Consider the following 55411-nt stretch of genomic DNA (forward strand, 5'->3'; position numbering starts at 1 on the left):
ATATATTATCTGGAGTGAAATCATGGAAAACCGAAGGAAACCTGCGCCTCCTGCCGCCACGCTCGACATAAACTGCGACTGCAAAGAATACGTGTAATGTTGAGCTCAACATTACACGTATTCCCTCGGCGTGATGTCGACGCGAACGTCGTTCCATTCCTCGGTCGGCAGGTCGGCCAGGCGGCGTTCCATCAGCGCCTCGCCAGTCGAGACGATCTGGATGACAGCGGCATGGCCGGCTTCCAGGTCGCCGCTGATCGACCGGATCAGGGTCGGCGTCTTCATGCTGGTGAGCAGATGGCCGAAGAAGCGCTGCTTGGCGCTCTCGAAGGCCGAGCGGGCGGCGGACTTGGCCTGCCGGTTCAGCGTGCCGGACGTGCCGGTGATGTTGGCGGCCTCCATCGCCGCATCCAGATTGTTATGGATGACGGCGAAGGCCCCGGCATAGGCGTCGTAGATGCGGGTCTGCTCAGGGCTGAGCGCGTGTTCGACCAGCTCGTATTCCACGCCGTCGAACGAGAGCGAACGGGCGGTGTAGAGGCCGAGAGCGCGCAGGTCGCGGGCCAGCACCTCCATCGCCGCGACGCCGCCGGCCTCGATCGCCTCGATGAACTCGGCCCTTGTCGAGAATGGAAAATCCTCGCCGCCCCACAAGCCCAGCCGCTGGGCGTAGGCGAGGTTGTGGACCGTGGTGGCGCCGGTCGCGGAGACATAGACGACGCGGGCGTTCGGCAGCGCGTGCTGGAGGCGCAGGCCGGCGCGGCCCTGCTGCGAGGCGGCGACGTCGCCGCGTTCTCCCTTGCCGCCACCGGCGTTCTGCATCGCGTGCGCCTCGTCGAAAATGAGGACTCCATCGAAGTCGGAGCCCAACCATTCGACGATCTGCCGGACGCGCGAAACCTTCTCGCCGCGGTCATCGGAGCGTAGCGTGGCATAGGTCGTAAACAGGAGGCCTTCCGGCAGCGTGATCGGCCGCCCCTGCGGGAAGCGCGACAGGGGCGTGACCAGCAGGCGTTCCATGCCGAGCGCCGACCAGTCGCGCTGCGCGTCCTCGATCAGCTTGTCGGACTTGCTGATCCACACCGCCTTGCGGCGGCCCTGGAGCCAGTTGTCGAGAATGATCGCCGCGGACTGACGGCCTTTGCCGACGCCGGTCCCGTCGCCGATCATGAAGCCGCGCCGAAAGCGAGCGGCGTTCTCCGCATCTTCGCGCGCAGCGGTGACGATGTCGAAGGTGGCGTCCACCGTCCACGACCCGGCGAGATGGTCCGCGTGCGCTTCGCCCGCATAGATCACGGTCTCAAGCTGGGCGTCCGACAGCAGCTCATGGATGTTGGGCGGCAGGCTTGGCCGATAGCTCGGCTTGGGCGGAGCGACCGAAGCCATTGCGGCCGACTGCACCAGCCGGGTCGGATGGGCCTGGGCGCCGGCGATACGGATCGCCTGCAATCCGTATTCCTCGTAGATGCTCTCGGATAGACGGCCGTCTTCGCCGGCGAGCCAGTCCTGGGTCTCGTAAGCGAGCGGCAGGCCCTCCGGTTCGGCCATCGGCGCAGTCGTCGGGACGGCCTTGGCGGCGCGGTTGATATAGCCACGCACGCTGCGCGGGGTGGCAGGCGCGATGGCCGGGACCACGACGGAGGGATCGACGGCGAGCCGTTTCGGCGCCTGCTCGTCGATCCAGCCCAGCAGCGTTGCGACATCCGGCGCGACGCCGGGCGCTGCCGGAAACACGGCGGGATCGTCGGCGGGCCGCTTGTCGATGACAGTCAAGCGCGTCTCGATGGTGGTGCCGTGTTTGGCATAGACGGAGCCGTCGATGACGGCGGAGAAGACGACGCGCCCGCGCGCCTGCAACCGGACGAAGGCGTCCCGCCAAGCCGGATTGTCAGGTGCGAAGCTGGCGCCGGTGATCGCCACGAGCCGGCCGCCGGGGGCCAGACGCGCCAGGGCCGAGGCGACATGGCGGTAAGCGGCGTCCGCCATGCGGCCCTCGACATTGGCCATGACCGAGAAGGGCGGATTCATCAGCACGACGCTGGGCATCACGGCGGGATCGAGATGATCGTCGATCTGCGCCGCGTCGAAACGGGTGACGGAAATGGCCGGGAAGAGCAGCGACAGCAGATTGGCGCGGGTGTCGGCCAGCTCGTTGAGAACGAGCGCGCCGCCCGCGATCTCGGCGAGGATGGCGAGCAGGCCGGTGCCCGCCGACGGCTCGAGCACCCGGTCGGCCGGGGTGATGGCGGCGGCGTGGGCGGCGACCAGGCCGAGCGGGATCGGCGTCGAGAACTGCTGGAAGGTCTGGCTCTCCGCCGAACGCCGCGTATGCGTCGGCAGCAGGTTGGCGATTTTCGACAGCGCGGAAAGGCGGGCGGCCGGAGACCCGGCTTTGCGGAAAAGCGCACGTCCGTATTTACGGAGGAACAGGACGGTCGCCGCCTCGCAGGCGTCATAGGCCGTCTTCCAGTCCCAGGCGCCGGTGGCGTCCGACGCGCCGAAGGCGGTCTCCATCGCCGTACGCAGGGCGGCGGCGTCGACGCGCTCGCCGCGTTCGAGATGAGGCAGGAGCTGGTCGGCAGCCGCGAGGATGGCGGCGGCGGGTTCGGGATTGGAGCCGAGCGGAAGCGGCGCGGCGGCGGTCGCCGCCGCGGATGCGGAAATCATGGTCATGGTGGGAACCTCAAGGAGAGCGGAAAAAGGCGAGCCCGCGCGGCGCTCTCTCTCGACCGCACCGGCTCAAACCCGTCCCGGCGGCCCTCTCACTCTCAAGGCGCCCGCACGGAAAAAGCGCCCGACCGTGAGGTGGGGCGCTTTTCGAGGGGATCAGCGCCAGAGCCCATCCGCGATCTCGGAGGCGACGAGCGTGCGGGCCTTGCGGATCAGATCATCGCCGCAGGTATCGACATGGCCGAAGAACCGCGCGCGAGCGCCGTTCACGGTCCAGTCGGCATAGGCGCAATATTCCCGAGCATCGGATCGAAACGCCCGCATGTCGCCGGCCCAGTGAGGCTTGGGCTCGACGACGACGGTGAGGCCGCCTCTGGTCTCCGGCCAGGGCAGAGACCGCTCATGCGGCGGATGCTGGCGATCCGCCGCGAAGATGGCGTCGATGTCGGTCATGGCGCCTCTCCCGTCTCGGGCCGCACGAAGCCTTCGGGATCGTCGGGATCGGGCGGCAGATAGGCGTCGTAGGGATTGCCGTCGGCGAGATGGCCGAAGGGCGTGAAGATGTAGTCGTCGTTGTCCCGCCCCACGGCGCAGATGACGTAGCGCGGGCTGCCTGTCACCGCGTCGAGGCACTCCATGAGGGCGAGATTGCCGTCGCCCGCCGCGCGCAGCAGGGTCTGGAAATTGCTCCGGGCATGGGAGGGGATGCTCATAGCGGACCTCCCTCGTCGGAGAGGGTCTGGGCAAGCCAGCCATCGGTGTAGATCCAGTCCACGGTCTCGCCGGTGGCGAGGTCGAGGACATGGGCGCCGCCGCCGAACCCGTCGAGACGCGGCCGCGAGCAGGTGTTGGCGTATTGGAAGCCCCATCTGCCGGTGAGGCCGAACTCGGCGGCGCAATGCTTCACGAACTGGATGAGGCGCTCGGGATCGCCGGTCACGTCGTCGCGCATCCAGAGTTCGGTGCCGCCGTATTGCGGCTCGATCGACAGAAGGAAGCCCTCGGAGGGTGGTTCCTCCGACGCGCCTTCCGCGGACAGCGTGTTGTAGAGGTCGAGCGCGCGGGCGGCGTTCTCGGGCGTGCCGACGTCGAGCAGGCACGAGAAATGGGTGAAATAGTTGGCCATGACAGGCTCCTGAAACGAGAAAGCCCGGCGCGATGGCCGGGCTCGGTTGAGGGATGATCGAAGGGGTCAGTAGCCGAACCGCCAGGATGGCCAGGGCTGGCCATCGTCGGCGGCGGCGACGGCTTCCGGCAGATAGCCGGCCTCGCCTTCGACCAAGGTTGGATCGCGCACCGGCGTTTCGTCGATGACGGTGACGCAAACGACGAGACCGTCTTCGACTTCGACGTGGACGGGCACGAGATACTGAAAGACGACGCGGCGCGTGGCGGACGGGTCGGGTTCAATCATGGAAGGTCTCCTTACGAAGATGCGGGGAAGCGACCTCTCGCCGCTCCCCCGCCGTGAGGGTCATTCGGCCGCGATCGTCAGGGCGTCCTCGTCCTCGATCTCTTCGGCATCCTCGTCGCCGTCCTCGCTGAGGAAGGCCGGCAAGGCGGCCTCGTCGTCGGCGTCGGCCTCCGCGCCCGGTTCGATGGTCTCCCCGTCATGGGGATCGATCAGGCGCAGCGGCTCGGGCAGCCAGGCGGTGTCGGCCAGCAGGCGCTCGGCCTCCTTGGCCATGTCGCCCTTCTTCAGATGGTCGATGAGCTGGGCGGCCCGTTCGCCGGCGCCCTCCCGGACGGCTTCGAGGATGCGGGGCTTGGTGACGCGGCCGAGATAGTTGCCGACCGTCGGCCGCCAGCCCGCCGCCACCATGTCGAGGCCAGTGGCGCGCGCCAGCCGGTCGGCCTGGGCGAGGCGGACATCCAGCCCATGCTGGCTGACGCCCGATCCGTAGGGGTTCGGCCGCTCGAACAGCGCGTTCACGCCGAAGCTGACGCAATGGGCGAGCAGATCGAGGCGCGTGCCCGGATCGAGATCGGTGAGCCAGTCCCACAGCGCCTGGTCGTCGGCGGGAACGTGATCGCCCCAGCGCCCGTGCCGCTCGGCGATCTCGTGCGCCGCGCCGCTGTCCTTCAGCTCCTCCGGTTGGGCGGAGAAGAAGACGTGGCGGACGCTGGCCTCGAGGCAGCCCGTCGGCGCGGGTCGCCGGAAGGTATCGCTGACCAGCTTGTGCAGCAGCATGGTCATGGCGACGTCGGGATGCTCGGCGAGCGCGTTGCGCAGCGCCAGCGTTCGATGCGCGGTCAGCTCGATGACGAGGCGCTCGGGCAGCGGCTTGATGCCGTCCTCCTCGTCGTCTTCCGGCTCCGCGGTCTGGCCGCCGACGGTGACGACGGCGCGCTGAACGGCGGGCGTGGCCGAATGGCCGGTGTCGCCGTCCGCCTCCGTCGTATCGTCTCCTTCGGGATCGACCGGGCGCTCGTCCTCGGGGCGGACATAGCCACGGTCCACCGACAGCGAGCCGTCGGCGTCGAGGCTGACGAAGACGCCGGCGATGGCGATGTCGGCCGGATCGTAGATCGCCGGGCGCTGCTCGAAGGCGTCGAGCGCCTGCTCGATCTCTCCGAGACGCGCGTCGATCTCGTCGGGCAGCTCGTCGGCTTCGGCATATTCGGCCTCGAGCCGGTCATACTCGTCACGCAGCGCCTCGCGAGTGGCGCGCTCCTCGTCGGTCAGGTCGACCGCCGTTCCGACAAGCTCCCGAAGCCCGTGCTCGTGGCCGTAGGGAAAGCTCAGGGCGGCCTCGACCCACTTCCAGCCTTCGCCCGCGATCTCGTCGGCGGCGGTCTTGAGCTTCTCGGCCACCAGGCGGTCGAGCAGAGCCGGGTCTTGCAGCCAGCCGCCGTCGTCGGACTGGAAGAGGTCGCGCAACACGATGCCGCCGGCCGCTTCATAGGCTTCGACGCCCACGAAGACGGCCCGCCTGTCGGAAGCCCGCACCGTGGTCTCGGTCAGCATCCGGCGGATGTGATAGGGCTCTTTCTGCCAGCCATCCTTGATCGCGTCCCAGACCTGCTCCTGGCGTGCATGGTCGGAACTGACGGTGAAGGCCATGAGCTGCTCGAGCGTCATGCCGTCGTCGGCGTAGATCTCGAGCAATACCGGCGAGACGGAAGCGAGGCGCAGGCGCTGCTTCACGATATTGACGCCGACGAAGAAGGCGGCGGCGATGGCTTCCTCGGTCATGCCCTTCTCGCGCATGGCCTGGAAGGCGCGGAACTGATCGAGCGGATGCAGCGGCGCGCGTTCGATGTTCTCGACCAGCGAGACCTCATCGACCAGGATGCCGCTGTTGGCGTCGCCGACGACGCAGGGCACGGGCGCGGTCTTGGCCAGACGCTTCTGCTTCACCAGCAATTCGAGCGCGCGATAGCGGCGGCCGCCGGCGGGCACCTCGAAGATCCCGGTCTCGGCGCCATCGGCGTCGAGGACGGGACGGACATGCAGGCTCTGGATCAGGCCGCGCCGGGCGATGGACTGGGCCAGCTCCTCGATCGAGACGCCGGCCTTGACGCGCCGGACGTTGGACTGGCTCAGCACCAGCTTGTTGAAGGGGATGTCGCGCGCCGACGACAGGGTGATCTTCTGAATGGCAGTCGCCATGATCGTTACTCCGCGACGGGCGGCCGAGAGCCTCTCTCTCGACCTCCGACCCGTCACGAAGCGAAGCGCAGCCCTCTCACTCTCAGGAGGGCCGCGCCGGGCGGGCGGAAAAGCGTGAAGCCGGAAGCCCGCCTCTCCGCCTTTCCGGTTTTCAGGATCATCACACGCCGCACAGGCCCTCGCACTCGTTGGGCCAGAGATCGAGCTGGCCGCGATCGGCATCGGTCGACAGGTCGACCTGGTCGAGCGGCACCGCGGAACGGTGGAGATAGACGTCACCACGAATCCCCCGGAATCCGGTGCGAATGGCGGCGTCGACCGATACGGCGTCGGCCCAAGCCTCGGGATCGTGGTCGCGCATCCGCCGCCAATGATCGTCGGAATGGAACGGGCAACCGATGCAGGCGCTCTTGGGTGGCAGGGGGTAGTCGTGCCGATCCAGCCAGCGCAGGCAATCCAGACGGGTCATGCCTTGCTCGATGAGCGGCCAGCGGTTGATCTGCCACGGCTCGAACGAAGGCTTCATGCGTAGCACCTCGTCGAGCGAGATCCCGATCCACTGTTCGGCGATGGGCGCCTTTGGCGAGCGCCGGCCGGCGATGCCGAGCAGCTCGCGGACCTTCCGGCGGATTGGCGCGATCTTGTAGTCGCCGGTGCATTGGCGGCGGATCATGCCGACTCCGACCCGTTCGGTCGGCACGATGCGGGAGCCGATGGTGACGAGATCACCGTTCTCGTCCTCGTCATAGACGGGCAGCTCCGCGCCTGCCGGCGTCACGGTGCGGGTGAAGGCCGGGATCGAGGCCCATCGCTCGCCGCGCGCGCCGGCAAGAAGGTCGGCGCGCAGGTCTCCGGCCGAGACGATATGGACGGGGAAGGGCAGGACGTTGGGCGATCGCAGCCAGGCGAGATGCTCATAGACGGCCCTCGGCTCCCAGCCGGTATCGGCGAAGATCGCGCAATCCGGCATGGGGCCGATCTCGCCAAGCGCGGCCATCAGGGCGAGCGTGGTGGACTGGACGCCGGCGCCCAGGCTGAGAACACGCAGGCGGATGGACGCCTGCTGTTCGGGGGATGGCGCTAGTGCGGGGAAGACGGGGGCGTTCATCACGCCGCCTCCCGTTCGTCGTCGGCCATGCCGATGTCGGCGTCCGGCAGGAAGCTAAGCAGCCAGTCGGCTGCCTTGCTGGCCTGGGACGCGGCGCGCACGATGGCGCGATTGTCCTCGCGCAGCACTTCGAGCCAGGAGCCGATGTAGTCGGCATGGCGAACGGTGGGCGTGATGCCGAGCGAGGCGCAGCAGAAAGCGGCGTTGATCTCCGCGACCAGCTCCTCGAAGGCGTATTTCTTCGAGCCGAAGCCGCCGGTGAGGTCACGGCCGAGCCGGGAGGCATGGCCGGTCGCGTGGCCGTTATGCCGATATCGGCATAATTCGCATAATGCCGTAACCCGGATTATGCCGCATGGCGTCTGCTGGGCGCCGTCTTCCCCTGTACATCAGCCATGCGGCAGTTCGGCATAATCAGAGGCCTTCAAGGAACGCGAGGAGCTGGTCGTCGGGCTGGAACCGGCCCGTTGGCGCCGCGGGCGCGGCGACGCGCGCGAGGGCCTTTTCCTTCATCCGCATGTCGGCGTGGATATAGATCTGGGTGGTCGCCACGGACTCGTGCCCAAGCCAGAGGGCGATCACCGCCTGGTCGACGCCGTGATGGAGCAGGTCCATCGCGGTGCTGTGGCGCAACGTATGCGGCGTCACCCGCTTCGAGGCGATGCTCGGGCATGTGCGCGATGCCGTAAGGCAGTGCTTGCGGACCAGATGCTCAAGCGCATCGCGGCTCAGCGGCCCGCCGCGCAGCGACGGGAACAGCGGCCGCTTGTCGTCGCCATTGTCGCCGATCCACGCCTTGAGCAGCCTGGCGGTGTCGCGTCGCAGCGGCGTCGAGCGTTCCTTCCGGCCCTTGCCCATGCAGCGGATATGAGCGCCCGTGCCGAGCACCACGTCGCTGCATCTGAGGTTAACGAGTTCGGAGGCGCGCAGGCCGGTCTGGAGCGCAAGCAGGAGCAGTGCATGATCGCGCCGCCCCGCCCAGGTCGTGCGATCGGGAGCCGCCAAGAGCGCCGCGATCTCGATTGCGTCGAGGAACGTCACCGCGCGCCTCACATAGCGCTTGTTCGGCATCGCCAGGATACGCTGGCAGTGCAGCAGCCGGGCCGGATCGGTCATCGCGACATAGCGGAAGAACGAGCGGATCGCAGCGAGCCGCGTGTTGCGGCTGCGCGCGCAGTTGCCGCGCGCCGTCTCGCCGTGCACGAGGAAGTCGGCGACGAGATCGGCGTCGATGTCCTCGACCGCGAGCCTGACCGGCGGCTTGCCACGCCGGGCGCTTGCATAGCGGATGAGCAGCCGGAACGTGTCGCGGTAGCCGGCAACGGTATGCCGGCTCGCTTCCATCTGCGTGCACAGCCGGTCGGTGAAGAAGCGCTGGATGAGCGCGGGCAGGGTCATGGCGGTCATCGGCCTGCCTCCACGGCGTCATGGCTCGCCCGCGCCATCGCCAGCGCGAGGAGTTCGGGCACGGCTTCGATGTACCAGTAGGTGTTCTCGGGCTGGGCGTGCCCGAGCCAGGTGGTCAGCCGGATCATCTCGCGCGCCGGATCTAAGCCCTGCCGGTACCAGTTGATCATCGTGCGCACGGCGAAGGTATGGCGCAGGTCGTGGATGCGCGGGCCGCGGCCGTGACGATTATAGGGCTGCGGGTTGCGCAGGCCGATCCGCTGGCACACGTGCGCGAAGTTGTAGCGGGCCCACCATTCGGTCGCGCGCCTGCCGTCGCAGTTGACGAAGTAGGCGTCGGCCTTGCCGCCCAGCAACCGGTCGCGCTCGGCGGCATAGCGGATGAGCTGCGCCATGACCGAAGGATGAAGCGGCAGCAGCCGCTCCTTGCCGAGCTTTCCTCGCCGCACGCGCAGCACGCCCGTTGGCAGATCGAGGTCCTCCGGATCAAGCGCCAGGGCCTCGCTGATCCTGAGACCCGTCACCGCGATGAGGCCGAAGAAGGTCGAGCAGGTCAGCCCGCGCATGCCGTAGATCGACGGCAGCTCGGCGGCCGCCGCGATGATCGCTGCGATCTCGGCCTCGCTATAGATATAGGGGCGCGTCCGGTGCGAGCGGTCGGGCAGCAGCCCACGCGGGGGCGGTTCGTGCACCGGATCGATGCTGCTGAGCCACTGTGCGAACAGCCGCACCATCGTGAGCCGGGCGGCTCGCGTCGCGGTGCCTGCGGCGGGCAGGCTCGCGTCCCAGCGCAGGAACAGCACAGTGTCGATCCGGCCGGCACCCTCGCTGTCGGCGAACCGCACGAAGCGGCGAAGCACGCGTTCGGAGGTCTGGAGATCATAGCCGAGGCTGCGCCGAACGCCGAGATAATGATCGAGCTGGAGCGCGAGGTTCATTGCACGCCTCCCGCCGGCCAAGGCTGCGCGATCGACCGCAACCCGTCGATGTCGAGCCGGGCATAGACCAAGGTCGAGGAGCGCGACCGGTGCCGCAGCATGTCGCCGACCTCGTCGAGCGACGCGCCTTCATTGACGAGCCGCGTCGCCAGGCTGTGACGCAGCAGGTGCGATCCCACATAAGGGGTGACGGGCTTCTGCCCCGTCGCTGCGAGAGCATCCTTCAGGATGTCGTTGACGATCTGGCTGTCCTTGAACGGGCGATGCGGTGCCCGGTGCGTGACGAACAGGATCCGGCAGCTGCCCGGGCCGCGCTCGTCGCGCAGATAGCGGCTGAGCGCCTCGCCGACCTCGGCGGTGATCGGCACGCGGTCGTGCAGCTGTCCTTTGCCGCGCACGAGCAGTTCGCCCGCGCGCCAGTCGATATCGTCGAGCGTGATCCGGACGACCTCGGCAGCCCGCAGACCCAGCCGCGCCATGAGCAGCAGCATGGCATAATCGCGTGCGCCGTGCCGGGGGTTGCCGCGCACCGCGCTAAGGACCGCTTCCACGCCCTCGGGTGAGAGGTGGCGGGGCAGCCGCGCATCCCAGCGCTTCGTCGCCTTGGGGATGCATAGCGCAAGGTTCGTCGCCGTGATGCCGCGGCCGAACAGATACTGGAAGAAGATGCGCAGGTGCGTCACCGCGGTCTTGTCGCGGTACACATGCCTGCTGGTCAGCAGATGCTGGACGAAGGCGATGGCGTCGGCGGCCCGAAGCCCAGAGAGGTCGAACATCGCCGTGCCGAAGCGGTGGTGGAGGAAGCGGTCGGCAAAGCGCAGCGTATGATAGATCGTGCGCGGGCTGAGGCCCCGCTGCTTCGTGAGATAGGTCTCATAGTCGCTCAGCAGCTCACGGCGGGCGATCTCCGCCTCGCTCAGCGGCACCGGCGGCGCCACGCCGATCTCGATCAGATGCTCGGCGAGCTTGCGTGCGAGCCGGTGGAAGCGGATCAGGCTTTTTGGTCCTTGCGCGACCGTTCGCGCCAGCTGTTCGGCAATGTCCGGGGTCAGCGCCGACGGCGCTATTCCGGCCTCATCCATCAGCCGGCCGAACCTCTGCGCGAGGTCGCGGTGATATTTGATCGTCGACGGCTTGTAATGCGCCTCAGCGAAGCTTTGCGTAAACGAGTCCAGATAAGGATCGATGCTGGTCTTCATGATGCTGGTCATGGTCTTCGACTCCGTGCTGTTGGAGTCCGATTCCGGCCCTTGCGGACGCGGTGACTGCAAGACTATCGATCACCCACGGTCGACCGGTCGCGGCAAGGCGATCGTCGACGTATAGTCGGGAGGGGGTATGAAGAAGGCCAACAGCGCGCCGAGCGACAAGGCGGCAAGGGCCATGCTCGAGAAGCACGGCTGTCCCGTCCCATTCCATGAGGTTCGCACGCGCTTCCTCGGCAACATCGCAACGCCGGCGCTTGCCGCCTCGCCGCTGCAGATCATCAAGGGTCTGTGGGGTGGCGAACTGCCGGTGTTCGACGGCATGGACGAGCTCAACGGGCTGCTCAACGCGCTGGTCCATGGCTTGTGGAACGACCTGACGCGGCACCAGAAGCGCAGCCAGCCCTTCCGGCTGGCGCGCGTGCCGATGGAGCCCACCGCCGCCAACCTTGCTCAGTACGGGCTCATCCGCCGTGAGGAGCTCGATGGGTTCATCGAAGGGCTGTTCAACGGCGAGGAGGCCATCGACCTGCCCGAGCGGGCCCATGAAGCTGTCGGACATCTCTCCGAGCTGCGCGCGATGATGGCCGGCCTCTGCGAGCTGGTGTCGCGCGATCCCGATACCGACGATCGCACGCTCGGCGCGACATTCAAGAACCTGCACGAGCTGACGCGGATCATGGAGACCGAGATCCACGAGGCCGTGCTATCCTGCACCCGGGCACGGCGGCAGATGCTCGAGGGCATTTCCACCGCAAAGCCGACGGTCCACTGACGCCGATGCTGTCCGACGATCGCCTTCGCGAGAAGCTGCGCAAGATCGAGGCGCTTTATGCCGGTGCTGCGACCGCGGGCGAGAGATCGGCGGCCGGTGCCGCGGCCGAGCGGATCCGGCGCCAGTTCGAGGCCGCGAGCAGGAAAGAGCAGGCCGAGGAGTTCAAGTTCTCGATTCCCGATCGCTGGTCGCGCCAGCTCTTCATCGCCTTGTGCCGGCGCTATGGCATCAAACCGTTCCGCTATGCGCGGATGCACCGGCAGACGGTGATGCTCTCCGCCCCGGCCAGCTTTGTCCAGATGACGCTCTGGCCCGAGTTCCAGGAGCTGAGCCAGGCGCTGACCGCCCATCTCGACGAGATCACCCGGCAGATCATCCGCGACGAGGTGCATGCCGCCACCCATGACGCCGAAGAGGTGAGCGAGCCGCGCCAACTGCTCTGAGATCAGCTCGTCGCGCGTCATCCCGCGCCGCAGATGCCTCGGATTATGCCGCACCGATGAGCCGCGAACACAGGGGAAGCCCGCCCTTCCCGGACGCCATGCGGCATAATCCGGGTTACGGCATTATGCCCCAGCTCGTGCAGGGCCGTGCGATGCCAGTTGATCGGCTCGAAATATGCCTGGGGCGGCGGCACCTGCACAAAGTCGTGCGCCGGCATATAGAAGGCGCGGTCGCCGCCGATGCGGAAGTCGATGCCGGTCGCGCGGATCAGGGTCTCGACCTGCGGTTCGATGAGGCCGGGCGGAGGCGGTGGAGCCACAATGGCGACATCCTCCGGCAGCCCGTCGCATTGCGCCGCGTTGAACACCGTGAAGCGCTTGAGGAACGGGATCGCGGCGGCTTCCTCGCCGGTCTCGCGGGCGCGGCGCTTCTCGTCCTCCGGCGTGAAACGGTCGGCATAGACGACGGTGGTGCCGTGTTCGCCGCGGCGGACATTGCCGCCAAGCGACAGGGCCTGGCGGAAGGTGAGCCAGCTCTGGCCGGGAAAGCCGTGCTGGATCACCGCGCCCCAGAGGATCAGCACGTTGATCCCCGAATAGTGCCGCCCGGTCGCGGCGTTTCTCGGCATGGCGAGGGGCGCCTTGACCGAGGCCGATCCCCAGGGCTGGACCCAGGGGAAGCGGCCCGCCTCCAGTTCGGCGATGATCTTGCTGGTGATGTCGTCGTAAAGGTTCGTCCGGCCGGAGCCGGCACGCCCGTTGCGGTCGTTCCTGAACATCGCGGTTCTCCGCGACGGGCGCCGGAGACCTCTTCTCCAGCCCTCAACCCGTCACGGAAACCCCGTCCGCACTCTCACTCTCCAGGGGGTGTTGCGGGGTTCTCCCCGCAGAAGGGGTCGGCCGAGACCCTGGCTCGGCCGCAGGGGAAGGCTTTCCCCTATCCGGGCTTCCTTGAAAACTGTCAGAAACTCGCATATATTTCCGACAGGAGAAAGACGATGACACGGCTGACCGAACAGATTCTGGCCCATGCGACGGGACTGCCCGAAGGCGTCCCCGTGTCCGCCAAGGGCCTGCTCCACCTCGGAAACCGGGCGGCCGTGGATCAGGCATTGTCGCGCCTGTCGGAGCGCGGGCAGCTCATCCGCGCCGGTCGTGGCGTCTATCTGCGTCCCATCGCCAGCCGGTTCGGCACGCGCGCACCTTCGGTCGAGCAGGCTGTCGAGGCCCTTGCGACGCAAAAGGGGGAGATCATCGTCTCGAACGGCGCCGCCGCGGCGAACGCCCTTGGCTTGACGACGCAGGTGCCTGTCCGCTCGGTCTATCTGACTTCGGGGCGCAGCCGAAAGATGCACCTTGGCAAGCAGGTCGTGGAATTGCGGCACGCGCCGCGCTGGCAACTGGCCCTGGCCAACCGCCCGGCGGGGGAGGCCGTGCGGGCGCTGGCCTGGCTCGGCCCCGAAAGGGCGGAGGCCGCGCTCACGACATTGAAGCGGAAGATGCCGCCCGGCGTGTTCGGCGAACTGGTCGCCGCCGCGCCGCAGCTTCCGACGTGGCTCGCGCAGAGCGTGGGAAGGGTGGCGTATGGCTGACGTCTTCCTCCAGCTTTCGGCCGAGGATCGGCGCGATGCGTTGGGCGTCGCTGCCGACCGCTTGGGCCGTCCGACCCATCTTCTCGAAAAGGATGTGTGGGTGGTGTGGGCGCTGGCGACCCTCTACGCCGCGCCGCTCGGTGAACATCTGGTGTTCAAGGGCGGCACGTCGCTGTCGAAAGCCTATCAGGTCATCCGCCGGTTTTCGGAGGATGTGGATCTGACCTACGACATTCGGGCGATCGCGCCCGATCTGGTCGGGGACAATGGCGAGGGCCTGCCGAAAACCCGGAGCGAGGAAAAGCGGTGGTCCAGCGAGGTCCGCCGGCGATTGCCGGTCTGGGTCGCGGAGGCCGTGCAGCCCGTGATCGCGACCGCGCTGGCCGCCGAAGGTCTGGCGGCGGCCATTCGCGTCGAGGATGACAAGCTCTTTATCGACTATGAGGCGACCGCGGCCGGCTCCGGCTATGTCGCGCCCAGCGTCATGCTGGAGTTCGGCGCCCGCTCGACGGGCGAACCGGCGAGCCTGCGCGACGTCGTCTGCGATGCGGCCGGCCTGATCGACGGGCTGATATTCCCGACGGCGCGGCCGCGCGTCATGCACGCGGAGCGGACCTTCTGGGAGAAGGCGACCGCCATCCATGTCTTCTGCCTCCAGGAACGGCTGCGCGGCGACCGCTTCGCACGACACTGGCACGATGTCGTCCGGCTGGATGAAGCCGGCTTCGCGGAAACTGCATTCGCCGATCGCGAACTGGCCAACGCAGTCGCCCGCCACAAGTCGATGTTCTTCGCGGAGAAGGCCGCCGACCGCACGCCGATCGACTATGCAGCGGCCGTCAACGGCGGCTTGCAGCTCGTGCCGGCCGGCGATGGCGCGAAGGCGCTGGAGGACGACTATGCCCGCATGGTCGAGGATGGATTGCTCTTCGATGACGCGGAGCCGTTCGAGGCGCTCATGGCGCGGTGCGCCGATATAGCCGCGCGCGCGAACAGCGCGGTCAAATAAGAAACTGGGGGGATCGGGGGTATATGAGCGAAGTCGGAGACGAACGAAAATTCCAGTTTCTGCGGAACGGCGATGCCGATCCATCGGAACTCGACTGGAACAAGGGGATCGAGAGCGCCCGCCAGGCGATTTCCGAGGCCATGAACGCCAAGAATATCGCGTTTTTGCTCGGCGCTGGATGTTCCTCCCTGATGAGGGACAAAAAGGAACTCGGCATTGCGACCATGGCGCCCCTGGCCAAGGAGTTCTGTGGGGAAACCCTCGAGGCGCGGGCGGCGGGATTTTACGGTGATCCGCCGGTCGTCGGCGCTGCCCCGGCGCCGTGGCGGCTGACCAAGGGCGAACTCGACTATCTCGATGCGCTCGGGATCGACCTGGCGAAGGACTACAGCCGGAACCTGGAACGCTTGATGGAGGTGCTGTTCGCGCAGCAGTTCGTGCTGCGCCAGAGCGAGAATCCCGATCTTCACCCCTACCGCGGTGTTCTCGACGGCATCATCAAGAAGGTCCAGGACTTCCTATGGACCCGTGTCACCCAAGGGGCCTTCGCCACGCAGGGCGACACCACCGTGCGCGACCTCTACGAGCGGTTCTACAAGAAGCTGGTCCTGCGAGATCGGTCCTTGCCCCGGCCGTGGGTGTTCACGACCAACTACGATCATTTCAGCGAATTGGCGATGGATCGCCTGGGCATTCCCTATGCCAACGGCTTTTCCGGCGTGGTGGAACGTCGCTTCAACCCGGCGATCTTCCGCTATGCCTTGGCCGAGCAGCTCGACGTCGCCAGCCGCAAGTGGACCGCCGTCGACGCCTTCGTCTATCTCTGCAAATTGCATGGTTCGGTCACTTGGACCGAGGACGATCACGGCCTGTTCCCGATCAAGGAGGTCTGGCCGCCGGAATCCACGAACCAGATGCTGATCTATCCGACGCCGGCGAAGCAGAACTCTTCACTCGGCTCGCCCTACGCGGACCTGTTCCGGGAATTTCAGTCCCGGATCGTGCGCGAGCAGAGCGTTCTCATCACGGCCGGCTACGCCTTCGGCGATGAGCACCTGAACAACATCATCTACCAGGCGCTGACGATCCCGACGTTCCGTCTGGTGATCTTCGCGGCGCCGGATACGGCCGGCGAGATCGCCAAGCTGCGGGCGCTGCGCGACCCGCGCATTTGGATCATTGGAGGCGACGGTCCTGCCGAGGGGACGAGGGCGCACTACTTCGACATGATCGTCGAGCATTTCATGCCGCAGCGTCCCAGCGACAGGATCGATGACGCCGTTCGCAAGGTGTTGTCCGAACTGGCGCCGAAAAGGGACGACGAGACGAAGGATGGCGAGGCATGAGCCACGACGATCGCAAACGCGCGATCGGCAAGGTGGTCTCGGTCGCGGCCGACCGCTTTGTCGTGGAGATGCACGTCGGCACCGACAACTTCACGGTCGTTGGCTTCGACGGCGTGCATTATGTGGCGCGGCTGGGATCGTTCCTGATGATTCCATCGCAGTCGGAATATGTCGTGGTCGAGGTTGTCGGTCTGCGAGAGCGCGACGCGAGCACTCCATCCGAGCGAGGCGACTTCGATCGGGCTGGCTCATCAAAATATCTGGACGTGGTGCCGGTCGGCATGTTGCCGATGCGTGGCGGCGCGTTCCGTTTCGGTGTGTCCGTTTTCCCGTCTCTGTATGCGGACGCACTCTATGCACTGGACGGCGAACTCGATCGCATCTTCGAGACCGAGGCGGCCGTCGAGCCGTCAGTCGGCCCGGATGGTGGCGCCTGCGAACCCGAAGGGGCCACGCGCTATCGGGTTCTGCCCATCGGCAAGTCGGTGGTGTTCGAGAACTACGACATCAAGGTCCGGCTGAACGAGTTCTTCGGCGGTCATGTCGCCGTCCTGGGCAATACCGGCAGCGGCAAGTCCTGCACGGTCGCCTCGGTCTTGCAGTCCCTTTTCAGCAAGCCGGAGGAGCATCACGCCCGCGGCGCGACCTTCGTCGTCTTCGACGTCAATGGCGAGTATCATGCCGCTCTGGCCGCTTCCGCGAAGGAGGGAGCCATCGGGGTCGAGCGCGTCGTCCTCGACGGCACGGCGGCTGGCTTCCGTATGCCGCATTGGTTCCTGGAGATGGCAGAATGGGAACTGCTCTTGCAGGCCAGCGAGCGAACACAACTGCCGGTTCTTCGGACGGCGTTAGGTCTGACAAGTCTCTTTCATGCCAATACGCCAGAAGCTCTGGCGCTGCGCGAGCACTTTGTCGCCACCTGCATCATCGAGTGTTTTCGAGGGGCAGATGGCGACTCCCCCGTATCGAAATTTCAGCGCGTCGTCTCCCTCCTCCAGAAGTATCCGACAAACGACCTGAATATGGCGCTTCTGAACCGCTTCAATCCCAATTTTCAGTATGGAAATTTTTCGGGGAACAACCAATCGGCGTTTCTGGACGAAGTGAGAAAAAAGCTCCGGGAGGACGCGCCCTTACCAGCCTATAATCGGACACCATTCTCTTTTGATGAGCTGCACGAGTGTCTCGACTTCGCGATCCTCTACGAGGAGGCTCACGGCAATCGCCAAATCCGAGACTACTGCTCGTCCATGGTCACGCGGCTCAGATCCCTCCAGGAGAGAACAGAATATGCCTTTCTGCGTCACGAAGGAGCTGACGTTGACGCGGCCGTAAGCGATCTGGAGTTTTTGACCAACATCGTCGGTCTGCAAAGGGCGGCCGGAGAGTCGTTCACCAAACGCAATCAGATCATTATTATTGATCTCAATTCCGTCGAAGATGAAATCGTTGAGCTGGTCAGTGCGGTCATCGCACGCATGCTTTTTCGGTTTCTTCGCCATGCGGAACCGAGAAACCGCTTCCCGATACACCTACTGCTCGAAGAGGCTCATAGATATGTCGCCTCTACGCCGTCCCGCTTTTCCATCGACGCCACCAAGATTTTCGAGCGCATCGCCAAGGAAGGACGCAAATACGGCATGTTCGTGCTGCTGGCGTCTCAGCGCCCGAGCGAGCTGTCCAAGACGGTTCTCAGCCAGTGCTCCAACTTCCTGGTTCACCGAATCCAGAATCCCGACGATCTCTCCCAGATTCGCCAGATGACTCCGTTCATCTCAGAGTCGGTCCTGAAGCGGTTGCCGTCATTGCCTCGGCAGCACGCGCTGGTGTTTGGAACGTCGGTGAATCTGCCGACGACCTTCAAGGTCAGGGAGGCATTCCCGCGGCCGCGGAGCGACGATACCGCCGTCGTCGATCTGTGGTTCCACGAAGAAGGTCGAGCCGCTGACATTCGCCTCGCGCCCCGGCCGGCCGACGCCGCTGCTGCGGTGGCTGGAGGGGAGCCGATGGCGGTAAACGAAGCGCCGGGCGATGACATCTTCTGACCATCTGGAGACTCTGGCGCAGACACTGGAGGCCACGGGGGATTACCGGGTGATCCGGCGTCTCAAGCCACGCCCTCGCACCGTTCCGCCTCCCGGCACCCCGCTGCGCCTTGGCCTGGTGGTCGATGTAGAGACCACGGGGCTCGACCCTCAGCGCGACGAGATCATCGAACTCGCCATGACGCCATTCAACTATGGCTTGGATGGCACCGTTTTCAGCGTGGGCGACAGCTTCCAAGGGCTGCGTCAGCCGAGCGAGCCTATCGCCCCGGAAATCACCGCGATCACGGGCATCACCAACGAGATGGTGGCCGGCCAGATTATTGATCCCGCAGCGGTAGCCACATTCGCGGCGCCGGCTTCGCTCGTCATCGCGCACAACGCGGCGTTCGACCGCCGCTTTCTTGAACGATTCAGCGACGTGTTTTCGACGAAGCCGTGGGCTTGCTCGCTCAACCAGATCGATTGGGCCGCGGAGGGGTTCGAGGGCACGAAACTCGCCTATCTCGCTCAAGCCGCCGGCTTCTTCTACGACCGCCACCGCGCGATGCACGACTGTCTTGCTACGGTCGAGTTGCTGGCAATGGGGCTGCCCCGATCTGGCGTTACGGGTCTTAGCCGCCTCCTGGACGGCGCTCGTGCCGTTTCTTGGCGCATTTGGGCGGAGAACTCGCCCTTCGACCTCAAGGATGTCCTCAAAGCACGGGGATACCGTTGGAACGGCGATCCCGGCCCGCAGCCGCGCGCATGGTATATCGACGTTCCCGAAGCTCAACGCGAGGCCGAGCTGCGGTTCTTGAGAACGGAAATCTATCGGTATGAGGTCGATCCCCCGGTTCGGCGGATCGATGCGTATGATCGGTTTTCAGACCGGATCTGAACGCCGTCGAGGGCCGGGCTATTGCTTGCCCTGGCCGTATCCATTGCCGCCCTCGATGCTCCCGGCGGCCTTCAGCAAGTCCCCGATGGAGCGCCCGCCGATCCGGCAGGTGGCCACCACGCGGTCGTAGGACTGGTGGTTGGCGACGCACTCCGCATTCCGACCCATCGCGATCTTCTCCAGCGCGGCCTTGGCGGCGGGGCCGGTGGGAGAGTGAAGTTCGGGCGCGTAGAAATCCCCCAGCCGGATCTCCACCCAGTTGGCCGGCCCTTGACCGACGGCCACGCACAAGGAGTCGCCGTCACCGACATAGACCACGGGACCGGAGAAGTGCGCGCCGCGATGGAGATAGGACGGCATCGGGCCGCGGTCGGGAATGGCCTTGCAGGGATCGGCCTTGGCCGCCGTCGCTGTGGTCAGTGCCGCCAGCACGGCCAGCCCCATTACGATACGCATAGTCGTTTTTCACTTCCGCCTTTTATGGTGCGCCGGAGGCTTATGCCGCCGCTTTCAGGCGCTTCTTGGCGAGCATGGCACGGACGAACTTGTCCCATTTCGCCATGCCCGCGCGCTTTTCCACCATGTAGTGCCAGCGGTCATAGTGCTTGGAGCTGACGTCCTGCAACGCATGGTTCTGAAGGCGGTCGCGGATTTCCTTCGAGATCCCCGCCTTGCCGGTCAGCGTCTTGAAGGTTCGGCGCAGGTCGCGGTTCGTCACATAGGGGATCACGCCGCGGTCCCGCTGGCGCCACATGAACGAGTAAAGCGTGCCGTGGCTGACAGGCTTGGACGGGTCTGTGGCCGACGGGAAGAACCAGCCATATTCGTTGACGTTGATGGACGCGAGTAGCTCTGCGGCCAGCTCAGGCACCGGAACGGCATGGGGCTGATTGTTCTTGGTCTTCGACCAGTCGATGATCTTTTCCTTCGCGTCCCACTGGTCGATGTGAAGGCTCGCGATCTCCTGGACGCGCTGGCCGGTCAGCATGATGATCCTGACGGCGCGGGTATAGGGCGGGTGAACCGGCGTGTCGGGGCATTCCAGCCAACGATAGAGCTGCACGAACTCGTCTTCGTCGAGCCAGCGGGTGCCCTTGACCTTTGGTTCGGTCGGAATGCCTGTCGCCGGATTGAAGGGGATGCGAAAGCGGCGAGCCGACTGCTGCCGATAGTCGTTGTCCGACTTCATGCCCCAGCCAAAGGCCGCGTGCATATAGGAACGCACATGGTCGGCCATCGACTTGGCGCCGCGCTCATAGATCGGGCGGATCAGCTCGACGATTTCCTCGGCCTCGATCTCGCGGGCGAGGCGGTTGCGCCCAAGGGTGTTGGCGATCTTGTTGAGGCCCTTCTCCGTCTCCTTCCAGGAGGGCTTGCCGGCGGCTTTGAGCGAAGCGACGTAACCCTCGAAGAGATCGGCGACGGTGCCGGGGCGAGTGTCGGATGCGATCTTGATGCTCCGGCCCTTCTGGATGACGTCGGCATAGTCGCGCTTGAAAATCTCGCGGGCCTGCGCGAGCGACATCGAGGGGTAGGCGCCGATCTTCTTCTTGGTGCGTTTGCCGTCACGCCATTGCTGCGCCATCCAGTCGGCGGTGACGCGCTTCGGCATTGGCTTGAGGACGAGGACGAGTCGGCCGGTGCCGCGCCCCTCGCCATCGGCCAGATTTTCCTGCTTGCGGCTGATCTCGACGCGCTTCAGCGCATGTCGGATCGTGGTGTCGGTCAGGGCTGGCATGCGTTCCTCCTTGTCCGCAACTGGGATCGGTCGAGGAGAAACGGGGATCGTTTGCTGGGAGCGGAAAGCCGTTTTCTATCCCTTCAACCGCCCCCAATTTGCCAAAACCGTCCCCACTACGCAATGCCAAAAAACGCCAATTTTCCTAGTGTTTCAACGGTATTGAGCGTGATCATGCGGGATCGAAATCAGTGAGTGGGGTGGTTGTGCACCAGGATCAGCGCGGTCGCGCCGATGTCCATCGCCTTGTGGATGACTTTGCGCGGATGGATCGCGGCCTCGTCGATATCGCCGTCCGCCACCTTTTCGTCGAGGATCAGCATGTTCCTGGTGTTGAGGTAGAGCACGCGGACACGTTCGTGCGTCAGGTCGGCCATGTCTACCATCAGATAGTCGATCAGCGCCTGCCACGAGCCGATCACGGGTTTTTCGCGCACTTCCTGCCGCACTAGCCGGCGCATCGCGACCGCCACGACCTTCAGCGCGGCGGCAGTCGCGTCGCCCATGCCGGGATGGGCGCGCAGCGTCGCAGCATCGGCATTGAGGACGCCCGCCAGCGATCCGAATCGCGCGATCAGTGCGCGGGCCAGCGGCTTGGTGTCGCGGCGCGGGACTGCGCCCATCAGCAGAAATTCGATGACTTCGTGATCGGCGAGCGCATCGTCCCCGCCTTCGAGCAAGCGCTTGCGCAGCCGGGCGCGATGGCCGCTGCTGTCGTGCGCGGCATCTTGGCCCTTGTCCCCGCCAAGAGATTCATCGAAAAGTTGCCGCTCGTCCGACATGGCCTCCCGCAATGATCGCATTGGAACCGCATTGCCTTTCGGCCGGTTGACGCGCAAGTGATGGAGTGGATGGCGCAGGAGGAATATAAGGAATATCCCGATGCCGAGCGCGGGACAGAAACGCGCTATCGGTCGCGGGGCTGCCTGTTGCTCGTCTCGCTGACGCTGATCGTCAGTCTGGTGCTCCTCTATCTGTGGATCCAGCGCGAGCGAATCGCGGACGACTACATCGCCGAGCAACTCGAGACGATGGGGCTGCCGGCGACCTACGACGTCGTCGAGATCGGGCCGGACAAACAGGTTCTGCGCAATCTCGTGGTCGGCGATCCGGCGCGGCCCGACCTGACGGTCGAGCGCATCGAGCTCAAGACGCGGATCGGCTTCGGCCTTCCCGGGATCGGCCGCATCACGCTCACCGAGCCGCGGTTCTATGGCCGGATCCGCAATGGTACGCCGAGCTTCGGCAGTCTCGACAAAGTGCTGTTCACCGGCGGCGATGCGCCGTTCCGGATGCCGGATCTCGACGTGGCGATCGAAGACGGACGCGCGCTGATCGAGGCGGATCAAGGACCGATCGGCATCAAGCTGGCTGGCGAGGGCCGGTTGCGCGGCGGCTTTTCCGGGATTCTGGCGGCGGTCACACCCGGCCTTGCGCAGGGCGATTGTCGGACAGGCCGCACGACGCTGTATGCCAAGCTGAGCGTGTCGCGCGAAAAGCCGCGGCTGCAAGGACCCTTGCGCACTGCCGGTCTGGTGTGTCCGAAATCCGAATTGCGGCTCGGCCAAAGCGCACTCGCGCTCGATCTGGTGGCCGACCAGCACCTCGACGGGCTGGACGGCAAGCTCGGCGTCGAACTCGGGAAATTCGCCTATGCAGGCCAGGGGATGGAGGCGCTGCAGGGCACGGCGGCGTTTTCGTTCCGCAAGTCGGCGTTGAATGCACGCTACGATCTCGCCGCCCTTGGCGCCGGGAGCCCGCAGGCGCGCGCGGCGCGGATCTCCGCACAAGGGCGCCTGCGTACGCTCGGCGCGCTCGAACGCATCGAACTGGAGAGCGATCTTCAGGCAACCGGGGTCGCGGGGGGCGAAGCGCTCTTCGCAGCACTGGAAAGCGCGCAAGATGCGGGCGAGGGCACGCTGCTCGCTTCGGTCGCGGCCCAGATCCGCACGGCACTGGCGCGCGAGGCACGCGGAAGCCGGTTCGACGGCAACGTCGTCGTCCGGCGGACCGAGGACGGCACGACCCTCGTGATTCCGCGTGCGACCCTGCGCGGCGGCAGCGGCGCGACATTGCTGGCCGTTTCGCGATTCCAGGCGCTTGCTGGAACAGGAGGCGACTTACCCCAGCTCTCGGGTAATTTCTCGACCGGCGGTCGCGGACTGCCGTCGATTTCGGGGAGAATGGAGCGTGACGCCGGCGATCGACTGCTGCTGCGCGTGCGGATGCCCGAATATGTCGCCGGCGATGCGCGACTGGCCTTGCCCGAACTCACGGTGGTGCAGGCGGCGGATGGCGGCTTCACGCTCGACGGGCAAGCGCGGGTCAGTGGCGCGCTTCCCGGCGGTAGCGCAACGAACCTCGTGCTGCCGATCGATGGCCGCGTTGCCCGCGATGGATCGTTCGCGCTGTGGCGCCAATGCGTCCAGCTTCGCTTCGATCGCTTGTCGATGGCAAGCTTGCAACTCGATCGACAGCGAATGCCGCTGTGCCCCGCTCGCGGCCAGGCGATTGTCTCCAATGGCGGCGGCGGCTTGCGCATCGCTGCGGGCACGACGAACCTCGATGTTCGCGGCAGCCTCGGCGCGACGCCGATTCGCATCGCGAGCGGTCCGGTGGGCGTGGCCTGGCCCGGCAACTTGTCGGCGCGCTCGCTCGAAGTCACCCTCGGTCCTGCCGCCACGGCTTCCACTTTCCGGATCGCCAATCTTGCCGCCCAACTCGACAATACGGTGGCGGGGACGTTCGAGAAGTCGGACGTTACGCTCTACGCCGTCCCGCTCGACATCCGCGATGCGTCGGGGACCTGGCGCTATGCCGGAGGCGTCCTGACGCTCGGGTCGGGGCAGTTCCGGCTCGAGGATCGCCAACAAGTCGATCGCTTCGAACCGCTGCTGGCGCGCGACGCCACGCTGCGGCTTGCCGACAATCTCATCACTGCGGACGCCTTGCTGCGCGAACCCAAGAGCGACCGGCAGATCGTGCGCGCGGTCATCCGGCACAATCTCGCGACGGGGAGGGGGCAGGCCGATCTGGACGTACCGAGCATCGTGTTCGACGCGGCCTTGCAGCCCGATACGCTCACCACGCTCGCGCTCGGCGTGATCGCCAATGCGCAAGGCGCGGTGAGAGGCAGCGGCCGTATCGACTGGAGCCCGCAGGCCGTGACGTCGCGCGGCCAGTTCACGACCGACCGGCTCGATTTCGCTGCCGCATTCGGCCCGGTCACTGGTATGCAGGGGACCGTCGAGTTCTCCGATCTGCTGGGGCTGGTCACGCCGCCCGGACAGACGCTGCGCATCGCCGCGATCAATCCCGGCATCGAGGTCAACGACGGGATCCTCAAGTTCGGCTTGCGGCCCGGCTACGTCATTGCGGTGGAAGGCGCGGACTGGCCGTTCTTCGGCGGGAGCCTGCACCTCGAACCGGTCACCATGACCATGGGCAAGGAGGAACTGCGGCGCTACACGCTGGTCATCCGCGGTCTGGAAGCCGAGCGGTTCCTGGCCAGGATGGAACTGGCCAACCTTTCGGCGACAGGCACGTTCGATGGCGAGATGCCGCTGCTGTTCGATAAGAACGGGGGACGGATCGAAGGCGGTCTGCTCGAATCGCGACCGCCGGGGGGCAACGTCTCCTACGTCGGCGACCTGAGCTACGAAGACCTCTCGACGATGGCCAACTTCGCTTTCGATACCTTGCGCTCGCTCGATTATCGCCGGATGGTGATCGGCATGGACGGTGCGCTGGAGGGCGAACTGCTCACGAAGATGCGGATCCACGGCGTCAGCCAGGGCGAGGGCGCCAGGAAAAACTTCCTCACTCGCCGGATCGGGAAATTGCCGATCCAGTTCAACATCAATATGCGCGCGCCATTCTTCCAATTGGTGAGCTCGTTCAAGTCGCTCTACGATCCCGCCTACGTCCGCGATCCGCGCGGCCTTGGCCTGATCGACGAGAACGGCAAGCCGATCGATCGCCGTGTGCGACAGACCGGCGCCGATCCCCTCGCGGCCGATTCCTCATCCGCCGTTCAGCCTCCGGAAAGCGAGGATATGCCATGACCTGCTTACGATTGACCGACTTTCACCCTGCTGCGACAAGCAGCGCCATGTTGGCGGATGGGACGAAAGAAGGGCGGTCGGGCCAGTGCGCTCGGCGTGCACGGGCCATGATGATGGGGGTTGCGGCAACGATGATGACGGCCGGCTGCATTTCGGTAAATGCGCCCGACAAGCCGATCGTGATCGAGCTCAACATCAACATCAAGCAGGAAGTCATTTATCGTCTCGCCGAGGACGCCTCGAATACGATCGAAAGCAACCCGGACATCTTCTGATGAAAACCACGCTCCACACCACTCGCTTCTCTCGCATCGGTATCGCCGTCGGTGCCATCGCGCTGACGATGGCGACGCTGGCTGGCCCGGCCCTGGCGCGTGATCCGGCCTACGAGGCGGCGCGCTCCGCTGGTCAGGTCGGCGAGAAGATGGACGGCTACCTGGGGATCGTCGGTGGCGGCTCTGCGGATCTTCGCCGAATCGTCGACGACATCAACATCAAGCGCAAGGCGGTCTATGCGCAAAAGGCGCAGCAGCAGCATGCCACGGTCGAGGAATATGCCTTCACCTCGGGCTGCCTCCTGATCTCGCAGACCAGCCAGGGCGAAAAGTACCAGGCGCCTGATGGCAGCTGGAAAACCCGCGGCGCTGGTGCGCCCGAGCGGGACAGCCGTTGCCCCTAAGCGGAATTCTGACGTACTCGCGCTGAATGGGTGAAGATCGAGGCAGCTCAGGCACGCTGAAAACGCTTGTTCGCGATTTCCGCTGGGCCCACCTCGGCGTGGGCATCCTCGGCAATCTCACCTTCCTCGTCGGCAGCGTCCTGTTCCTGCCTTCGCTGTCCGAGTGGAAGACGTGGGGCGTAATCCTCTTCATCGTCGGCTCGGCTTTGATGTTTGTCGGCGCGCTCGGGGAGTTCATCCTCAAGGCATTTTATCCTACATCCGATGGCGATAGGTCCCGCTGACGGCAGACGAGGATAAAGGCGGCCACCCGTCTTGCGCACCGGTTGACTCGTGATACCCCCCAACCTAAGGGGTCGACGCCCTCGGCGGGCGGCCGTTGTCGGTGTCAGGTGTTCCCCTGGTGGAGAATGACATGAGCGACGAGCCAAACGCACGGGAACCTGTTGGTGAAGATCCTCGGATCGACACGCTCGAGGAGCGGCTCAGAGCCGCACGCGAGCGGGAAGATCTCAGGAACAAGCCGGTCGCAGGCACGGAAACGGACGAGAATTATCGTGCCGGAAACCGTGTCCTGGCCGACCTCATCGGCGGGATTGTCGGCGGCGCGTTCATTGGCTGGGTGATTGATCACTTTGCCGGGACAACGCCCTGGGGTCTGTTGGTGATGTTGTTCCTCGGGATCATCGTTGCCTTCAGGAACATCATCCGGATGTCGAACCGGCGCTCTGATTGATCCCCACGGGGGTGGGGACCACTAGGGGCGCTGTCGCGCATGTAAGGCAAGTCGAAGGGGCCAATACGTGGCAGCCGAAGCGGGCAAAGTCGATCCGATGCACCAGTTCACGATCCAGCCGTTGTTCGGCTCGGGGAACTGGGAAATCGCAGGGTACAACATCGCTTTCACCAATTCCGCGCTGTGGATGGTGATCTCGGCGGTGGTGCTGTTGCTGTTCGTGATGGGCGGCATGAAGCGCGAGCTCGTTCCCGGTCGCTGGCAGATGGCGGTCGAAAGCTTCACCGGCTTCATCGATTCCATGCTCGCCGCCAACATCGGCCCCGCGGGCAAGAAGTACGTGCCTTACGTCTTCTCGCTGTTCATGTTCATCCTGTTCGCCAATATCCTCGGGTTGATGCCGCTTGCGGTGATCCCCGGGCTTCATGCTTTCACTTTCACGAGCCACTTCAGCGCGACCGGGGTGCTCGCCATCCTGTCGTTCGCGATCGTGCTGATCGTCGGCTTCGCCAAGCACAAGCTGCACTTCTTCTCGCTGTTCGTGCCGCACGGAACCCCGCTCCTGATGATCCCCTTGATCTTCGTGATCGAGCTGGTGTCGTTCCTCGTGCGCCCCTTCAGCCTCGGCCTGCGACTGTTCGTTGCGATGATGGCGGGCCACGTTCTGCTCGAAGTGCTGTCGGGCTTCGTCATCAACGGCCTCAACGCAGGGTTGGGCATCGGACCCGTCGTCAGCGTGCTCAGCTTTATCCTGATGATCGCCATCGTCGCGCTCGAGTTCCTCGTCGCAGGCATCCAGGCCTACGTCTTCGCGCTGTTGACGTCGCTGTACATCAACGATGCCGAGAATCTTCACTAAGTCCCTAAGCAATACGTCAGAATTTCCAGGAAGGAGTTTTCAAATGGATCAGGAAGCAGCCAAGCTGATCGGTGCGGGCCTCGCGGCGATCGGTGCGGGCATGGCCGCCATCGGTGTGGGTAACGTCTTCGGTTCGTTCCTCGAGAGCGCGCTGCGCAATCCCGGCGCCGCGGATGGCCAGCAGGGCCGTCTGTTCATCGGCTTCGCCGCGGCCGAGCTTCTCGGCCTGCTCTCGTTCGTCGTCGCGATGATCCTCATCTTCGTCGCCTGAACGAAAACGACCTGAAATGACCGGCCGGATCCGCGTGGTGCGGACCGGTCGGAATCCAAGCGGGATCCGCCATGCCTCAGATAGCCCAGCTTTCGGCGACTTATGCCAGCCAGATCTTCTGGATCCTGTTGGTGTTCGGATTCGTCTTCTTCGTCATCGGCAAGGGCATGGTTCCCAAGGTGATGGCGACGGTCGAAGCGCGCGACAAGCAGATCGCGTCCGATCTCGCCGCTGCCGAACAAGCGCGTAACGCGGCCGACGCGGAAGAAGAGGCCTGGCGCAAGCGCGAAAACGAAAATCGCGCCAAGGCGCAGGCCATCATCTCGGCTGCCAAGGCGGACGCCGCCAAGACGACCGAGGACCGGCTCGCCGAAGTGAATGCGCGGCTCGATACGCGTGTTAACGAGGCCGATGTCCGCATCGCAGCATCGCGCGATGCTGCGATGTACGAGATCGAAGCGGTCGCGGCCGAAGCTGCGGGCGATATCGTCACGCGCATTGCCGGCATCACCGTGGACGACGCGACGGCGCGCGCCGCGGTCAAATCCGCCATGCGCCACTAAGGACTTTCGCCATGCAGCAAGAATCCGCAGCCGAGGCGGCCCACGGCGGGCAGAGCCCGATCAAGACCGAAACGCTTGCCGACGGCAAGGCCGAGATGCAGCACGGCCCCGAACTGAGCGCGCTGGGCTTTTCGCCGGCCGGTTGGGTGAGCCTCGCGATCGTCGTCATCTTCCTCATCGCTTTCTGGAAGAAGGTGCCGGGGATGCTGACGGGCGGTCTCGACAAGTCGATCGCGGAAATCCGCAAGCAGCTCGACGAAGCCAAGGCCCTGCGCGCCGAGGCAGAAGCGCTGCGTCAGGAATACACGAACAAGATCGCCAATGCCGAGAAGGACGCGGCGGCCATGCTCGAGCATGCCAAGCACGAAGCCGAGGCGATCGTCGCCAAGGCCGAGAGCGACACGACGGCCGTCATCGGTCGGCGCGAGAAAATGGCGGAAGACAAGATCGCGGCCAGCGAACGTGCGGCGATCGCCGAGCTGCGTGCGCAAGCTGCCGAGGCCGCGGCGACCGCGGCCAAAGGGCTCATCGCCAGCAAGCACACCGCCGCTGCCGACAGCGCGCTGGTCGATCGGGCAATCGGCTCCATTTGACAGGCGTCACTGCCCCTCGTTGAATGCACAAACCCCCGCCATCGCGCGGGGGTTTGTGTTTGTGGGCCCGATTGCGCCGCTGTCACACGGCGGTCTTCGCGAGCGTGACGTCCGTCAGAAGGCGTCCTTGGCGCTGCGTAGCGCTGCGAATGTTGCGACAGCGTCGCCGGGATGTCCGGCAGGGGCCCAGCGTGCCTGCATGGCCGGATCGTCGGCCCGCAAGAATGGGTTGGTCTTCAGTTCGCGATCGAGCCGCGCCGGGACGGTCGGCTTGTCGTCCGCGCGGCGTTGCTCGATTTCCGCGCCATACTCGGCCAGCGCGGCATTGTCGGGATCGGCATGGCGGGCAAAGCGCAGATTGCTCATCGTGTATTCGTGCGCGCAGTAGAGCATCGTCTCTGGCGGCAGGGCCTTGATGCGCAGCAGGCTGTCCCAGAACTGCGGCGCCGTGCCCTCGAACATCCGTCCGCAGCCGAGCGCGAACACCGAATCGCCCACGAAGGCCATGCCAACGTCAGGCAAGTGATAAGCGATGTGGCCGAGCGTGTGGCCGCCGACATCGAGCACCCGCGCCTCGTGTGCGCCGAGCGTCACCGTGTCGCCTTGGCCGACTTGCCGATCGATCCCCGCGATCTTTGCCGCTTCGCCCATCGGGGCGACGATCGTGCATCCGGTGGCCGCCTTGATCTCGGCATTGCCGCCGGCGTGATCGGGATGCCAGTGCGTGTTCCAGATCTGGGTAATCTCCCAGCCCTTCAGCTTCGCCTGTTTGAGATATTCATCGGCGTCAGGCGTATCGATGCAGGCCGTCTCCCCGCTATCCGGATCGTGCAGCAGGTACCCGTAGTTGTCGGACAGGCAGGGGAACTGATGGACTTCGAGCGGCATGGGCGTCTCTCCTTCGCCCTCCCATCTAGGCGCTGAACCGCAAAGCGAAAGGCCCGCCCGGATTGCTCCGGACGGGCCTTTTCTGTTCTGGCGATGCCAGGAAGCGAGCTTACGACTGCTTCTTGAGCGCTTCGCCGAGGATGTCGCCGAGCGAGGCACCCGAGTCGGACGAACCGTACTGCTCGACCGCCTGCTTCTCTTCGGCCAGCTGGTAGGCCTTGACCGAGAAGTTCGGCTTCTTCGAACGATCGAAACCGGTGACCATCGCATCGAGCTTCTGGCCGACCTGGAAGCGGTCGGGGCGCTGCTCGTCGCGGTCGCGGCCGAGGTCCGAACGCTTGATGAAGCCGGTGGCGCCATCGTCGCCCGCCTGCACCTCGAGGCCGCCATCACGGACTTCGAGGATGGTGACGGTGACGACTTCACCGCGACGCAGCGAACCGCCGCCCGCAGCGGCCGAAACGCCGCCCGCTGCCGGAGCACCACGCTCGAGTTGCTTCATGCCTAGGCTGATGCGCTCCTTCTCGACATCGACGTCGAGCACGATCGCCTTGACCATCTCGCCCTTGCGGTGAAGCGCCAGCGCGTCCTCGCCCGAGATGCCCCAGGCGATGTCCGACATGTGGACCATGCCGTCGACGTCGCCGTCGAGACCGATGAACAGGCCGAACTCGGTGGCGTTCTTGACTTCGCCTTCGACTTCGGTGCCGACTGGGTGCTTGTCCGCGAAGTCATCCCACGGGTTGCCCTGAGCCTGCTTGAGACCGAGCGAGATGCGACGCTTCTCGGAGTCGACCTCGAGCACCATGACTTCGACTTCCTGCGAGGTCGAAACGATCTTGCCCGGGTGGACGTTCTTCTTGGTCCAGGACATTTCGGAAACGTGGACGAGGCCTTCGATGCCCGGCTCCAGCTCCACGAAGGCGCCGTATTCGGTGATGTTCGTGACCGTACCCGAAAGCTTCGCGCCGACCGGGTACTTGACCGAGGCGCCATCCCAAGGATCGCTCTCGAGCTGCTTCATGCCCAGCGAGATGCGCTGCGTTTCCTGGTTGATGCGGATGATCTGGACGGTGACGGTGTCGCCGATGTTGATCACTTCGCTCGGGTGGTTGATGCGCTTGTAGCTCATGTCGGTGACATGGAGCAGGCCGTCGATGCCGCCGAGATCGACGAAGGCGCCGTAATCGGTGATGTTCTTGACGACACCCTCGATGACCTGGCCTTCGCTCAGCTTGTCGATCAGCTCCGAACGCTGCTCAGCGCGGGTTTCTTCGAGGACGGCGCGGCGCGACACGACGATGTTGCCGCGGCGACGGTCCATCTTGAGGATCTGGAAGGGCTGCGGCATGTCCATCAGCGGCGCAACGTCGCGCACCGGACGGATATCGACCTGCGAGCCGGGAAGGAACGCCACGGCGCCGTCGAGGTCGACAGTGAAGCCGCCCTTGACGCGGCCGAAGATCACGCCCTCGACGCGCTTGCCTTCGCCGAACTCGCTTTCCAGCTTGTCCCACGCGGCTTCGCGGCGGGCGCGGTCGCGCGACAGCATCGCTTCGCCGTCGGCGTTCTCGACGCGGTCGACATAGACTTCTACTTCGTCGCCGACCTTGAGGCCGTGCTCGTCTTCACCGCGCGCGAATTCGCGCAGCGGGACGCGGCCTTCGCTCTTGAGACCGACGTCGATTACGGCCTTGTCGTTTTCGATGGCAGTAATGGTGCCCTTGACGACGCGGCCTTCGAAGCCGTCATCGGCGACGCCGCCGAGCTGCTCGTCGAGCATCTTCGCGAAATCGTCACGTGTGGGATTTGCCGCAGTGGCCATAAATAGGGTGTCTCTTTCTTTGTCGATGTTTCCGGCCAAGCGGTTTTTCCGCCGGTCTCTTATCCGCCTCGCGCACCATGCGTCCGGTCGGGGCTAAGGGCCAGACCGCCACGGAGGCCGTTCGCCGCCCGCAGCATCCCTAAGGGCAAAAGCCTTCGGGACGGGCGCGCGCCTAGGCCATAGCCAAGCGAATCGCAAGTGAATTCGGTATTTCAGGCCTGTGGGCGACAGTCCTCGACGACCGCGATCGCGGCCGAAATTGCCTCCTGGGGCGACATCGTCGACGTATCGAGGACATGGGCATCGGCGACGGCGATGAGCGGGGCGGCATCGCGCCCGGCATCGCGGGCATCGCGCCGGGTAATGTCGGCGGCGATCTCTTCGAGCGTCACCGCGCGGCCGGCGGACTGCATCTCGCGGAAGCGGCGCTCGGCCCGCGCTTCGACCGAAGCGGTCACGAAGAGCTTCACTTGCGCCTCGGGCACGATCACCGAACCGATGTCGCGCCCGTCGAGCACGGCACCGCCGGGCTGGCCCGCGAAGGCGCGCTGGCGCTCGAGCAACGCCGCGCGCACCGCCGGGTGCACCGACACGCGGCTTGCGAGGCCGCCCGTCGCTTCGGAGCGCAGTTCGGGGTCCGCAAGCAGCGTTTCCGCAAAGTCCGTCGCGGCAAGCGCGTCATCGGCGTGGTCGGGATCGCCCCCGGCGAGCTGCACTTGTCGTCCGACCGCGCGATACAGCAGTCCGGTATCGAGGTGCGGCAGGCCATAGTGCGCGGCAAGCGCTTTGGCGATCGTGCCCTTGCCTGAGGCGGTGGGGCCATCGACGGCGATGATCATGGCGCGCCCCGTCCTTGCGCCAGGCCATCGAGCATGGGCTCGAACGTGGGAAAGCTGGTCGAGATGGGGCGCGTGTCGTCGATTTCGACGCCGGCGTGCGAGGCGATTCCGGCGACCGCCATTGCCATCGCGATGCGGTGATCCAAGTGCGTGGCGATGGCGTGGTCGGTGCCGCGCAGCGGTTCGCCGCCGGATCCTTCGACCACGAGGCCGTCCGCGCGTTCCTCGACGCGCGCTCCGGCAGCGCCGAGTGCCGTGGCCATGGCCGCGAGGCGGTCCGATTCCTTGACGCGCAGCTCGTCGAGCCCGCGCGTCACCGTGCGCCCCTCGGCCAGCGCGGCGGCGACGAACAGCACGGGAAACTCGTCGATCATGCTCGGCGCGAGCGCGGGGTCGACTTCGATGCCGCGCAGTGATGAATGGCGCACGACCAGATCCGCGACCGGCTCGCCGCCGACTTCGCGGGCGTTGGTTTCCTCGATGTCGCCGCCCATGTCGCGCAGCACGGAGACGAGCCCGGCGCGCGTGGGATTGAGCCCGACGTTCTCGATCACGATTTCGCTGCCCGGTACGATCAGCCCGGCGACCATGAAGAACGCAGCCGAAGAGGGGTCTCCGGGCACGGTGACGTTCTGCGGTTTGAGTTCGGCTTCGCCGCGCACGCTGATGACGCGCGTCCCGTCCGCCTCGATCTCGACATCGAGTTCGGCGCCAAAGCCGCGCAGCATGCGTTCGGAATGGTCGCGCGTCGGCACCGGCTCGACCACCGTGGTGATCCCCGGCGTGTTGAGGCCGGCCAGCAGCACCGCGCTCTTCACTTGCGCCGAAGCGACCGGGAGCGTGTAGCGGATCGGCACCGCGGGGAGGGCACCGCGCAGCATAAGCGGCAGGGTCTGGATGCCCTTGGCCCCAGGGCTCGCTTCGAAGCTTGCGCCCATCAGCGAAAGCGGCTCGATCACGCGACCCATCGGCCGCTTCGAAAGGCTTGCATCGCCGACGAAAGTAGCCGTGATCGGATGGCTGGCGATGAGGCCCATGAGGAGCCGCGTCGAAGTGCCCGAATTGCCCATTTCGAGCGCGACCTGTGACTGCAGGAGAGATCCGACACCCACGCCGTCGACCCGCCACTCGCCTTCGCCGGTCCGCTCGACTTGCGCGCCCATCGCCCGCATCGCGGCGGCTGTCGCCAGCACGTCCTCGCCTTCGAGCAGGCCCTGGATCCGGCTTTCGCCGACCGCGAGCGCCGACAGCATGATCGCGCGGTGGCTGATCGACTTGTCGCCGGGCACGCGGATTCGGCCGCGCAGCGGGCCGCTCAGAGTGAAGCGGCGCGGTTGCATGAGGCGAGAGTCATGGGCGGTCACAGGGGCATCAATCCGGGTTCGGGCTATACAAAATCCTCCGTCCAGCACCTGGGCGGAAAGCGCGCGGCTTTTGACAGCGCCGGGCTCCTATGGCAAGGCGCGCGCCCGATGACCGGCCCGAGGCTTGATATCCAGGTTTCGCGTGCCCATCACATGCAATCTAATTCATGACGCGCCGCTCGTTCTGGGCGGGGACACAGAGGAATTTTCATGGTCAAGCCTGAATGGGGCGCCAAGCACGGCTGCCCGAAGTGCGGCACCCGTTTCTACGACCTCGGCAAGGACGACCCGGTCACCTGCATCGAGTGCGGCCACAAGTGGAACCCGGAGCCGGTGCTCAAGTCCAAGCAGCCGATCCCCTTCGAGGAAATCGAGAAGAAGAAGCCGGAGGCCGAGCAGGACGACGATCTGGCCGATGACGATCTCGACATCGATGAGGACGGCGATTCGCCCGACAACGACGTCGATCTCGGCGGCGACGACGATCTCGGCGTGCGCGGCAGCGACGACGAAAAGGATCACGAGACCTGATTGTCGATCGGTCGGGCGGCAGGGTGCATTATCAGCGCCTTGCCGCCCGGACCGAACATTTCCCTCTTGCCAACCGGCAGGCACGCCAGTACTAGCGCGGCCTCCCGGGCTCAGGCTCGGGGCGCGGCGCCTCCCAGGGCGCGGCGAGCGAATGGGACGGGGCCGTAGCTCAGCTGGGAGAGCGCTACAATGGCATTGTAGAGGTCAGGGGTTCGATCCCCCTCGGCTCCACCAATCGCGATGAGGACCAGTGAGATTTGGTCCGTGCCGATGCCTTCGGCTCGCATCAAATCTCACCAGTGGCGAGAGGCCGATACGGTTGCTCGCGGTGAAACGATGGCACGCTGGCTGACGAGGTTTCGTCCGCCGGCGTTTTTGGCGTTATCCTGGCTGTCGGGTGCGCGCCGCAGTGGAGTGGACGGATGTTCGATACCCTTTCCGATCGTCTCGGCGGCGTATTCGACAAGCTGCGCGGGCGCGGCGCGCTCAAGGAGCAGGACGTTCGCGACGCCATGCGCGAAGTGCGCATCGCGCTGCTCGAGGCGGATGTCGCGTTGCCGGTGGTGCGGCGCTTCGTCGATCAGGTGACGGAGCGCGCGGTCGGGCAGGACGTGCTGCGCTCGGTCACGCCGGGGCAGCAAGTCGTCAAGATCGTCAACGACGAGCTGATCGAAATGCTCGGCGGCACCGAGGCGGACCATGCCGAAACGGCGGGTCTCGATCTCAACGCCGCGCCGCCCGTGGTCATCATGATGGTCGGCCTGCAAGGTTCGGGCAAGACCACCAGCACGGCCAAGATCGCCCGCCTGCTGAAGGAAAAGCAGGGCAAGAAGGCGATGATGGCCTCACTCGACGTCAATCGTCCGGCGGCGCAGGAGCAGCTGAAGGTCCTGGGCGAACAAGTCGGCGTCGCGACGCTGCCGATCGTGCCCGGACAGCAGCCGACCGAAATCGCCACGCGCGCATTGCAGGCCGCGAAGCTGCAGGCGGTCGACGTGCTGCTGCTCGACACCGCGGGCCGGCTCCATGTCGATCAGCAGTTGATGGACGAGATGAAGGCGGTCTCCGCCATCTCCGCCCCGCGCGAAACGCTGCTGGTGGTCGATTCGCTGACGGGTCAGGACGCGGTCAACGTCGCGCAGTCGTTCACCAACGAGGTGCCGCTGACCGGCGTCGTGCTCACCCGAATGGACGGCGATGCGCGCGGCGGCGCGGCGCTCTCGATGCGCGCCGTCACCGGCAAGCCGATCAAGTTTGCGGGTACCGGCGAAAAGTCGGACGCGATCGAAGTGTTTCACCCGAGCCGTGTCGCCAATCGCATTCTCGGCATGGGCGACATCGTCTCGATCGTCGAGCGTGCGGCCGAGACGGTCAAGGTCGAGGAAGCCGAGGCGCTCGCCAAGCGCATGGAGCAGGGTAAGTTCGACATGAACGACCTGCGCACGCAGCTTCGCCAGATGCAGAACATGGGCGGTCTTGGCGCGCTTGCGGGCATGATGCCGGGCATGAAGAAGGCCAAGGCGGCGATGGCCGCTTCGAACATGGACGACAAGGTGCTGCTGCACATGGACGCGATCATCGGTTCGATGACGCCCAAGGAACGCGGCAATCCGGCGCTGCTCAACGCCAAACGCAAGATCCGCGTCGCCAAGGGATCGGGCACGCAAGTGCAGGACGTCAACAAGCTGCTCAAGATGCACCAGGAAATGTCCAAGGCGATGAAGCAGATCAAGAAGATGGGCGGCCTCAAGGGCCTGGCCGCGATGTTCGGTGGCGGGGGCGGTTTCGGCGGCGCCGGCGGTGCTGGCGGCCTCGGAGGGGCCGGCGGACTTCCGGGCCTCGGCGGTCCCGGGGGCGGCATGGGCGGCGCTCCCGATCTTTCGAAGTTTCTCAAGAAATAAACTCAAGACATTCAGTTCAATCGGAAAGGTAAGTTCAAATGGCAGTTGCAATCCGTCTGTCGCGCGGTGGCGCGAAGAAGCGTCCCTATTATCGCGTCGTCGTGGCCGACAGCCGCAGCCCGCGTGACGGCAACTATCTCGAGCAGGTCGGCACCTACAATCCGCTGCTCGCCAAGGACGATGAGAACCGCGTCAAGCTGACCGAGGATCGCGTGCGCTATTGGCTCGGCGTCGGCGCGCAGCCGACCGACCGCGTCGCCCGCATGCTCGATGCCGCCGGCATCAAGGAGCGCGCCGCGACCAACAACCCGAAGAAGGCCGAGCCCGGCCAGAAGGCCAAGGACCGCGCCGAAGAGCGCGCCGAGAAGGCTCGCGAAGCCGAGGAAGCCGCCAAGGCTGCCGAGGAAGAAGCCAACAAGCCCGCCGAGGACGAGGCCGCAGCCGAAGCTCCTGCTGAGGAAGCCGCAGCCGAAGCTCCCGCCGAGGAAGCCGCTGCCGAGGACGCCAGCGAAGAGAAGACCGAGGGCTGATCCGGCGCTCCCCTCCCGCTTGCGGGAGGGGCCGGGGGTGGGCGCGTCGCAGGCCGACGCGTCTGCCCACATCCGCGTCGTAATGCTCAATTGGAGGCATGCCTTTGTCCGATGATCGCACGAAGAGAGCCGTCACGCTCGCGGTCGTGACCGGCGCGCATGGCGTAACGGGCGAGGTGCGGTTGAAGCTGTTCGGAGAAGGCGTGGCAGCGCTCAAGCGCTACAAGGCCTTCAATGGCGGCAGCCTGACACCGAAGTCCATCCGCGACGACAACAAGGGCGGCGCGATCGCACGCTTTGCCGAAGTGAGCGACCGCAACGCGGCCGAAGCGCTGCGCGGCACCGAACTGACCGTATCGCGCGCCGAGATGCCGCCGCTTGCCATGGGTGAATACTATCACGCCGATCTCATCGGTCTCTCGGTCGTGACCGATGCCGGTGAAACCATCGGCGCAGTCGTTTCGGTCGAGAACTTCGGCGCAGGTGATGTGCTGGAGATCGAGCGGCCCACCACAGATGAAGGCAAGCCGACCCGCTTCATGGTGCCGATGACGCCGGAAGCCGTGCACGGCTGGGATGACGATACGGTGACCGTGGCTTCGGTCTTCGCCGAGTAAGGTGTGACTTTCGCCGCGACCGTCCTGACGCTCTATCCCGAGATGTTTCCGGGGCCGCTCGGCGTGTCGCTGGCGGGCAGGGCGCTGGCGCGCGGTGACTGGTCGCTCGACACGGTGCAGATCCGCGATTTTGCGACCGACAAGCATCGGACCGTCGACGATACGCCCGCGGGCGGCGGCGCGGGAATGGTGCTCAAGGCCGACGTGCTTTCCGCCGCGATCGACCATGCGCGCGCACAGCAACCGGACTGCCCGGTGCTGGCGATGACACCGCGCGGCACACCGCTGACACAGGCGCGCGTTCGCGAGCTGGCGGCAGGTCCTGGCGTCACCGTGCTGTGCGGCCGTTTCGAAGGTTTCGACGAGCGGATTTTCGCCGGTCGCGACGTCGAGGAAGTCTCGATCGGCGACATCGTGCTGTCGGGCGGAGAACCGGCCGCGCTGATGCTTCTCGACGCTTGCATTCGCCTGCTTCCCGGCGTAATGGGCGCGCCTTCAAGTGGGTCGGAGGAATCGTTCGAGGACGGTCTTCTGGAATACCCGCATTATACCCGACCTGTTGAATGGGAAGGGCGCACGATCCCTGAAGTGCTGCGATCGGGGGATCATGCGAAGATAGCCGCCTGGCGCAAGCATAAGGCGGAGATCGATACTCGGTCACGCAGGCCGGACCTTTGGGAGCGCCATGTCGGTGCTCGGGTTCCGTCTGCCTCTGGCGCGCGGCAGGAAACGAAGGACCAGGACACATGAACCTGATTCAGCAGATCGAAGCCGAGGAAATCGCCAAGGCGACCTCCGAAGCCGGCAAGGAAATTCCCGAATTCCGTCCGGGCGACACCGTCCGCGTCGGCGTGAACATCGTCGAAGGCACCCGCAGCCGCGTCCAGAACTTCGAAGGCGTGTGCATCGCGCGTTCGAACCGCGGCATGGGTTCGAACTTCACGGTTCGCAAGATCAGCTTCGGCGAGGGCGTCGAGCGCGTTTTCCCGCTCTACTCGCCGAGCATCGATTCGATTACCGTCGTGCGCCGGGGCATCGTGCGCCGCGCCAAGCTGTACTATCTGCGTGGTCGCACCGGTAAACGGGCCCGTATCGCAGAACGGCGCGACACCCGCGCCGGCCAGGAGGGCTAATACGCCCACCGCCCGCGAAATCGGTTTAACCGTTCGAGAGGCGTCCTGGCACCAGCCGGGGCGCCTCTTTTGCTATTCAGGATCCTAGCCTTGTTAGCCAACCTCAGGCCCGTGCTGCTTGCCGCGACGCTCCTCGCCGCGATGCCGCTTCCCACATTCGCTGCCGAGAAAGACGCCGTGACCCAAACGTCCGCTCCAGATCTCACGTTCGAGAGAGTCAACGCCAGCCCCGCGCTCTCCGGCCCGACGCCCCGCCTAGTGCGCATTTCGCCCGATGGCCGCTATCTCACGCTGCTGCGCAATCGTGAGGATGACAGCCGTCGCTACGACTTGTGGGGCTTCGACCGGACCACCGGCAAGTGGTCGATGCTGGTCGATTCGCTCAAGCTTGGGTCGGGCCGCGAGCTGAGCGAAGCCGAGAAGATGCAGCGCGAGCGCAAGCGCATCGGCGACCAGAAAGGCATTGTCGCTTACGACTGGTCGGACGACGGCAAGTCGATCCTCGTGCCGCTGGAGGGTGATCTCTACCTTGCCGGGATCGACGGCAGCGTGAAGCGTCTGACCGACAGCGAGGCGGACGAACTCAATCCCGCGCTTTCGCCCAAAGGCGCTTATCTCTCCTTCGTGCGCGACGGTCGGCTGTGGACGGGCCGGGTCGGCGGCGAAAGCCGTCCGATCACGCCCGAGGAAAGTTCGGAGCTCGTCCACTGGGGCGAAGCCGAGTTCGTCGCGCAGGAGGAGATGGATCGCTCGCAGGGATATTGGTGGGCACCCAACGACAGCCGCATCGCGGTCGAGCGCTTCGACGAGGCGCCGGTGGGTGTTGTCACCCGCACCGCGATCGGCGGCGATGGTACCAGGACGTACGAGCAGCGCTATCCGGCGGCAGGCACCGACAACGCGCTGGTCTCGCTCTACGTGATGGATCCCGACGGTTCGAACCGCTTCGAGGTCGATCTTGGTTCCGAAACCGATATCTATCTTGCTCGGGTCGACTGGGCGCCGGATGGCCGTAAGCTCTACGTCCAGCGCGAGAACCGCGCGCAGACGCGGCTCGACATGCTCGAAGTCGATCCGATGAACGGCAGCAGTCGCGTGCTGTTCACCGAAGAATCGGCACCCGATGCCTGGATCAATCTGTCGAACGCCTATCGCTTCCTCAAGGACGGCAGCCTGATCTGGCGGTCCGAGCGGGACGGGTTCGCGCACCTCTATCGCTTCGCCAACGGCCAGTGGACGCAGCTGACGAAGGGTGACTGGGTGGTCGAGGATCTGGTCGGCGTCGACGAGAAGGCCGGACGGATCACGTTCGTCGCCAATCGCGACGATCCGCTTGAGATGCAGGTTTATGCGATGCCGCTGGCGGGGGGCGAGCCGGTGCGGTTGACCGAACCGGGCTGGGATCACAAGGCCAGCATGAGCCGCGACGGCAAGATGCTGGCGATCACCCGTTCGTCGGTCGATCATCCGCCGCAAAGCTATCTCGCCGATGCGCAGGGCAAGCGCATCACCTGGATCGAAGAGAACGCGCTGGACGCTTCGCACCCGTACGCGCCTTACCTCGCCAGCCACCGCACCCCCACCTTTGGCACAATCAAGGCCGAAGACGGCACCGTGCTGCACTGGAAGATGATCACGCCAAAGCTGGAACCGGGGAAGAAGTACCCCGTGTTCTTCGAGCATTACGGCGGCCCGCATGCGCAGACGGTCACGCACGACTGGGGCGGCGCGTTGCAGCAGGCGATCGTCGACAAGGGCTACATCTATTTCGAGATCGACAATCGTGGTTCGGACAATCGCGGCGTCGATTTCGAGAAGCCGATCCGGCAGGCGATGGGTACGGTCGAAGTGGCGGACCAGAAGGCGGGCGCCGAGTATCTCAAGTCGCTCGAGTTCGTCGATCCGGCGAAGATCGCGATCTATGGCTGGTCCTACGGCGGCTACATGACGCTCAAGATGCTCGAAGCCGATCCGGGCCTTTACGCCGCCGGCATTTCGGGCGCGCCGGTCACGAAGTGGGAGCTATACGACACCCACTATACCGAACGCTACATGGGCGATCCGCGCCAGGTGGCCGACGCCTACACCAAGTCGGACACGATCGGCGACGCCGCCAAGATCGCGGATCCGCTGCTGATGATCCACGGCATGTCGGACGACAACGTCGTGCTCGACAATTCGGTGGCGATGTTCGCTGCCTTGCAGGAAGCGGGCGTGCCGTTCGAAATGATGCTCTATCCCGGCTACACGCACCGCGTGGGCGGGCCGGTGATCGGAACGCACGTGTGGAACACGATCTTCGCGTTCCTCGAACGCAACGGGGTTGCCCCCGGCAAGTAAACCTCGACTTTTGAAACCTTGCCGTGCGGCGCGGGCGCGCTAGGGCACGGCACGCGAATGCACGATGGAGTGAGTAAGATGGGATATAGGGTAGCCGTCGTCGGAGCCACCGGAAACGTCGGCCGGGAAATGCTCAACATTCTCGCCGAGCGCGAGTTTCCCTGCGACGAGATCGCGGCGGTCGCGAGCTCGCGCTCGACCGGCAGCGACATCGAGTTCGGCGAAACCGGCAAGATGCTCAAGGTCAAGAACATCGAGCACTTCGACTTCACCGGCTACGACATGGCGCTTTTCGCCGCTGGTTCGGGCCCGACGGCGATCTACGCGCCCAAGGCCGCCTCGCAAGGCTGCGTAGTGATCGACAACTCCTCGCTCTACCGCATGGAGCCCGACGTCCCGCTGATCGTGCCCGAAGTGAACCCGGACGCGATCGATGGCTACAAGGCGCGCAACATCATCGCCAACCCGAACTGCTCGACCGCGCAGATGGTCGTGGCGCTGAAGCCGCTGCACGATGCCGCGACGATCAAGCGCGTTGTCGTTTCGACCTACCAGTCGACGTCTGGCGCGGGCAAGGCGGGCATGGACGAGCTGTTTACCCAGAGCCGCGCGATCTTCGTCGGCGATCAGGTCGAACCTTCCAAGTTCACCAAGCAGATCGCCTTCAACGTGATCCCGCACATCGACACCTTCCTGGACGACGGCTTTACCAAGGAAGAATGGAAGATGGTGGTCGAGACCAAGAAGATCCTCGATCCGAAGGTGAAGGTGGTCGCCACCTGCGTGCGCGTGCCGGTGTTCGTCGGCCACTCGGAAGCGATCAACCTCGAGTTCGAGAAGGAGCTTTCGGCCGAACAGGCACAGGACATCCTGCGCGAGGCGCCGGGCTGTATGCTCGTCGACAAGCGCGAGGACGGCGGATACGTCACCCCGGTCGAATGCGTCGGCGACGGCGCCACCTACATCAGCCGCGTGCGCGAGGACCCCACGGTTGAGAACGGTCTCGTGCTGTGGTGCGTCTCCGACAACTTGCGCAAGGGCGCCGCGCTCAACGCGGTGCAGATCGCCGAGCTGCTGGGCCGCAAGCACCTCAAGAAGGGCTGATCGGCATACGATTGCGACGATGATAGCACAGTGCTATCATCGTCGCATGGGCCAGATCCTGATCCGTAATCTCGATGATGCCGTGATTGCTGCCTGGAAGCGCCGGGCGGCGGCCAACGGGCGCTCGCTCCAAGCCGAGCTGCATGCCGAACTGAGCCGTTCCGTCGCCGCGCAGGAGCGCGAGGAAGCGATGGCAAGGCTCGCGAGGATTCGTGCCAGTGCGGACATGAGCAAGATGGACAAGCAAGGCTGGGAATTGATCCGCGAGGACCGGGATTCGCGCTGATGATCGTCGACGCGAGCGTCGCGGTCAAATGGGTCTTGCGCGAGGATGGCAGTGACGATGCCCTTGCGCTTTTGGCGCGAGGCGATTTGCGGGCTCCTGACTTCGTTCTGGTCGAAGTTGCGAACGTCTTGTGGAAATCGTGGCGTCGCGGCGTGCTCGATCAGCCTGCAGTCGAGGAAGCGCTCACCGCGGTTCCCAAGCTCTTCGCACAGCTCGATTCCACCATTCCGCTCTTGCCGGCCGCGGCGCGTCTGGCATGCGAACTCGATCACCCGGTCTACGATTGTCTTTACCTCGCTTCCGCGCTTGGCAATGGTGATCGGCTCGTGACCGATGACATGCGTCTGTTGCGTCGGCTTGAGAGCACGCCCTATGGTGCGGTCGCGTACTCTCTTTCTAGGGGCTGATCTGAACTCATGACCGTCCAATCGATCCGCACCATGACCGGCGGCTGCCAGTGCGGCCGCGTGCGCTATACGGCCGAAGTCAAACCCGAGAAGGCGTATTTGTGCCACTGCAACATGTGCAAGAAGGCGACCGGCGGTGTGTCGATTGCCTTCGTAAATCCGCCCAAGGACAAGGTCGAGTGGCATAGCGAGCCCGACTGGTATCAATCTTCGCCGATCGCGCGGCGGCCGTTCTGCTCGCATTGCGGCACGCCGCTCGGCTTCGATTTCGTCGAGGGCGGCAAGAACATCGATCTCACTGTCGGCAGTTTCGACGATCCGACGCCGTTCCGGCCCGATCACAACTACGCCACCGAGAGCATGCTGGAGGCCTGGGCGGACGTGCGTCACCTCAAGGGCTACACCAGCGCCGAAAACACGAAGGTCGTCGAAATGTGGAAGGCCGCAGGCGTGGAGCCGCCGGAATGAGCGAGGTGCGCAGTTCGGTATACGAAGGCTGGGGGGGAACCGAGCTGGCGCTGCATCGCCTGGGCGAGGGGCGGCCGGTGGTTCTGCTCCACGGTCTGTTCTCGAGCGCGGAGGTCAACTGGATCAAGTTCGGCCATGCGCAGAAGCTGGAGGACGCCGGGTTCGAAGCGATCATGCCCGACTTGCGCGCGCATGCGCAAAGCGCCGCGCCGCACGATCCTGAGGATTATCCCGATGACGTCCTCGTCAAGGACGCGTTCGCGCTGGTCGAGACGCTGGGCCTGACGGAGTTCGACTTGTGCGGTTTTTCGCTGGGCGCGCGCACCGTGGTGCGGGCCGTCGTCGCGGGCATGGCGCCGCGCCGTCTGGTGGTGGCGGGCATGGGGATCGAAGGACTCGACAACTGGGCTCGGCGCAGCGCCTTCTTCATCGATGCGATCGATCGTTTCGATGAGATCAAGCGCGGCGATCCAGCCTATTTCGCGCACGCGTTCATGAAGACGCAAAAGGTCGATCGTGTGGCGGCGCGGTTGCTGCTGCAGTCTGTCGACGACACGCGCGCCGAGGATCTGGCGAACGTGACGATGCCCACGCTGGTGGTCTGCGGCGCCGACGATCAGGACAACGGCTCTGCCCCGAAGCTGGCGGAAACACTGCCCGATGGCCGTTACGTGGAAGTGCCCGGCACGCATATGTCCTCGGTGACGCAGCGGCAGCTGGGCGAGGCGATCGTCAGCTTTCTGGCGGCTTGACCCGGGGGCCTCGCGGCGCCAAGCAAGATCATCCGAAATATCCAGAAATCGGGGCGTAATTTTATGCTGAAACCCATGATCTCGCTGGCCGCGCTCGCAAGCGCGCTATCCGCTGTTCCCGCGATGGCGCAGGATGGCCAGACCCAGCCCGATGCCGCCACGTTCGTCGAGCAGACCGAGGCCGCCTACAACGACAAGATGATCGCGCAGGCCCATGCCGACTGGGTCTACATGACCTACATCAACCACGATTCCGAAATCCTGTCGTCCACCGCGGGCGCGGACGTGACCAAGTTCAACGTCGCCAACGCCTTGCAGGCGGCCCAATACGTTGACGAAAAGGGCTTGTCCTACGACGTCAACCGCAAGCTCAATCGCATGCGCACGCTCATCGTGCTGCCCGCGCCGACGACGCCGGGCGCAGCCGAGGAAGTGTCGAGCCTCAACGCCAAGCTTCAAGGTATCTACGGGGCCGGGAAGGGCACGCTGAACGGCCAGCCGATCAGCGGCAGCGACATCGAAGCGGCGATGGGCACCAACCGCAACCCTTCCGAGCTCAAGGAAATGTGGACGAGCTGGCACGACAATGTCGGCAAGCCGATGAAGGCGGACTACGCCAAGATGACCGCGCTCGCCAACGAAGGCGCGAAGGAACTCGGTTACGCCGATGTCGGCGCGCTGTGGCGTTCCAACTACGACATGAGCCCCGAGGATTTCGCCGCGCTCACCGAGAAGCTGTGGCAGGAAGTGAAGCCGCTCTACGACCAGCTCCACTGCTACACCCGCACCAAGCTCAACGAGAAATACGGCGACGACGTGCAGGCCACGACCGGCCCGATCCGCGCGGATCTGCTCGGCAACATGTGGGCGCAGGAATGGGGCAACATCTATGATGTCGTCGCTCCTGCCGGTGCCGGCGACCTGGGCTACGACGTGGGCGAACTGCTGACCGCCAAGAGCTACGATCCGATCAAGATGGTGAAGACGGGCGAGGGCTTCTTTACGTCGCTCGGCTTCGAACCGCTGCCCGAGACCTTCTGGCAGCGCTCGCAGTTCACCAAGCCGCGCGACCGCGAAGTGATCTGCCACGCCTCGGCCTGGGACGTCGACAACGTCGACGATCTGCGCATCAAGATGTGCATCAAGGTGAACGCGGACGATTTCACCACGATCCACCACGAGTTGGGTCACAACTTCTACCAGCGCGCCTACAACAAGCAGGGTGCCTATTACCTCGACGGCGCCAACGACGGCTTTCACGAGGCGATCGGCGACACCATCGCGCTCTCCATCACGCCGCAGTACCTCGTCGACATCGGTCTGCTCGACAAGGCGCAAGTGCCGGGCGCGGACAAGGACCTCGGACTGCTGCTGCGTCAGGCGATGGACAAAGTGGCGTTCCTGCCCTTTGGCCTGCTGATCGACCGCTGGCGCTGGAAGGTCTTCTCAGGCGATATCGCGCCTGCCGATTACAACAAGGCCTGGACGGACATGCGCCTCGAATATCAGGGCATCGTCCCGCCGGTCGAGCGCGGCCCCGATGCCTTCGATCCTGGCGCGAAGTATCACGTGCCCGCAGTCGTGCCGTACACCCGCTACTTCCTGGCGCGGATCCTGCAGTTCCAGTTCTACGAGGCGGCGTGCAAGCAGGCGGGCTGGAAGGGCCCGCTCCACCGCTGCAGCTTCTACGGCAACAAGCAGGTGGGCGAGAAGCTGAACGCGATGCTGGAAATGGGCGCCTCGAAGCCCTGGCCCGATGCGCTGGAAGCCTTCACCGGCAGCCGCGAGATGAGCGGCAAGCCGATGCTGCGCTACTTCGCGCCGCTTTCGGCCTGGCTCAAGAAGCAGAACGCCGGCAAGACCTGCGGCTGGTAATCCGAATGCGTGCTGCGGGGCGCAAATGCGCTCCGCCGTCGCGACGGAACTTTGCGAAGTTCACCCAGGCTGCGCATAGCGAGTTTGCGCCGGATCGTTTGAAAACAAGGGCTTAGGGTGCGCGGTTTTTCACTCCGCGCGGCTTTGGTCTGGCGACGATGTCAAAGAGCGGCGGCGAGGCATTTTCGCGCCTCGTCGTCGCTCCGATTTGACAGTCTGGGGGCGTGTAGGAAAGCGGCCGCGATGGCGTGCCGCTTTGGGCCCCTACTTGCCCGTCGCTTCTTCCTCGTGGCCGGCGATGTCGCCGTCTTGGAACAGGTATTCGCGCAGCTGGCTGTCGAACACGTCGTCGTTGCGGCGCAGCCATTCGAGCACCATCGCCGCGTGCTCGACTTCCTCGCGCATGTTGTGCAGCAGGATCGCCTTCAGCGCCTCGTCGTCGCAATCGTCGGCGCGCTGGCGATACCAGTCGGCCGCCTCCAGCTCCTCCATCAGCGAGACGATCGCGTGATGCATCGACAGCGTCTTGGCGCTGAGACGCTCCCGGGGGGCGTGGAGACCTTCACTGGACATCGGCGTTTCCTTTTAGTTTGCTCTGCGCGCGCGCGCGCGGGTCATTGGTGATCCTAAGAGCGAGCGGCGCGGTTGTGAACTGTTCGCTGAAGTATTCGGAGGCACAGCGACTGTCCTGTTCTCATCTTTCCCGAGCACCATGGCCGCCACGAAACTCCTTCGTCATCCCGGACCTGATCCGGGATGCCGCTAAGTGAGGACGCCGGGCAATGGTCAGTCGGAACCGACCTCTTCTTCGAACAGGATCGTATACGTCTGGACGGAGGGGACCGGATTGCCGTTGGAATCGATTGCGGCCGTGAGTTCCAGGGTATCCTGGGCATATTTGCACGCCGTCGAACCAAGTACGTCTAAGACGCGCTGCTCGGTTTCCGCCGCTTTGGAACCCGCGCGCGAAGGCGATTCGGGAAGAAGCGGCTGGCAATTCGTTGGCGTGCCTGTCGCGTCGATGGCGAACGCCAAGCGAACCCACGCCGGATTGGGAATTTCGCCGGGTAATCGCTTCACCGTCACGATTGCATCGCTCCTTTGGCTTCGACCTATTGGTTTCATGCCCTCGACCCACCACAACAGGCGCTGTTGATAGACCGCAAATGTCGGCTTGCCCGCGACGTCCATTGCCGGCTTGAAACGTGCCCGCCGCATCAGCAATTCGCAGCTGATGGTGTTCAACTCCTCGTAAGGGGTAGGATCGGTGATCTCGCATTTGATAGGCGTTCCATCGGCGGCAATCGTCAATCGAAAACGCGGCGCTCCGCCCTGGTTCTCTCGAAGGGCTTTGCTGGGATAGTCGGTGGGAGTCGCCCACACTCGTGGGTTGATGGGCTCTGCCGCAACTAGGGCCGCCGCGGATAGCATCGCTAAAATCATGGAAGAGTTATAGTCGCCCTTTGCGGGGAAACAATTCCGTGGATGCCGCGCATCAGCGTCGCGTCCGGAATTCTCTACTCACACGGTTCGGCGACAATGGCGAAAGCCAAATGTTAGGACGTTGAACTTACGGCCCGATAACGACCACGGCGAACCGGATTTCGATCTGTATGCCAAATCTCAGGGGCGACGATGTGAGACGATGGGGTTCGCGATACCCGCTCGATGCAATCCTCCTCGCAGCTCTTATAGCCTGCGTGGCAATATTGGCGCTGTATCCGCTCGTGCGCGTCTTCTTGCCGCCCGAGATCAATTACAACGAGGGGTGGAACGGGTATCATCAGATTCGAGCGGCGGCCGGGAAGACGCTTTACTCGGGTTATTCGAGCCTCTTCTACTGCAATTATCCGCCGCTGTCCTTCTACCTCGTCGGCTGGCTCGCAAGCGTCACGAATGATGTCATTCTTGCCGGCCGCCTTGTATCCCTGATCAGCCTTGTCGCCCTTTGCTGGGCCTGCTCGCGGATCGTCATCAGGGCCGGCGGCAGGGTGCCCGATGCGGCTCTTGCGGTGGTCGCATTTCTGGGCCCCCTGCTGGTCTTCTACGACTCGTATGTCGGCATGAACGATCCGCAAATGCTGGGTCTCGCTTTCGCGTCATGGGCGCTTGCGGTTCATCTTGACGGCAAGAAGACGCTGCTCCGCACCGCCTTGGTCGCGCTCCTCTTGTGCCTGTCGTTGTTGACCAAGCATAACCTCTTGTCACTGCTCATCGTGATCACTTTGGATACGCTGTATCGAGCCGACAATCGGCGGCGCATCGTATACGTCGCCAGCGGGCTGGTGATCGGTCTGGCGGCCTTGGCTCTCATCTGGCAGCGAGAGGGTATTGCCCTGTTCGAGCAGATGCTCGCCTCCCGCGTATGGTCGGCGGGGCGGGCTGCCCACTTCACGGCCGAAATTCTCCAGCGGCACCAATTCACGCTGATCGCGGCGACCGCAGGCCTCCTTTGGCTCAGGGATCGAACCGCGCTCCTGATCCTGAGCTACCTGCTGCTTTCTCTGGTCCTTGGCGCTTACTTCTCAGGCGGCGCCGGGACAGCCGAGAACATCTTTTTCGAGCCCTTCATGGCGAGTGCGATCGCGATCGGGCTGATTGCCAAGGAAGTGCGAAAGCTGGGAGAAGCGAGGGCGGTTCTGCTGCCCGCGCTGGTTATCGGAGCCAACTTCGCCTGGCTGACGTCGGCCCCCATGACGCTCGCGCTCGAGGCGTCGCAGCTTGGCGGGGGTCTTCAGGAGTCCGCACAGCGCTTCGAGGGTGACGTCGACTTCCTGAAGAGCAGGCCCGGCCCCAAGCTGTGCGAGTCCCTGCTGCTGTGCTTGCGCGCCGATCAAGACATGCTGGTCGACCCGTTCAACTCCGATCAGGCCATACGCACGGGCAGGCTGCCGAAGAACGTACTGACCGGTCTGGTCGAAAGGCACGCCTTTTCGGCAATCCAGCTATATTCGGCGCATCCCGATCAACACGGCCGCTTTGCCAACTTCTCGCCGGATTTCTACGACGCGGTTGAGCGCAATTATGTTCCGGTCCGCCAAGGTGCCCGCGGCATCATCTTGGTTCCGAAGACAGGCGGGACGCGCACAGCAGACGCTACCGAAACGGCGGCTCGTTGAACGCGCGCAGCTTGCGCGAATGCAGGCGGGCGCCTTCCTCGCGCAGCAGTTCGCAGGTCCGGGTGCCGATCTCGAGATGGGCGCCGATGGCTTCCTCGTAGAAGCGGTTGGCCTGGCCCGGCAGCTTCAATTCGCCATGGAGCGGCTTGTCGGAAACGCACAGCAGCGTGCCGTAGGGGACGCGGAAGCGGAAGCCCTGGGCACTGATGGTGGCGCTTTCCATGTCGATGCCGATCGCGCGCGAGAGGCTGAACCGGTGAGCCGAGGCGGTGTAGCGCAATTCCCAGTTGCGATCGTCGGTGGTGACGACGGTGCCGGTGCGCATCCGCGTCTTCAAGTCCATGCCGCCGGTGCCGCTGATCTGCTCGGCCGCCAGCGCGAGCGCCTGCTGCACTTCGGCGATGGCGGGCAGGGGGATCTCGGGCGGCAGCACGTGGTCGAGGACGTGGTCGTCGCGCAAGTATGCATGGGCCAGGACGTAGTCGCCGATCTTCTGCGATTCGCGCAGGCCCCCGCAGTGGCCGATCATCAGCCAGGCCTCGGGGCGCAGCACCGCGAGGTGATCGGTGATGGTCTTCGCGTTCGACGGTCCGACGCCGATGTTGACCAGCGTGATACCCGAGCGATCCTCGCGCATCAGGTGGTAGGCGGGCATCTGATGGCGTCGCCAGGCGGTGTCGTTGAGCCGGGCACGGGCGTCCTCGGTCGCGGCATCGACGTAGAGTCCGCCCGCACCCGATAGCGCGACGAAGCCATCTTTGCCGACTTGCCGACCGGCCCAGTCGACGAATTCGTCGACATAGCGGTGGTAGTTGGTGAACAGGATGAAGCGCTGGCAGTGCTCGGCGGGCGTGCCGGTGTAGTGCGCGAGACGGGCGAGGCTGAAATCGGTGCGCAGTCCATCGAACAGCGCCAGCGGAATCGGATCGAGCGTGCTGGTGATGTCGATGCCGTCCGCCAGCTCGTCGCCGATCATCGCGAGTTCGGTGGCGGGGAAGTGGTTGGCAAGCTCGGCGGGCGTGATCGAACCAAGCGTGTCGCTGCCGTCGAGCACGTAGGCGAAGGGGATCGGCTGCTGCGAGCGCGAGACCTCGACATCGAAATCGTAGTGCTCGTTGAGCAGTTCGAGCTGTTCGCGAATGTAGTCGGCGAAGAAGTTCGGGCGCGTGACGGTGGTCGAGTACGTGCCGCCATGCGTCAGCCGCCCGAACGACCGCGTCAGTTCGGGGCGCAGTTCGCGCCCGGCGTAACTGATGCGCAACTCCGGATAGCACCAGTCGCGCTCGGCGCGGCGCGAGGGCGGGGGCAGCGTTCCGTCTTTGGCGAAAGCGGCGATGTCGGAGCGGAGAGTGGCAACGGCGTCGTCGTAGACGCGGACCAGTTCGGCGATGACCTTATTAATGAATGGCATCGCCATTTCATAAGCCGGGATTGTTGCAATGCAATAGACAGCCGGCAGCGCGCCAATTGCCAAAGTGATCGTTGCGGTGGATACAAACACGAGTTCGACCGGGGGAGCAGGGTATGAGAATGGGCCTGGCCGGGTGCGCATCGGCACTGGCGCTGATCGCAGGATTGCCGGCACACGCGCAGCAGGCGATCAGTCCTGCCGCGGAGAAAGTCATCGCCGATGTCGAGGCGTCCACCGCGCCCGCGGCGCAGCCGGAGACGATCGCATCGCAAGCCGCGAGCCTGCGCGAGCGGTTCGAAGCTTACATGGACGACGCGCACGTACCCGGGATGGTCTACGGCGTGGTGCAGGGCGGTGAGCTGGTGCTCGTTCGAGGGCTCGGCGTGCGCGACCTCGAAAGCCGCGCGCCGGTCGATGCCGATACGCGGTTTCGCATCGCCTCGATGTCGAAGGCGTTCACCGGTCTTGCCATTCTCAAGCTGCGCGACGAGGGCAAGCTGGAGCTCGATGTCCCGGCAGCGACGTATGTCCCGCAGATGGCGGGCTGGACTTTGCCGACGGCGGATTCGCCGCCGGTGACGGTGCGCGATCTGCTGAACCACACCGCCGGCTTCGTCGAGGACAATCCCTGGGGCGACCGCCAGCAAGTGATCACCGAGGACGAATTCACCGCGATGATCGAGGGGGGCATGCCCTTCGCATCCGCGCCGGGCACCGTGCCCGAATATTCGAATTACGGCTTCGCGCTGCTCGGGCGGATCATCGGCAATGTCTCGGGGCGGCGCTATCAGGACTACATCCGCGAGGAGATCATGGCGCCCCTCGGCATGACATCGACGACTTACGACGTGCTCGCCGATCCGCCGGGCAGCCGCGCCATCGGCTATCGCTGGCAGGACGAGGCCTGGGTGCGCGAGCCCGACATGGCCGACGGGGTGTTCGGCGCGATGGGCGGGGTCGAGACGACCGCAAACGACTATGCGAAATGGCTCGCCTTCGTGCTCTCCGCCTGGCCGCCCTCGGACGCACCCGAGACCGGCCCGGTGCGGCGCGCGACAGTGCGCGAGGTCGCGATGCTGGTCTCGCCCTGGGGGGTGACCGAGACGCCGCCCGACGCGGACGGCGCGACCTGCCGGGAATCGCAAGGGTACTCTGCGGGATGGTTCGTGCAGCAGGGCTGCGAGATCGGCCGTAGCTTGCGGCATACCGGCGGATATCCGGGATATGGCTCGACGGTGTACGTGCTTCCCGATGCGGGCGTGGCGCTGTTCGCGTTCAGCGCGCGGACCTATTCATCGGGCCGCAACGTGGCGTACGGCGCGCTGCGAGACTTGCGGCAGGCGGGCGCGATTCCCGACCGCCCGCGTTCGGGCAGTCCGCGGCTCGCCAAAGCTTACGAATACGCGAAGTGGGCCTGGACCAAGGTGGATCCCGCCGCGGTGCCGCTGGCCAACAACGTCGCGATGGACCTCGATCTCGATCGTCGGCGCCAGGCGATGACGGCGCTGCGCGACGAAGTCGGCGCGTGCGACACTGGCGCGCCGATCGAGCCGGTCAGCGCCTTGGAGGGGCGCTTCACCTGGACTTGCGCGCAAGGCGCGGTCGCAGGCCGCGTGCAACTCGCGCCAACAGCGGCGCTTCAGTTGCAGCGGATTGACTTCAAGAAAGCCGAAGCGGGCGAGTAGGAGCTATGGCTCAGGCGATGCGCTTCGCCCGAGTCCTTCGAATGTCTCGAACAGTGGGTCGCATGAGCCCGCTTGTGAATGCCGAGCGCATAGCGGCGAGGTTGATCGCCGGATCAATCGCCTCGCGCCCTCCGATCTCTCCATTCGGACATTCGGGAAGGCTCTTCGTTCGCCAATCGCCGCGCGGTAACCCAGGTTTGAAGAGTAAACAGCGCGATCAACGTGGTTCCCACGGCACCGACGAACAGATCGAATCCGTTCACGCTACCAAACATGCCCGGACCCGTCCCAAATCCGATCATGGCCAGCGTCAGCGCAATCAACATGATCCGCAGTTCGGTAGGCCCTGCATTGAGGTACGACAGCTTCAACTCCCCAAGCACGCGGACCGAGAGGAACGCGTGAATCGAGAGCAAAAGGTAGCCCGCCAGCGCAACGAGGGCGACTTCGAGTGTGACGTAGGGACTGAGGCCGATGCCGACCACGACGAGCGTCGTGGCCAGGCCATCGCAACTATGGTCGAGGAAATAGCCGTATCGTGGCCGCTCGATGCGGCGGAAGCGGGCGAGGCTGCCGTCGGTCGAATCTCCAAACCATTGGACCACATATCCGGCGTTCGCCAGCCACAGCCAGCCATCCCCCAGATTGCTGCCGACATAACCGGCAAAGACCATGAAGGCCCCTACCATGCCCAGGAAAGTCAGAGAGTCAGGCGAAACCCACGCAGGCATTCTTGCGCAGATCCAGTTCAGGAGGCGTCGTTCGCCGCGGGCCAGTATGTTTTCTTGAATACGTTCGATGGGAATTTGGGCTTTTCGCGCCATTCAGTGAGCCTCGATGAGGGATTTGCTTCAGTTCGGTTACAGCAAAGCAGACCCGCCGCCCACCATTGCGAAATCGGGCCATCGGGTTGGCAGCAAGGCCCGTCTGATCGTCATCTCCAGGAGCGTGACGCCATGGGTTGGCCGCTGCTCAGGCATCCATGAGCAAATCCGACCTCACACCACCGGTGCAAACGAAAAGGGGCGCCGGTTGCCCGGCGCCCCTCTCGTGTCTTCAGCAGAAAGGAAGCGTGGCTCAGGCCTGCGCTTCGCTTTCTTCGTCGCTTTCTTCCTCGGCAGCTTCTTCCGCCTGGATCGCGGAGAGGTCGCCGGGTTCCGCGCGCGGATCGTAGGCTTCGGTGAAGCCGACCGGAGCGGCTTCTTCCTCGAACATCGCGGCAAGGACGTCGACGCCCTGGGCCTGCTGCTCGGCCTCGTCCGACGAGCGGGCGACGTTCGCCTTCACCGTGACGTGGACTTCGGGGTGCAGCGCGATGGTCACGTCGAACAGACCGATCGTCTTGATCGGATTGCCCATGATGACCTGCTTCTTGTCGACCTTGTGACCCTGCTCTTCAAGGCCGGCGACGATGTCGCGCACGTTGACCGAACCGTAGAGCTGGCCCGAGTTCGAAGACGCGCGGATCAGAACGATCTCGGCGCCTGCGACCTTCTCGCCCTGCTTTTCGGCATCGGTGCGCTTCTCGGCGTTTTCCGCCTCGAGCCGCTCGCGATTGGCCTCGAAGACCTTCTTGTTCGCCTCGTTGGCGCGAAGGGCCTTCTTGTTGGGGAGCAGGAAATTGCGCGCGAAGCCGTCCTTGACGGAAACGACGTCGCCGATGGCGCCGAGCTTCTCGATGCGCTCCAGGAGGATGATATCCATGAGGTTTTCCTCCTTACTTGACGATGTAGGGCAGCAGGCCGATGTGCCGGGCGCGCTTGATCGCCTGGCTCAGCTCACGCTGCTTCTTGCCCGAAACCGCGGTGATGCGGCTGGGAACGATCTTGCCACGCTCGGACATGAAGCCCTGCAGCAGGCGGACGTCCTTGTAGTCGATCGTGGGCGCATTCTTGCCCGAGAACGGGCAGGACTTGCGGCGGCGGAAAAAGGGGCGTGCCATCTATCAGTTCCCTTCGCGTTCGCGGCGACGGCGCTGGTCGCGGTCGGTCTTGCGCATCATCACTGAGGGGCCGGCCTCGTGCTCGTCGACGCGGATCGTCATCCAGCGGATCACGTCCTCGTTGATCGCGGTCTGGCGCTCGAGTTCGAGGATGGTGTCGCCGGGCGCTTCGATGTTGAGCATCACGAAGTGCGCCTTGCGGTTGCGCTTGATCTTGTAGGCGAGATTCTTGAGGCCCCAGGTCTCGGTCTTGTGGACCTTGCCCTGGTTGTTCTCGACGATCTCGGTGGCAGTGGCGGCCAGTGTATCGACTTGCGACTGGCTCAGATCCTGGCGTGCCAGGAAGACGTGCTCATAAAGCGGCACGGCGTCATCCTTTTCTCTTCAACCGATCGCTGGCTTGTCCGCACGATTGCGGGGCCCCTCCGGCTTTCTTCGGCTCCACCCGAAGGGCGGAAGCGGGGCGCATAGCCGATTGCGCGCGAAATGCAAGCGTTGGCGGCGTTCACCTCGCGATCAGATGGCTTTGGATAGCGTGGAACGTTCATCGAGAGTTGTCGGTTGTTCGACCGGACAGTCTTGATCCGATAGCATCGCGTAATATTCGTTGCTACATTGGCACCATACTATCTTCGGGAGACACATGAAGCACCTTCTCGCATCGGTTGCGGCCGTATCGATCCTGGCATGCGGCGCGCAGAGCGCGCATGCCGCTCCTTCCACTACCAACGGTGCCACGGCTGAAACCGTGACCACGCAGCTCCCGCGCAATGTGCGGCCATCGCACTATGACATCACGATCCGGCCGGATCCGGCGTCCATGACTTTCAGTGGTTCGGTGGCGATCGATGTCGACATCGTCGAGGCGACTGACCGGATCGTGCTGCACGCCGCCGATCTTTCCTTCCAGACCGCAACGCTGACGGCGCAAGGATCGCCGGCCGCCGACACCGCGACCGTTTCGCTCGACGAGGCGGCGCAGACCGCGACGTTCGCTTTTGGCAAGCCGTTGGCGCCGGGCAAGTACCGCCTGGCCATGACTTATACCGGAACGATCAACACGCAGGCGAACGGTCTGTTCGCGCTGGAGTACAAGGCCGAGGATGGCAGCGACAAGAAGGCGCTCTACACCCAGTTCGAAGCGCCCGACGCGCGGCGGATGATCCCCTCGTTCGACGAGCCGTTCTACAAGGCGACCTTCACCATGCACGCCATCGTCCCCAAGGACGAAATGGCGGTCAGCAACATGCCGGTGGCCAAGTCGGAACCGATGGCCGATGGCCTCAAGAAGGTGACCTTCGGCGTTTCGCCGGTGATGTCGACGTATCTGTTGTTCTTCGGCCTGGGCGATTTCGAACGCGCGACGCAGCAGGTCGCGGGGACCGAAGTCGGCGTGATCGCCAAGCGCGGCGTTATCGATCAAGCGCAGTACGCGCTGAGTGAGTCGGCCAAGATCCTGCCCTGGTACAACGAGTATTTCGGCACGAACTATCCGCTGCCCAAGCTCGACAACATCGCCGCGCCCGGACAGAGCCAGTTTTTCGGCGCGATGGAGAACTGGGGCGCGATCTTCACGTTCGAATATGCGCTGCTGCTCGATCCGCAGCTCGATTCGCCCGCCAGCCGCCAGCGCATCTACACCGTGCTCGCGCACGAGATGGCGCACCAGTGGTTCGGCGATCTCGTGACGATGTCCTGGTGGGACGACTTGTGGCTCAACGAAGGCTTTGCGTCGTGGATGGAAACGCGTGCGACCGAGCACTTCCACCCCGAGTGGAAGCCCGAACTGGGCGCCGTCAGCACGCGTAATGCGGCCATGAACCAGGACGCGCTGGCCACCACCCACCCGGTCATCCAGGC

57 protein-coding genes, 1 tRNA gene and 1 pseudogene (1 of these 59 cut by a window edge) are annotated in these 55411 nt (G+C 64.9%); 33 read left to right on the forward strand and 26 right to left on the reverse strand.

All coding sequences use genetic code 11. From position 1 onward, the window contains the following. Positions 1 to 111: 111 nt before the first annotated feature. From GQO94_RS13795 to GQO94_RS13845, 11 genes and pseudogenes are all read right to left on the reverse strand, one after another. Positions 112 to 2673: a strawberry notch-like NTP hydrolase domain-containing protein gene (locus tag GQO94_RS13795; protein ID WP_232332935.1), complete on the reverse strand. Its 2562-nt coding sequence runs from the start codon at positions 2671 to 2673 to the stop codon at positions 112 to 114. A 153-nt stretch (positions 2674 to 2826) separates the two neighbouring features. Next, a complete protein-coding gene (locus GQO94_RS13800) occupies positions 2827 to 3123 on the reverse strand; it encodes a hypothetical protein (protein WP_156842023.1) in 297 nt (98 codons plus the stop codon). Next, positions 3120 to 3383, reverse strand: coding sequence for a DUF6117 family protein (locus tag GQO94_RS13805; RefSeq protein ID WP_156842024.1), 264 nt, complete (start codon positions 3381 to 3383; stop codon positions 3120 to 3122). Before GQO94_RS13805 ends, GQO94_RS13800 begins: the two co-directional genes overlap by 4 nt. Then, positions 3380 to 3796 (reverse strand): hypothetical protein, encoded by a 417-nt coding sequence (locus tag GQO94_RS13810; RefSeq protein WP_156842025.1) that lies wholly within the window; start codon positions 3794 to 3796, stop codon positions 3380 to 3382. The genes GQO94_RS13805 and GQO94_RS13810 overlap by 4 nt, the downstream gene beginning before the upstream one ends. A 66-nt stretch (positions 3797 to 3862) precedes the next feature. Then, complete coding sequence (locus GQO94_RS13815) at positions 3863 to 4084, reverse strand: hypothetical protein (protein WP_053553347.1); 222 nt, start codon at positions 4082 to 4084, stop codon at positions 3863 to 3865. Between the two features lie 60 nt (positions 4085 to 4144). Beyond that, a complete protein-coding gene (locus tag GQO94_RS13820; RefSeq protein WP_156842026.1) occupies positions 4145 to 6283 on the reverse strand; it encodes a ParB/RepB/Spo0J family partition protein in 2139 nt (712 codons plus the stop codon). Between the two features lie 160 nt (positions 6284 to 6443). Further along, positions 6444 to 7391, reverse strand: coding sequence for a hypothetical protein (locus tag GQO94_RS13825; protein WP_156842027.1), 948 nt, complete (start codon positions 7389 to 7391; stop codon positions 6444 to 6446). Next, positions 7391 to 7729 (reverse strand): annotated as a pseudogene (locus tag GQO94_RS13830) (zincin-like metallopeptidase domain-containing protein); the annotation flags it as partial. The pseudogene GQO94_RS13830 and the gene GQO94_RS13825, both read right to left, overlap by 1 nt. 76 nt (positions 7730 to 7805) lie before the next feature. Further along, positions 7806 to 8798: a tyrosine-type recombinase/integrase gene (locus tag GQO94_RS13835; protein ID WP_156842028.1), complete on the reverse strand. Its 993-nt coding sequence runs from the start codon at positions 8796 to 8798 to the stop codon at positions 7806 to 7808. After that, positions 8795 to 9736: a tyrosine-type recombinase/integrase gene (locus GQO94_RS13840; RefSeq protein WP_156842029.1), complete on the reverse strand. Its 942-nt coding sequence runs from the start codon at positions 9734 to 9736 to the stop codon at positions 8795 to 8797. The genes GQO94_RS13835 and GQO94_RS13840 overlap by 4 nt, the downstream gene beginning before the upstream one ends. Continuing rightward, the gene (locus tag GQO94_RS13845; RefSeq protein ID WP_156842030.1) at positions 9733 to 10947 is read right to left on the reverse strand and encodes a tyrosine-type recombinase/integrase; all 1215 of its coding nucleotides are present in this window, start codon (positions 10945 to 10947) and stop codon (positions 9733 to 9735) included. Before GQO94_RS13845 ends, GQO94_RS13840 begins: the two co-directional genes overlap by 4 nt. A gap of 127 nt (positions 10948 to 11074) precedes the next feature. Between GQO94_RS13845 and GQO94_RS13850 the strand changes: the two genes are divergently transcribed. Together GQO94_RS13850 and GQO94_RS13855 are read left to right on the forward strand one after the other, a co-directional pair. Further along, the gene (locus GQO94_RS13850) at positions 11075 to 11716 is read left to right on the forward strand and encodes a hypothetical protein (protein WP_156842031.1); all 642 of its coding nucleotides are present in this window, start codon (positions 11075 to 11077) and stop codon (positions 11714 to 11716) included. 5 nt (positions 11717 to 11721) lie between these two features. Next, positions 11722 to 12159, forward strand: a complete 438-nt coding sequence (locus tag GQO94_RS13855) for a hypothetical protein (RefSeq protein WP_156842032.1) — start codon at positions 11722 to 11724, stop codon at positions 12157 to 12159. Between the two features lie 17 nt (positions 12160 to 12176). Here the strand turns inward: GQO94_RS13855 and GQO94_RS13860 are convergent, their stop codons facing one another. After that, complete coding sequence (locus tag GQO94_RS13860) at positions 12177 to 12938, reverse strand: ArdC-like ssDNA-binding domain-containing protein (protein WP_198045967.1); 762 nt, start codon at positions 12936 to 12938, stop codon at positions 12177 to 12179. Positions 12939 to 13157: 219 nt separating this feature from the next. Here GQO94_RS13860 and GQO94_RS13865 point away from each other — a divergent pair, with 219 nt between their 5' ends. Genes GQO94_RS13865 through GQO94_RS13885 form a run of 5 tightly spaced genes read left to right on the forward strand, consistent with a single transcriptional unit; the run spans position 13158 to position 19031 of the window. Then, positions 13158 to 13751, forward strand: a complete 594-nt coding sequence (locus tag GQO94_RS13865; RefSeq protein ID WP_041575670.1) for a DUF6088 family protein — start codon at positions 13158 to 13160, stop codon at positions 13749 to 13751. Further along, positions 13744 to 14760 (forward strand): nucleotidyl transferase AbiEii/AbiGii toxin family protein, encoded by a 1017-nt coding sequence (locus GQO94_RS13870; protein WP_156842033.1) that lies wholly within the window; start codon positions 13744 to 13746, stop codon positions 14758 to 14760. The genes GQO94_RS13865 and GQO94_RS13870 overlap by 8 nt, the downstream gene beginning before the upstream one ends. Before the next feature lie 23 nt (positions 14761 to 14783). Beyond that, positions 14784 to 16106 carry an SIR2 family protein gene (locus GQO94_RS13875; protein ID WP_156842034.1) on the forward strand — a complete coding sequence of 441 codons (1323 nt, stop codon included), beginning with the start codon at positions 14784 to 14786 and terminating at the stop codon, positions 16104 to 16106. Beyond that, positions 16103 to 18151 (forward strand): ATP-binding protein, encoded by a 2049-nt coding sequence (locus tag GQO94_RS13880; protein WP_156842035.1) that lies wholly within the window; start codon positions 16103 to 16105, stop codon positions 18149 to 18151. Before GQO94_RS13875 ends, GQO94_RS13880 begins: the two co-directional genes overlap by 4 nt. Continuing rightward, positions 18138 to 19031, forward strand: coding sequence for a 3'-5' exonuclease (locus GQO94_RS13885; RefSeq protein WP_156842036.1), 894 nt, complete (start codon positions 18138 to 18140; stop codon positions 19029 to 19031). Before GQO94_RS13880 ends, GQO94_RS13885 begins: the two co-directional genes overlap by 14 nt. Before the next feature lie 18 nt (positions 19032 to 19049). On the opposite strand, the gene GQO94_RS13890 is transcribed toward GQO94_RS13885, so the two are convergent. From GQO94_RS13890 to GQO94_RS13900, 3 genes are all read right to left on the reverse strand, one after another. Beyond that, the gene (locus tag GQO94_RS13890) at positions 19050 to 19487 is read right to left on the reverse strand and encodes a thermonuclease family protein (protein ID WP_156842037.1); all 438 of its coding nucleotides are present in this window, start codon (positions 19485 to 19487) and stop codon (positions 19050 to 19052) included. A gap of 40 nt (positions 19488 to 19527) precedes the next feature. Further along, positions 19528 to 20769 carry a tyrosine-type recombinase/integrase gene (locus GQO94_RS13895; protein WP_063987280.1) on the reverse strand — a complete coding sequence of 414 codons (1242 nt, stop codon included), beginning with the start codon at positions 20767 to 20769 and terminating at the stop codon, positions 19528 to 19530. Positions 20770 to 20957: 188 nt separating this feature from the next. After that, the gene (locus tag GQO94_RS13900; protein ID WP_332310845.1) at positions 20958 to 21572 is read right to left on the reverse strand and encodes a RadC family protein; all 615 of its coding nucleotides are present in this window, start codon (positions 21570 to 21572) and stop codon (positions 20958 to 20960) included. 48 nt (positions 21573 to 21620) lie between these two features. Here GQO94_RS13900 and GQO94_RS13905 point away from each other — a divergent pair, with 48 nt between their 5' ends. The 9 genes from GQO94_RS13905 to GQO94_RS13945 all read left to right on the forward strand — a co-directional run bounded on the left by GQO94_RS13905 (position 21621) and on the right by GQO94_RS13945 (position 28534). Beyond that, complete coding sequence (locus tag GQO94_RS13905) at positions 21621 to 24833, forward strand: intermembrane phospholipid transport protein YdbH family protein (RefSeq protein WP_198045968.1); 3213 nt, start codon at positions 21621 to 21623, stop codon at positions 24831 to 24833. A 107-nt stretch (positions 24834 to 24940) separates the two neighbouring features. Then, positions 24941 to 25108: a YnbE family lipoprotein gene (locus GQO94_RS13910; protein ID WP_156842039.1), complete on the forward strand. Its 168-nt coding sequence runs from the start codon at positions 24941 to 24943 to the stop codon at positions 25106 to 25108. Further along, the gene (locus tag GQO94_RS13915; RefSeq protein WP_198045969.1) at positions 25108 to 25512 is read left to right on the forward strand and encodes a YdbL family protein; all 405 of its coding nucleotides are present in this window, start codon (positions 25108 to 25110) and stop codon (positions 25510 to 25512) included. Before GQO94_RS13910 ends, GQO94_RS13915 begins: the two co-directional genes overlap by 1 nt. Positions 25513 to 25538: 26 nt before the next feature. Then, entirely contained in the window at positions 25539 to 25796 is a 258-nt protein-coding gene (locus GQO94_RS13920; protein ID WP_156842040.1) for a YrhK family protein, read from the forward strand. Between the two features lie 131 nt (positions 25797 to 25927). After that, entirely contained in the window at positions 25928 to 26248 is a 321-nt protein-coding gene (locus GQO94_RS13925; RefSeq protein WP_156842041.1) for an AtpZ/AtpI family protein, read from the forward strand. Between the two features lie 67 nt (positions 26249 to 26315). After that, positions 26316 to 27107, forward strand: a complete 792-nt coding sequence (locus tag GQO94_RS13930) for a F0F1 ATP synthase subunit A (RefSeq protein ID WP_156842042.1) — start codon at positions 26316 to 26318, stop codon at positions 27105 to 27107. Between the two features lie 43 nt (positions 27108 to 27150). Next, the gene (locus GQO94_RS13935; RefSeq protein ID WP_021689211.1) at positions 27151 to 27378 is read left to right on the forward strand and encodes a F0F1 ATP synthase subunit C; all 228 of its coding nucleotides are present in this window, start codon (positions 27151 to 27153) and stop codon (positions 27376 to 27378) included. 71 nt (positions 27379 to 27449) lie between these two features. After that, complete coding sequence (locus GQO94_RS13940) at positions 27450 to 27941, forward strand: F0F1 ATP synthase subunit B family protein (protein ID WP_156842043.1); 492 nt, start codon at positions 27450 to 27452, stop codon at positions 27939 to 27941. A gap of 11 nt (positions 27942 to 27952) precedes the next feature. Continuing rightward, positions 27953 to 28534 carry a F0F1 ATP synthase subunit B family protein gene (locus tag GQO94_RS13945; RefSeq protein WP_156842044.1) on the forward strand — a complete coding sequence of 194 codons (582 nt, stop codon included), beginning with the start codon at positions 27953 to 27955 and terminating at the stop codon, positions 28532 to 28534. Positions 28535 to 28648: 114 nt separating this feature from the next. Here GQO94_RS13945 and gloB read toward each other — a convergent pair whose 3' ends face one another. The 4 genes from gloB to aroA form a co-directional block, all read right to left on the reverse strand. Further along, positions 28649 to 29422 carry a hydroxyacylglutathione hydrolase gene (gene gloB, locus GQO94_RS13950; RefSeq protein WP_156842045.1) on the reverse strand — a complete coding sequence of 258 codons (774 nt, stop codon included), beginning with the start codon at positions 29420 to 29422 and terminating at the stop codon, positions 28649 to 28651. 109 nt (positions 29423 to 29531) lie between these two features. After that, positions 29532 to 31247, reverse strand: a complete 1716-nt coding sequence (gene rpsA, locus GQO94_RS13955) for a 30S ribosomal protein S1 (RefSeq protein WP_156842046.1) — start codon at positions 31245 to 31247, stop codon at positions 29532 to 29534. Between the two features lie 212 nt (positions 31248 to 31459). Then, positions 31460 to 32086, reverse strand: coding sequence for a (d)CMP kinase (cmk, locus tag GQO94_RS13960; RefSeq protein WP_156842047.1), 627 nt, complete (start codon positions 32084 to 32086; stop codon positions 31460 to 31462). Further along, a complete protein-coding gene (aroA, locus tag GQO94_RS13965) occupies positions 32083 to 33426 on the reverse strand; it encodes a 3-phosphoshikimate 1-carboxyvinyltransferase (RefSeq protein ID WP_156842108.1) in 1344 nt (447 codons plus the stop codon). Before aroA ends, cmk begins: the two co-directional genes overlap by 4 nt. A gap of 234 nt (positions 33427 to 33660) precedes the next feature. Between aroA and GQO94_RS13970 the strand changes: the two genes are divergently transcribed. From GQO94_RS13970 to GQO94_RS14035, 14 genes are all read left to right on the forward strand, one after another. Continuing rightward, a complete protein-coding gene (locus tag GQO94_RS13970) occupies positions 33661 to 33981 on the forward strand; it encodes an FYDLN acid domain-containing protein (RefSeq protein ID WP_156842048.1) in 321 nt (106 codons plus the stop codon). A gap of 158 nt (positions 33982 to 34139) precedes the next feature. Next, positions 34140 to 34215 (forward strand) — tRNA-Ala (locus GQO94_RS13975). A gap of 188 nt (positions 34216 to 34403) precedes the next feature. Next, positions 34404 to 35882 carry a signal recognition particle protein gene (gene ffh / locus GQO94_RS13980; RefSeq protein ID WP_156842049.1) on the forward strand — a complete coding sequence of 493 codons (1479 nt, stop codon included), beginning with the start codon at positions 34404 to 34406 and terminating at the stop codon, positions 35880 to 35882. 38 nt (positions 35883 to 35920) lie between these two features. Next, entirely contained in the window at positions 35921 to 36412 is a 492-nt protein-coding gene (gene rpsP / locus GQO94_RS13985) for a 30S ribosomal protein S16 (RefSeq protein WP_156842050.1), read from the forward strand. A gap of 104 nt (positions 36413 to 36516) precedes the next feature. Then, complete coding sequence (rimM, locus tag GQO94_RS13990; RefSeq protein ID WP_232332936.1) at positions 36517 to 37029, forward strand: ribosome maturation factor RimM; 513 nt, start codon at positions 36517 to 36519, stop codon at positions 37027 to 37029. A gap of 3 nt (positions 37030 to 37032) precedes the next feature. Next, entirely contained in the window at positions 37033 to 37779 is a 747-nt protein-coding gene (gene trmD / locus GQO94_RS13995; RefSeq protein ID WP_156842052.1) for a tRNA (guanosine(37)-N1)-methyltransferase TrmD, read from the forward strand. Continuing rightward, on the forward strand, positions 37776 to 38162 hold the full coding sequence (gene rplS / locus GQO94_RS14000; protein WP_156842053.1) for a 50S ribosomal protein L19: 387 nt from the start codon (positions 37776 to 37778) through the stop codon (positions 38160 to 38162). Before trmD ends, rplS begins: the two co-directional genes overlap by 4 nt. Positions 38163 to 38303: 141 nt before the next feature. After that, positions 38304 to 40502 carry a S9 family peptidase gene (locus GQO94_RS14005; RefSeq protein WP_156842109.1) on the forward strand — a complete coding sequence of 733 codons (2199 nt, stop codon included), beginning with the start codon at positions 38304 to 38306 and terminating at the stop codon, positions 40500 to 40502. Positions 40503 to 40580: 78 nt separating this feature from the next. Then, positions 40581 to 41606 (forward strand): aspartate-semialdehyde dehydrogenase, encoded by a 1026-nt coding sequence (locus GQO94_RS14010; protein ID WP_156842054.1) that lies wholly within the window; start codon positions 40581 to 40583, stop codon positions 41604 to 41606. Between the two features lie 19 nt (positions 41607 to 41625). After that, positions 41626 to 41892: a FitA-like ribbon-helix-helix domain-containing protein gene (locus GQO94_RS14015; RefSeq protein ID WP_156842055.1), complete on the forward strand. Its 267-nt coding sequence runs from the start codon at positions 41626 to 41628 to the stop codon at positions 41890 to 41892. Next, on the forward strand, positions 41892 to 42299 hold the full coding sequence (locus GQO94_RS14020; protein ID WP_156842056.1) for a type II toxin-antitoxin system VapC family toxin: 408 nt from the start codon (positions 41892 to 41894) through the stop codon (positions 42297 to 42299). The genes GQO94_RS14015 and GQO94_RS14020 overlap by 1 nt, the downstream gene beginning before the upstream one ends. A 9-nt stretch (positions 42300 to 42308) precedes the next feature. Then, positions 42309 to 42767, forward strand: coding sequence for a GFA family protein (locus GQO94_RS14025; RefSeq protein ID WP_156842057.1), 459 nt, complete (start codon positions 42309 to 42311; stop codon positions 42765 to 42767). Next, positions 42764 to 43519: an alpha/beta fold hydrolase gene (locus GQO94_RS14030; RefSeq protein WP_156842058.1), complete on the forward strand. Its 756-nt coding sequence runs from the start codon at positions 42764 to 42766 to the stop codon at positions 43517 to 43519. Before GQO94_RS14025 ends, GQO94_RS14030 begins: the two co-directional genes overlap by 4 nt. Before the next feature lie 66 nt (positions 43520 to 43585). After that, positions 43586 to 45394 carry a M2 family metallopeptidase gene (locus GQO94_RS14035; protein WP_156842110.1) on the forward strand — a complete coding sequence of 603 codons (1809 nt, stop codon included), beginning with the start codon at positions 43586 to 43588 and terminating at the stop codon, positions 45392 to 45394. Between the two features lie 264 nt (positions 45395 to 45658). Here the strand turns inward: GQO94_RS14035 and GQO94_RS14040 are convergent, their stop codons facing one another. Next, positions 45659 to 45967 (reverse strand): ferritin family protein, encoded by a 309-nt coding sequence (locus GQO94_RS14040; RefSeq protein WP_156842059.1) that lies wholly within the window; start codon positions 45965 to 45967, stop codon positions 45659 to 45661. Positions 45968 to 46180: 213 nt separating this feature from the next. After that, positions 46181 to 46837 carry an energy transducer TonB gene (locus GQO94_RS14045; RefSeq protein WP_156842060.1) on the reverse strand — a complete coding sequence of 219 codons (657 nt, stop codon included), beginning with the start codon at positions 46835 to 46837 and terminating at the stop codon, positions 46181 to 46183. A 296-nt stretch (positions 46838 to 47133) separates the two neighbouring features. Here GQO94_RS14045 and GQO94_RS14050 point away from each other — a divergent pair, with 296 nt between their 5' ends. Continuing rightward, on the forward strand, positions 47134 to 48513 hold the full coding sequence (locus GQO94_RS14050) for a glycosyltransferase family protein (protein WP_156842061.1): 1380 nt from the start codon (positions 47134 to 47136) through the stop codon (positions 48511 to 48513). On the opposite strand, the gene GQO94_RS14055 is transcribed toward GQO94_RS14050, so the two are convergent. Continuing rightward, the gene (locus GQO94_RS14055) at positions 48491 to 49924 is read right to left on the reverse strand and encodes an AMP nucleosidase (RefSeq protein WP_156842062.1); all 1434 of its coding nucleotides are present in this window, start codon (positions 49922 to 49924) and stop codon (positions 48491 to 48493) included. The genes GQO94_RS14050 and GQO94_RS14055 overlap by 23 nt on opposite strands. Before the next feature lie 113 nt (positions 49925 to 50037). On the opposite strand from GQO94_RS14055, the gene GQO94_RS14060 reads away from it, so the two are divergent. Then, positions 50038 to 51609, forward strand: a complete 1572-nt coding sequence (locus tag GQO94_RS14060) for a serine hydrolase domain-containing protein (protein ID WP_156842063.1) — start codon at positions 50038 to 50040, stop codon at positions 51607 to 51609. A gap of 113 nt (positions 51610 to 51722) precedes the next feature. On the opposite strand, the gene GQO94_RS14065 is transcribed toward GQO94_RS14060, so the two are convergent. The 4 genes from GQO94_RS14065 to rpsF form a co-directional block, all read right to left on the reverse strand. After that, positions 51723 to 52433, reverse strand: coding sequence for a CDP-alcohol phosphatidyltransferase family protein (locus tag GQO94_RS14065; protein WP_156842064.1), 711 nt, complete (start codon positions 52431 to 52433; stop codon positions 51723 to 51725). A gap of 253 nt (positions 52434 to 52686) precedes the next feature. Further along, positions 52687 to 53313: a 50S ribosomal protein L9 gene (gene rplI, locus GQO94_RS14070; RefSeq protein ID WP_156842065.1), complete on the reverse strand. Its 627-nt coding sequence runs from the start codon at positions 53311 to 53313 to the stop codon at positions 52687 to 52689. 13 nt (positions 53314 to 53326) lie between these two features. Then, on the reverse strand, positions 53327 to 53551 hold the full coding sequence (gene rpsR / locus GQO94_RS14075; protein WP_156842066.1) for a 30S ribosomal protein S18: 225 nt from the start codon (positions 53549 to 53551) through the stop codon (positions 53327 to 53329). Positions 53552 to 53554: 3 nt separating this feature from the next. Next, a complete protein-coding gene (gene rpsF, locus GQO94_RS14080) occupies positions 53555 to 53917 on the reverse strand; it encodes a 30S ribosomal protein S6 (RefSeq protein WP_156842067.1) in 363 nt (120 codons plus the stop codon). A 277-nt stretch (positions 53918 to 54194) separates the two neighbouring features. Between rpsF and GQO94_RS14085 the strand changes: the two genes are divergently transcribed. Further along, positions 54195 to 55411, forward strand: partial view of a M1 family metallopeptidase gene (locus GQO94_RS14085; protein WP_156842068.1) — the 5' portion only. It continues 1435 nt past the right edge of the window; the window shows 1217 of its 2652 coding nt (coding positions 1-1217); its start codon is at positions 54195 to 54197; its stop codon lies off the right edge, out of view.

Origin of the sequence: Novosphingobium aquimarinum, assembly GCF_009746585.1 — a bacterium.
Classification (GTDB): Bacteria; Pseudomonadota; Alphaproteobacteria; order Sphingomonadales; family Sphingomonadaceae; genus Novosphingobium; species Novosphingobium aquimarinum.

Bases quoted from the DNA above. Each gene is read 5' to 3' on its own strand.
- GQO94_RS13795 (WP_232332935.1), bottom strand. From the start codon at position 2,673: ATGACCATGATTTCCGCATCCGCGGCGGCGACCGCCGCCGCGCCGCTT.
- GQO94_RS13800 (WP_156842023.1), bottom strand. From the start codon at position 3,123: ATGACCGACATCGACGCCATCTTCGCGGCGGATCGCCAGCATCCGCCG.
- GQO94_RS13805 (WP_156842024.1), bottom strand. From the start codon at position 3,383: ATGAGCATCCCCTCCCATGCCCGGAGCAATTTCCAGACCCTGCTGCGC.
- GQO94_RS13810 (WP_156842025.1), bottom strand. From the start codon at position 3,796: ATGGCCAACTATTTCACCCATTTCTCGTGCCTGCTCGACGTCGGCACG.
- GQO94_RS13815 (WP_053553347.1), bottom strand. From the start codon at position 4,084: ATGATTGAACCCGACCCGTCCGCCACGCGCCGCGTCGTCTTTCAGTAT.
- GQO94_RS13820 (WP_156842026.1), bottom strand. From the start codon at position 6,283: ATGGCGACTGCCATTCAGAAGATCACCCTGTCGTCGGCGCGCGACATC.
- GQO94_RS13825 (WP_156842027.1), bottom strand. From the start codon at position 7,391: ATGAACGCCCCCGTCTTCCCCGCACTAGCGCCATCCCCCGAACAGCAG.
- GQO94_RS13835 (WP_156842028.1), bottom strand. From the start codon at position 8,798: ATGACCGCCATGACCCTGCCCGCGCTCATCCAGCGCTTCTTCACCGAC.
- GQO94_RS13840 (WP_156842029.1), bottom strand. From the start codon at position 9,736: ATGAACCTCGCGCTCCAGCTCGATCATTATCTCGGCGTTCGGCGCAGC.
- GQO94_RS13845 (WP_156842030.1), bottom strand. From the start codon at position 10,947: ATGACCAGCATCATGAAGACCAGCATCGATCCTTATCTGGACTCGTTT.
- GQO94_RS13850 (WP_156842031.1), top strand. From the start codon at position 11,075: ATGAAGAAGGCCAACAGCGCGCCGAGCGACAAGGCGGCAAGGGCCATG.
- GQO94_RS13855 (WP_156842032.1), top strand. From the start codon at position 11,722: ATGCTGTCCGACGATCGCCTTCGCGAGAAGCTGCGCAAGATCGAGGCG.
- GQO94_RS13860 (WP_198045967.1), bottom strand. From the start codon at position 12,938: ATGTTCAGGAACGACCGCAACGGGCGTGCCGGCTCCGGCCGGACGAAC.
- GQO94_RS13865 (WP_041575670.1), top strand. From the start codon at position 13,158: ATGACACGGCTGACCGAACAGATTCTGGCCCATGCGACGGGACTGCCC.
- GQO94_RS13870 (WP_156842033.1), top strand. From the start codon at position 13,744: ATGGCTGACGTCTTCCTCCAGCTTTCGGCCGAGGATCGGCGCGATGCG.
- GQO94_RS13875 (WP_156842034.1), top strand. From the start codon at position 14,784: ATGAGCGAAGTCGGAGACGAACGAAAATTCCAGTTTCTGCGGAACGGC.
- GQO94_RS13880 (WP_156842035.1), top strand. From the start codon at position 16,103: ATGAGCCACGACGATCGCAAACGCGCGATCGGCAAGGTGGTCTCGGTC.
- GQO94_RS13885 (WP_156842036.1), top strand. From the start codon at position 18,138: ATGACATCTTCTGACCATCTGGAGACTCTGGCGCAGACACTGGAGGCC.
- GQO94_RS13890 (WP_156842037.1), bottom strand. From the start codon at position 19,487: ATGCGTATCGTAATGGGGCTGGCCGTGCTGGCGGCACTGACCACAGCG.
- GQO94_RS13895 (WP_063987280.1), bottom strand. From the start codon at position 20,769: ATGCCAGCCCTGACCGACACCACGATCCGACATGCGCTGAAGCGCGTC.
- GQO94_RS13900 (WP_332310845.1), bottom strand. From the start codon at position 21,572: ATGCGATCATTGCGGGAGGCCATGTCGGACGAGCGGCAACTTTTCGAT.
- GQO94_RS13905 (WP_198045968.1), top strand. From the start codon at position 21,621: ATGGCGCAGGAGGAATATAAGGAATATCCCGATGCCGAGCGCGGGACA.
- GQO94_RS13910 (WP_156842039.1), top strand. From the start codon at position 24,941: ATGATGATGGGGGTTGCGGCAACGATGATGACGGCCGGCTGCATTTCG.
- GQO94_RS13915 (WP_198045969.1), top strand. From the start codon at position 25,108: ATGAAAACCACGCTCCACACCACTCGCTTCTCTCGCATCGGTATCGCC.
- GQO94_RS13920 (WP_156842040.1), top strand. From the start codon at position 25,539: ATGGGTGAAGATCGAGGCAGCTCAGGCACGCTGAAAACGCTTGTTCGC.
- GQO94_RS13925 (WP_156842041.1), top strand. From the start codon at position 25,928: ATGAGCGACGAGCCAAACGCACGGGAACCTGTTGGTGAAGATCCTCGG.
- GQO94_RS13935 (WP_021689211.1), top strand. From the start codon at position 27,151: ATGGATCAGGAAGCAGCCAAGCTGATCGGTGCGGGCCTCGCGGCGATC.
- GQO94_RS13940 (WP_156842043.1), top strand. From the start codon at position 27,450: ATGCCTCAGATAGCCCAGCTTTCGGCGACTTATGCCAGCCAGATCTTC.
- GQO94_RS13945 (WP_156842044.1), top strand. From the start codon at position 27,953: ATGCAGCAAGAATCCGCAGCCGAGGCGGCCCACGGCGGGCAGAGCCCG.
- gloB (WP_156842045.1), bottom strand. From the start codon at position 29,422: ATGCCGCTCGAAGTCCATCAGTTCCCCTGCCTGTCCGACAACTACGGG.
- rpsA (WP_156842046.1), bottom strand. From the start codon at position 31,247: ATGGCCACTGCGGCAAATCCCACACGTGACGATTTCGCGAAGATGCTC.
- cmk (WP_156842047.1), bottom strand. From the start codon at position 32,086: ATGATCATCGCCGTCGATGGCCCCACCGCCTCAGGCAAGGGCACGATC.
- aroA (WP_156842108.1), bottom strand. From the start codon at position 33,426: ATGCAACCGCGCCGCTTCACTCTGAGCGGCCCGCTGCGCGGCCGAATC.
- GQO94_RS13970 (WP_156842048.1), top strand. From the start codon at position 33,661: ATGGTCAAGCCTGAATGGGGCGCCAAGCACGGCTGCCCGAAGTGCGGC.
- ffh (WP_156842049.1), top strand. From the start codon at position 34,404: ATGTTCGATACCCTTTCCGATCGTCTCGGCGGCGTATTCGACAAGCTG.
- rpsP (WP_156842050.1), top strand. From the start codon at position 35,921: ATGGCAGTTGCAATCCGTCTGTCGCGCGGTGGCGCGAAGAAGCGTCCC.
- rplS (WP_156842053.1), top strand. From the start codon at position 37,776: ATGAACCTGATTCAGCAGATCGAAGCCGAGGAAATCGCCAAGGCGACC.
- GQO94_RS14005 (WP_156842109.1), top strand. From the start codon at position 38,304: ATGCCGCTTCCCACATTCGCTGCCGAGAAAGACGCCGTGACCCAAACG.
- GQO94_RS14010 (WP_156842054.1), top strand. From the start codon at position 40,581: ATGGGATATAGGGTAGCCGTCGTCGGAGCCACCGGAAACGTCGGCCGG.
- GQO94_RS14015 (WP_156842055.1), top strand. From the start codon at position 41,626: ATGATAGCACAGTGCTATCATCGTCGCATGGGCCAGATCCTGATCCGT.
- GQO94_RS14020 (WP_156842056.1), top strand. From the start codon at position 41,892: ATGATCGTCGACGCGAGCGTCGCGGTCAAATGGGTCTTGCGCGAGGAT.
- GQO94_RS14025 (WP_156842057.1), top strand. From the start codon at position 42,309: ATGACCGTCCAATCGATCCGCACCATGACCGGCGGCTGCCAGTGCGGC.
- GQO94_RS14030 (WP_156842058.1), top strand. From the start codon at position 42,764: ATGAGCGAGGTGCGCAGTTCGGTATACGAAGGCTGGGGGGGAACCGAG.
- GQO94_RS14040 (WP_156842059.1), bottom strand. From the start codon at position 45,967: ATGTCCAGTGAAGGTCTCCACGCCCCCCGGGAGCGTCTCAGCGCCAAG.
- GQO94_RS14045 (WP_156842060.1), bottom strand. From the start codon at position 46,837: ATGATTTTAGCGATGCTATCCGCGGCGGCCCTAGTTGCGGCAGAGCCC.
- GQO94_RS14055 (WP_156842062.1), bottom strand. From the start codon at position 49,924: ATGCCATTCATTAATAAGGTCATCGCCGAACTGGTCCGCGTCTACGAC.
- GQO94_RS14060 (WP_156842063.1), top strand. From the start codon at position 50,038: ATGAGAATGGGCCTGGCCGGGTGCGCATCGGCACTGGCGCTGATCGCA.
- GQO94_RS14065 (WP_156842064.1), bottom strand. From the start codon at position 52,433: ATGGCGCGAAAAGCCCAAATTCCCATCGAACGTATTCAAGAAAACATA.
- rplI (WP_156842065.1), bottom strand. From the start codon at position 53,313: ATGGATATCATCCTCCTGGAGCGCATCGAGAAGCTCGGCGCCATCGGC.
- rpsR (WP_156842066.1), bottom strand. From the start codon at position 53,551: ATGGCACGCCCCTTTTTCCGCCGCCGCAAGTCCTGCCCGTTCTCGGGC.